The sequence below is a fragment of the Mesorhizobium sp. BHscii genome (genome assembly GCF_053848065.1).
The window spans coordinates 1-56533 of the sequence record NZ_JBSPKW010000019.1 but is presented as its reverse complement, the minus strand read 5'-3'; the positions used below and the strand labels follow the sequence as shown (position 1 = coordinate 56533).

The 56533-nt window shown below is 61.2% G+C and carries 54 protein-coding genes, 1 tRNA gene and 2 pseudogenes (1 of these 57 cut by a window edge); 25 read left to right on the top strand and 32 right to left on the bottom strand.

What is annotated here, in order from left to right:
- From ACWTU7_RS23360 to hflX, 5 genes are all read left to right on the top strand, one after another.
- A protein-coding gene (locus ACWTU7_RS23360; RefSeq protein ID WP_455840504.1) for an ATP-binding protein crosses the window boundary here: on the top strand, nt 1-1678 show its 3' portion. The gene continues 653 nt to the left of window position 1, outside the view; 1678 of the gene's 2331 nt are visible here — the last part of the coding sequence; its start codon lies beyond the left edge, outside the window; the stop codon is at nt 1676-1678.
- The gene (gene ntrX, locus ACWTU7_RS23355; protein ID WP_065008746.1) at nt 1668-3029 is read left to right on the top strand and encodes a nitrogen assimilation response regulator NtrX; all 1362 of its coding nucleotides are present in this window, start codon (nt 1668-1670) and stop codon (nt 3027-3029) included. Before ACWTU7_RS23360 ends, ntrX begins: the two co-directional genes overlap by 11 nt.
- 182 nt (nt 3030-3211) lie before the next feature.
- Nucleotides 3212-4075 (top strand): D-amino-acid transaminase, encoded by an 864-nt coding sequence (locus tag ACWTU7_RS23350; RefSeq protein ID WP_455840505.1) that lies wholly within the window; start codon nt 3212-3214, stop codon nt 4073-4075.
- 145 nt (nt 4076-4220) lie between these two features.
- A complete protein-coding gene (gene hfq, locus ACWTU7_RS23345; protein WP_006202172.1) occupies nt 4221-4466 on the top strand; it encodes an RNA chaperone Hfq in 246 nt (81 codons plus the stop codon).
- Nucleotides 4467-5858 (top strand): GTPase HflX, encoded by a 1392-nt coding sequence (gene hflX, locus ACWTU7_RS23340; protein WP_455840506.1) that lies wholly within the window; start codon nt 4467-4469, stop codon nt 5856-5858.
- 6 nt (nt 5859-5864) lie between these two features.
- On the opposite strand, the gene mazG is transcribed toward hflX, so the two are convergent.
- From mazG to ACWTU7_RS23325, 3 genes are all read right to left on the bottom strand, one after another.
- Nucleotides 5865-6689 (bottom strand): nucleoside triphosphate pyrophosphohydrolase, encoded by an 825-nt coding sequence (gene mazG, locus ACWTU7_RS23335; protein WP_455840507.1) that lies wholly within the window; start codon nt 6687-6689, stop codon nt 5865-5867.
- Between the two features lie 86 nt (nt 6690-6775).
- Nucleotides 6776-7960, bottom strand: coding sequence for an amino acid aminotransferase (locus tag ACWTU7_RS23330; protein ID WP_455840508.1), 1185 nt, complete (start codon nt 7958-7960; stop codon nt 6776-6778).
- Nucleotides 7961-8138: 178 nt separating this feature from the next.
- A complete protein-coding gene (locus ACWTU7_RS23325; protein WP_455840509.1) occupies nt 8139-9293 on the bottom strand; it encodes an OpgC family protein in 1155 nt (384 codons plus the stop codon).
- Between the two features lie 349 nt (nt 9294-9642).
- On the opposite strand from ACWTU7_RS23325, the gene ACWTU7_RS23320 reads away from it, so the two are divergent.
- From ACWTU7_RS23320 to ACWTU7_RS23305, 4 genes are all read left to right on the top strand, one after another.
- On the top strand, nt 9643-10161 hold the full coding sequence (locus tag ACWTU7_RS23320) for a sigma-70 family RNA polymerase sigma factor (RefSeq protein ID WP_455840510.1): 519 nt from the start codon (nt 9643-9645) through the stop codon (nt 10159-10161).
- A gap of 8 nt (nt 10162-10169) precedes the next feature.
- A complete protein-coding gene (locus ACWTU7_RS23315; RefSeq protein ID WP_029352367.1) occupies nt 10170-10943 on the top strand; it encodes an anti-sigma factor family protein in 774 nt (257 codons plus the stop codon).
- A gap of 20 nt (nt 10944-10963) precedes the next feature.
- Nucleotides 10964-11680 (top strand): Bax inhibitor-1/YccA family protein, encoded by a 717-nt coding sequence (locus ACWTU7_RS23310; RefSeq protein WP_455840511.1) that lies wholly within the window; start codon nt 10964-10966, stop codon nt 11678-11680.
- 126 nt (nt 11681-11806) lie between these two features.
- The gene (locus ACWTU7_RS23305) at nt 11807-12370 is read left to right on the top strand and encodes a DUF2076 domain-containing protein (RefSeq protein WP_455840512.1); all 564 of its coding nucleotides are present in this window, start codon (nt 11807-11809) and stop codon (nt 12368-12370) included.
- 144 nt (nt 12371-12514) lie between these two features.
- Here ACWTU7_RS23305 and ACWTU7_RS23300 read toward each other — a convergent pair whose 3' ends face one another.
- A complete protein-coding gene (locus tag ACWTU7_RS23300; protein ID WP_455840513.1) occupies nt 12515-13426 on the bottom strand; it encodes an agmatinase in 912 nt (303 codons plus the stop codon).
- Between the two features lie 697 nt (nt 13427-14123).
- Nucleotides 14124-15071 (bottom strand): homocysteine S-methyltransferase family protein, encoded by a 948-nt coding sequence (locus ACWTU7_RS23295; RefSeq protein ID WP_455840514.1) that lies wholly within the window; start codon nt 15069-15071, stop codon nt 14124-14126.
- A 242-nt stretch (nt 15072-15313) separates the two neighbouring features.
- Between ACWTU7_RS23295 and ACWTU7_RS23290 the strand changes: the two genes are divergently transcribed.
- Nucleotides 15314-15973, top strand: coding sequence for a TetR/AcrR family transcriptional regulator (locus ACWTU7_RS23290; protein WP_455840515.1), 660 nt, complete (start codon nt 15314-15316; stop codon nt 15971-15973).
- A 17-nt stretch (nt 15974-15990) separates the two neighbouring features.
- On the opposite strand, the gene ACWTU7_RS23285 is transcribed toward ACWTU7_RS23290, so the two are convergent.
- From ACWTU7_RS23285 to ACWTU7_RS23240, 10 genes are all read right to left on the bottom strand, one after another.
- Nucleotides 15991-16461, bottom strand: coding sequence for a YbaK/EbsC family protein (locus tag ACWTU7_RS23285; protein WP_455840516.1), 471 nt, complete (start codon nt 16459-16461; stop codon nt 15991-15993).
- Nucleotides 16462-16476: 15 nt separating this feature from the next.
- Nucleotides 16477-17295 (bottom strand): MBL fold metallo-hydrolase, encoded by an 819-nt coding sequence (locus ACWTU7_RS23280; protein WP_455840517.1) that lies wholly within the window; start codon nt 17293-17295, stop codon nt 16477-16479.
- A gap of 3 nt (nt 17296-17298) precedes the next feature.
- A complete protein-coding gene (locus ACWTU7_RS23275; protein WP_455840518.1) occupies nt 17299-18093 on the bottom strand; it encodes a TatD family hydrolase in 795 nt (264 codons plus the stop codon).
- A complete protein-coding gene (gene metG, locus ACWTU7_RS23270; RefSeq protein ID WP_455840519.1) occupies nt 18093-19646 on the bottom strand; it encodes a methionine--tRNA ligase in 1554 nt (517 codons plus the stop codon). Before metG ends, ACWTU7_RS23275 begins: the two co-directional genes overlap by 1 nt.
- 81 nt (nt 19647-19727) lie before the next feature.
- Entirely contained in the window at nt 19728-20783 is a 1056-nt protein-coding gene (locus ACWTU7_RS23265; RefSeq protein ID WP_455840520.1) for a DNA polymerase III subunit delta', read from the bottom strand.
- The gene (tmk, locus tag ACWTU7_RS23260) at nt 20780-21451 is read right to left on the bottom strand and encodes a dTMP kinase (protein WP_287340388.1); all 672 of its coding nucleotides are present in this window, start codon (nt 21449-21451) and stop codon (nt 20780-20782) included. The genes ACWTU7_RS23265 and tmk overlap by 4 nt, the downstream gene beginning before the upstream one ends.
- Nucleotides 21452-21610: 159 nt before the next feature.
- Entirely contained in the window at nt 21611-22777 is a 1167-nt protein-coding gene (locus tag ACWTU7_RS23255) for a D-alanyl-D-alanine carboxypeptidase family protein (protein ID WP_455840521.1), read from the bottom strand.
- A gap of 112 nt (nt 22778-22889) precedes the next feature.
- A complete protein-coding gene (locus ACWTU7_RS23250; RefSeq protein ID WP_455840522.1) occupies nt 22890-24122 on the bottom strand; it encodes a septal ring lytic transglycosylase RlpA family protein in 1233 nt (410 codons plus the stop codon).
- Nucleotides 24123-24820: 698 nt separating this feature from the next.
- Entirely contained in the window at nt 24821-25126 is a 306-nt protein-coding gene (locus ACWTU7_RS23245) for a hypothetical protein (RefSeq protein WP_455840523.1), read from the bottom strand.
- A gap of 261 nt (nt 25127-25387) precedes the next feature.
- Nucleotides 25388-25633 carry a hypothetical protein gene (locus ACWTU7_RS23240; RefSeq protein ID WP_455840524.1) on the bottom strand — a complete coding sequence of 82 codons (246 nt, stop codon included), beginning with the start codon at nt 25631-25633 and terminating at the stop codon, nt 25388-25390.
- A 554-nt stretch (nt 25634-26187) separates the two neighbouring features.
- On the opposite strand from ACWTU7_RS23240, the gene ACWTU7_RS23235 reads away from it, so the two are divergent.
- The 3 genes and pseudogenes from ACWTU7_RS23235 (at nt 26188) to ACWTU7_RS23225 (ending at nt 27157) form a co-directional block, all read left to right on the top strand.
- Nucleotides 26188-26364, top strand: coding sequence for a hypothetical protein (locus ACWTU7_RS23235; protein ID WP_455846546.1), 177 nt, complete (start codon nt 26188-26190; stop codon nt 26362-26364).
- A pseudogene (locus ACWTU7_RS23230) lies at nt 26361-26597 on the top strand (hypothetical protein); the annotation flags it as partial. The gene ACWTU7_RS23235 and the pseudogene ACWTU7_RS23230, both read left to right, overlap by 4 nt.
- 437 nt (nt 26598-27034) lie before the next feature.
- On the top strand, nt 27035-27157 hold the full coding sequence (locus tag ACWTU7_RS23225) for a hypothetical protein (RefSeq protein ID WP_455840525.1): 123 nt from the start codon (nt 27035-27037) through the stop codon (nt 27155-27157).
- A 131-nt stretch (nt 27158-27288) separates the two neighbouring features.
- On the opposite strand, the gene ACWTU7_RS23220 is transcribed toward ACWTU7_RS23225, so the two are convergent.
- Both ACWTU7_RS23220 and ACWTU7_RS23215 read right to left on the bottom strand, forming a co-directional pair.
- Nucleotides 27289-27654 (bottom strand): response regulator, encoded by a 366-nt coding sequence (locus ACWTU7_RS23220; protein WP_455840526.1) that lies wholly within the window; start codon nt 27652-27654, stop codon nt 27289-27291.
- Between the two features lie 106 nt (nt 27655-27760).
- Entirely contained in the window at nt 27761-30466 is a 2706-nt protein-coding gene (locus ACWTU7_RS23215; RefSeq protein ID WP_455840527.1) for a PAS domain S-box protein, read from the bottom strand.
- A gap of 283 nt (nt 30467-30749) precedes the next feature.
- Here ACWTU7_RS23215 and ACWTU7_RS23210 point away from each other — a divergent pair, with 283 nt between their 5' ends.
- Nucleotides 30750-31022 carry a DUF680 domain-containing protein gene (locus tag ACWTU7_RS23210; RefSeq protein ID WP_455846547.1) on the top strand — a complete coding sequence of 91 codons (273 nt, stop codon included), beginning with the start codon at nt 30750-30752 and terminating at the stop codon, nt 31020-31022.
- Between the two features lie 217 nt (nt 31023-31239).
- Here ACWTU7_RS23210 and ACWTU7_RS23205 read toward each other — a convergent pair whose 3' ends face one another.
- Together ACWTU7_RS23205 and ACWTU7_RS23200 are read right to left on the bottom strand one after the other, a co-directional pair.
- Nucleotides 31240-31461, bottom strand: coding sequence for a DUF768 domain-containing protein (locus ACWTU7_RS23205; protein ID WP_029353267.1), 222 nt, complete (start codon nt 31459-31461; stop codon nt 31240-31242).
- A 51-nt stretch (nt 31462-31512) separates the two neighbouring features.
- Nucleotides 31513-32121, bottom strand: a complete 609-nt coding sequence (locus ACWTU7_RS23200) for an ATP-dependent DNA ligase (protein WP_455840552.1) — start codon at nt 32119-32121, stop codon at nt 31513-31515.
- On the opposite strand from ACWTU7_RS23200, the gene ACWTU7_RS23195 reads away from it, so the two are divergent.
- On the top strand, nt 32041-32223 hold the full coding sequence (locus ACWTU7_RS23195) for a hypothetical protein (RefSeq protein ID WP_455840528.1): 183 nt from the start codon (nt 32041-32043) through the stop codon (nt 32221-32223). The two genes, ACWTU7_RS23200 and ACWTU7_RS23195, sit on opposite strands and share 81 nt — an antisense overlap.
- Before the next feature lie 307 nt (nt 32224-32530).
- On the opposite strand, the gene ACWTU7_RS23190 is transcribed toward ACWTU7_RS23195, so the two are convergent.
- The 3 genes from ACWTU7_RS23190 to ACWTU7_RS23180 form a co-directional block, all read right to left on the bottom strand.
- A complete protein-coding gene (locus tag ACWTU7_RS23190) occupies nt 32531-33628 on the bottom strand; it encodes a hypothetical protein (RefSeq protein ID WP_455840529.1) in 1098 nt (365 codons plus the stop codon).
- Nucleotides 33629-33721: 93 nt separating this feature from the next.
- On the bottom strand, nt 33722-35140 hold the full coding sequence (locus tag ACWTU7_RS23185) for a hypothetical protein (RefSeq protein ID WP_455840530.1): 1419 nt from the start codon (nt 35138-35140) through the stop codon (nt 33722-33724).
- The gene (locus ACWTU7_RS23180) at nt 35046-37058 is read right to left on the bottom strand and encodes an AAA family ATPase (RefSeq protein ID WP_455840531.1); all 2013 of its coding nucleotides are present in this window, start codon (nt 37056-37058) and stop codon (nt 35046-35048) included. Before ACWTU7_RS23180 ends, ACWTU7_RS23185 begins: the two co-directional genes overlap by 95 nt.
- A 112-nt stretch (nt 37059-37170) precedes the next feature.
- Here ACWTU7_RS23180 and ACWTU7_RS23175 point away from each other — a divergent pair.
- The 4 genes and pseudogenes from ACWTU7_RS23175 to ACWTU7_RS23160 all read left to right on the top strand — a co-directional run.
- A pseudogene (locus ACWTU7_RS23175) lies at nt 37171-37287 on the top strand (hypothetical protein); the annotation flags it as partial.
- A 173-nt stretch (nt 37288-37460) separates the two neighbouring features.
- Entirely contained in the window at nt 37461-37961 is a 501-nt protein-coding gene (locus ACWTU7_RS23170; RefSeq protein WP_455840532.1) for a hypothetical protein, read from the top strand.
- 68 nt (nt 37962-38029) lie between these two features.
- A complete protein-coding gene (locus ACWTU7_RS23165) occupies nt 38030-38332 on the top strand; it encodes a tyrosine-type recombinase/integrase (protein WP_455840533.1) in 303 nt (100 codons plus the stop codon).
- 73 nt (nt 38333-38405) lie between these two features.
- Nucleotides 38406-38495: transfer RNA gene (locus ACWTU7_RS23160), tRNA-Ser, on the top strand.
- Between the two features lie 813 nt (nt 38496-39308).
- Here ACWTU7_RS23160 and ACWTU7_RS23155 read toward each other — a convergent pair.
- Both ACWTU7_RS23155 and ACWTU7_RS23150 read right to left on the bottom strand, forming a co-directional pair.
- Nucleotides 39309-39452: a hypothetical protein gene (locus ACWTU7_RS23155; protein ID WP_455840534.1), complete on the bottom strand. Its 144-nt coding sequence runs from the start codon at nt 39450-39452 to the stop codon at nt 39309-39311.
- A gap of 121 nt (nt 39453-39573) precedes the next feature.
- Nucleotides 39574-39708: a hypothetical protein gene (locus tag ACWTU7_RS23150; RefSeq protein WP_455840535.1), complete on the bottom strand. Its 135-nt coding sequence runs from the start codon at nt 39706-39708 to the stop codon at nt 39574-39576.
- A gap of 612 nt (nt 39709-40320) precedes the next feature.
- Here ACWTU7_RS23150 and ACWTU7_RS23145 point away from each other — a divergent pair.
- Entirely contained in the window at nt 40321-40788 is a 468-nt protein-coding gene (locus ACWTU7_RS23145) for a recombinase family protein (RefSeq protein WP_455840553.1), read from the top strand.
- Here the strand turns inward: ACWTU7_RS23145 and ACWTU7_RS23140 are convergent.
- Nucleotides 40785-41858: an AraC family transcriptional regulator gene (locus ACWTU7_RS23140; protein ID WP_455846545.1), complete on the bottom strand. Its 1074-nt coding sequence runs from the start codon at nt 41856-41858 to the stop codon at nt 40785-40787. The genes ACWTU7_RS23145 and ACWTU7_RS23140 overlap by 4 nt on opposite strands.
- 12 nt (nt 41859-41870) lie before the next feature.
- Here ACWTU7_RS23140 and ACWTU7_RS23135 point away from each other — a divergent pair, with 12 nt between their 5' ends.
- Complete coding sequence (locus ACWTU7_RS23135) at nt 41871-42755, top strand: methyltransferase domain-containing protein (RefSeq protein ID WP_455840537.1); 885 nt, start codon at nt 41871-41873, stop codon at nt 42753-42755.
- A gap of 163 nt (nt 42756-42918) precedes the next feature.
- On the opposite strand, the gene ACWTU7_RS23130 is transcribed toward ACWTU7_RS23135, so the two are convergent.
- Nucleotides 42919-44373 carry an FAD-binding oxidoreductase gene (locus ACWTU7_RS23130; RefSeq protein WP_455840538.1) on the bottom strand — a complete coding sequence of 485 codons (1455 nt, stop codon included), beginning with the start codon at nt 44371-44373 and terminating at the stop codon, nt 42919-42921.
- An 89-nt stretch (nt 44374-44462) separates the two neighbouring features.
- On the opposite strand from ACWTU7_RS23130, the gene ACWTU7_RS23125 reads away from it, so the two are divergent.
- The gene (locus ACWTU7_RS23125; protein WP_455840539.1) at nt 44463-45179 is read left to right on the top strand and encodes a winged helix-turn-helix transcriptional regulator; all 717 of its coding nucleotides are present in this window, start codon (nt 44463-44465) and stop codon (nt 45177-45179) included.
- Nucleotides 45180-45951: 772 nt separating this feature from the next.
- Here ACWTU7_RS23125 and ACWTU7_RS23120 read toward each other — a convergent pair.
- Together ACWTU7_RS23120 and ACWTU7_RS23115 are read right to left on the bottom strand one after the other, a co-directional pair.
- A complete protein-coding gene (locus ACWTU7_RS23120) occupies nt 45952-47238 on the bottom strand; it encodes an adenylate/guanylate cyclase domain-containing protein (RefSeq protein ID WP_455840540.1) in 1287 nt (428 codons plus the stop codon).
- A gap of 80 nt (nt 47239-47318) precedes the next feature.
- Complete coding sequence (locus tag ACWTU7_RS23115; protein WP_455840541.1) at nt 47319-48290, bottom strand: LysR family transcriptional regulator; 972 nt, start codon at nt 48288-48290, stop codon at nt 47319-47321.
- Nucleotides 48291-48467: 177 nt separating this feature from the next.
- Here ACWTU7_RS23115 and ACWTU7_RS23110 point away from each other — a divergent pair, with 177 nt between their 5' ends.
- The 3 genes from ACWTU7_RS23110 (at nt 48468) to ACWTU7_RS23100 (ending at nt 51315) form a co-directional block, all read left to right on the top strand.
- Entirely contained in the window at nt 48468-49115 is a 648-nt protein-coding gene (locus ACWTU7_RS23110) for a hypothetical protein (RefSeq protein ID WP_455840542.1), read from the top strand.
- Between the two features lie 143 nt (nt 49116-49258).
- Nucleotides 49259-50119 (top strand): N-acetyltransferase family protein, encoded by an 861-nt coding sequence (locus ACWTU7_RS23105; protein WP_455840543.1) that lies wholly within the window; start codon nt 49259-49261, stop codon nt 50117-50119.
- Nucleotides 50120-51108: 989 nt separating this feature from the next.
- The gene (locus ACWTU7_RS23100; protein ID WP_455840544.1) at nt 51109-51315 is read left to right on the top strand and encodes a hypothetical protein; all 207 of its coding nucleotides are present in this window, start codon (nt 51109-51111) and stop codon (nt 51313-51315) included.
- A gap of 483 nt (nt 51316-51798) precedes the next feature.
- Here ACWTU7_RS23100 and ACWTU7_RS23095 read toward each other — a convergent pair whose 3' ends face one another.
- The 4 genes from ACWTU7_RS23095 to ACWTU7_RS23080 form a co-directional block, all read right to left on the bottom strand.
- Nucleotides 51799-52170: a hypothetical protein gene (locus ACWTU7_RS23095; protein ID WP_455840545.1), complete on the bottom strand. Its 372-nt coding sequence runs from the start codon at nt 52168-52170 to the stop codon at nt 51799-51801.
- Between the two features lie 23 nt (nt 52171-52193).
- Nucleotides 52194-53930, bottom strand: coding sequence for an adenylate/guanylate cyclase domain-containing protein (locus ACWTU7_RS23090; RefSeq protein ID WP_455840554.1), 1737 nt, complete (start codon nt 53928-53930; stop codon nt 52194-52196).
- A 141-nt stretch (nt 53931-54071) separates the two neighbouring features.
- Complete coding sequence (locus tag ACWTU7_RS23085) at nt 54072-54878, bottom strand: adenylate/guanylate cyclase domain-containing protein (RefSeq protein WP_455840546.1); 807 nt, start codon at nt 54876-54878, stop codon at nt 54072-54074.
- Nucleotides 54879-55113: 235 nt separating this feature from the next.
- Nucleotides 55114-56533, bottom strand: a 1420-nt coding sequence (locus tag ACWTU7_RS23080) for a CDC27 family protein (RefSeq protein WP_455846544.1), incomplete at its 5' end; no start/stop codon positions are given.

Sequence of the window (56533 nt, the reverse complement as noted above, 5' to 3'; positions counted from 1 at the left end):
CAGGCCCGACGGTTCGTTCGTCATGAGCGCCAAGACCGACGCCGATTTTGCCATGCCGGAGCCGCCGGAAGGCGCCATGAGCAGTGCCGCCGACGGCAGGCCGGTGCTGATCGAGCCGAAGACGCGCAACATCATGGGCGCCATCGTCAAACTGCGCGAGATCGAAGGGCTCTATCTCTACACCATCCGGCTCGTCGATCCCGAGGTGATCAAGGCGCGGCAGATTGTCAGATCCAACACCGACGAATATCGCGGTCTGGAAGACAATCGCCGCACTTCGCAGGTGGCGTTCGCACTTCCCTACCTGTCGCTGACGCTGATCATCATTCTGTCCGCCATCTGGACCGGGATCGCCGTGGCAGACCGCCTGGTGCGGCCGATCCGCCAGCTCATCGGCGCGGCCGACGAAGTCGCGACCGGCAATCTCGACGTTGCCGTGCCGGTTCGGCCCTCCGACGGCGACGTCGCCTCGCTCGGCGACACCTTCAACAAGATGCTGCTGGAACTGAAATCGCAGCGTAACGAGATACTGTCGGCCAAGGATTTGATCGACGAGCGGCGGCGTTTCTCGGAAGCCGTGCTTGCCGGTGTCACAGCCGGCGTCATCGGCGTCGATCCATATGGCATCGTCACCATCGTCAACCGGTCCGCCGAAACGATGCTGGCCATATCCGCTACCGCCGCACTCGGGCAAAACCTCTCCGCCGTGCTGCCGCATGTCGGCCGCATCTTCGAGATCGGCCGCAAGTCGGGCAGGCCTGTCCACCGCGAGCAGGTGACCTTCTATCGCGCCGGTACGGAGCGGACCTTCAACGTGCAGATCACGGTCGAGGCCGGCGACGACGGTTCGGAGGAGAAATCCTATGTCGTAACGGTCGATGACATCACCGATCTGGTCCAGGCGCAGCGTTCCTCGGCCTGGGCGGATGTGGCGCGGCGCATCGCCCACGAGATCAAGAACCCGCTGACACCGATCCAGCTTTCCGCCGAGCGCATCAAGCGCCGCTACGGCAAGGTCATCACCGAAGACCGCGAGGTTTTCGATCAGTGCACGGATACGATCATCAGGCAAGTAGAGGACATCGGCCGGATGGTCGACGAGTTCTCCGCTTTCGCACGCATGCCCAAGCCCGAAATGAAGGCCCTCGATTTGCGCGAATCGTTGCGCGAAGCCTCGTTCCTCGTCGAAGTGAGCCGATCCGATATCAACTTCGAGCGCGTGTTCGGCAACGAACCGCTCAAAGGCACTTTCGACAGCCGCCTGATGGCGCAGGCTTTTGGCAATGTTATCAAGAACGCGGCCGAGGCGATTGACGGACTTGATCAAAAGGACCGCTCGCACGGCATAATCCGGATTCAAGCCGGGCGCCAGAATGGTGCGATTCGCATCGATGTCATCGACAACGGCAAGGGGTTGCCGCGCGAGAATCGCCAGCGATTGCTCGAGCCTTACATGACGACACGCGAGAAGGGCACGGGGCTCGGCCTCGCTATCGTCAAGAAGATAGTGGAGGACCATGGCGGCCGGCTCGAACTGCATGACGCGCCGGCGGATTTCCACGACGGGCGAGGCGCGATGATCAGCATCATTCTGCCGCTCGCCGCCACCGTGCCGTCGCGCGGCGAAGGCAAGACGGAAAACGAAAGAGAAACTGAAAAGGTCGGTAATGGCGTCTGACATTCTCATCGTCGATGACGAGGAAGACATCCGTGAACTCGTCGCCGGTATCCTAAGCGACGAAGGTCACGAAACCCGCACGGCATTCGATGCCGACAGCGCCCTGGCGGCGGTAGCCGACCGGGCGCCGAGGCTGATTTTCCTTGATATCTGGCTGCAAGGCTCACGTCTGGACGGACTGGCGTTGCTGGACGAGATCAAGACGATGCATCCGAGCTTGCCTGTGGTGATGATCTCGGGCCACGGCAACATCGAGACGGCGGTCTCGGCCATCCGCCGCGGCGCCTATGACTTTATCGAGAAACCATTCAAGGCCGACAGGCTGATTCTCATCGCCGAACGTGCGATTGAAACCTCGAAACTCAGACGCGAGGTTTCTGATCTCAAGCTGCGCAGCGGCGAAACCTTCGACCTGATCGGCATGTCGTCGGCGATGAGCCAGTTGCGCCAGACCATCGAGCGCGTTGCGCCGACCAACAGCCGCGTCATGATCATCGGCCCGTCCGGGTCGGGCAAGGAACTCGCGGCTCGCGCCATCCACACGCTGTCGGCGCGCAAGAGCGCACCATTTGTCACGCTGAGCGCTGCCAACATCACGCCCGAACGCATGGAGGTCGAGCTGTTCGGTACCGAATCCAACGGTGTCGAACGCAAGGTCGGCGCGCTTGAGGAAGCCCATCGCGGCATTCTCTACATCGACGAAGTGGCCGACATGCCGCGCGAAACGCAAAACAAGATTCTGCGCGTGCTGGTCGAACAGCAGTTCGAGCGGGTAGGAGGCACCAAACGGGTCAAGGTCGATGTCCGAATCATTTCGTCGACCTCGCAGAACCTGGAGGCGATGATCGCCGACGGTCGTTTCCGGGAGGATCTCTATCACCGTCTGGCGGTGGTTCCGGTCATGGTGCCGGGATTGGCCGAGCGGCGGGAGGACATCCCCTATCTTGTCGACAATTTCATGAAACAGATCGCCCGCCAGGCCGGTATCCGGCCGCGGCGCATCGGCGACGACGCGCTGGCGGTGCTGCAGGCGCACAACTGGCCAGGCAACGTCCGCCAGTTGCGCAACAACGTCGAGCGACTGATGATCCTGGCGCGCGGCGACGACATCGATGCACCGATCACCGCCGATCTTTTGCCTGCCGAGATCGGCGATGTCATGCCGCGTACGCCAAACCAATCCGATCAGCACATCATGGCGCTGCCGTTGCGTGAAGCGCGCGAACAATTCGAGAAGGACTATCTGATCGCCCAGATCAATCGTTTTGGCGGCAACATCTCGAAAACGGCCGAGTTCATCGGCATGGAACGCTCGGCGCTTCACCGCAAGCTGAAGTCGCTGGGCGTCTGATTTCCATCATGGCCTACGCAATTATCGGTTACGGCGCCGGCGGAATCGCATAAGAAAGCGCTGCAGCGCCGCGGGTCTTTTGGGACGCTCAAAGGACGCTGTAGCATTTTGATTTTTGCGCATGACCCCGAAAATCGATTCCGATTTTCGGGGTCATGCGCTGACTTCTCCAGGGTGACCTCATGCCGCGCATTGCCTATGTGAACGGGCGCTATGTCGCTCACGCCGACGCCTTCGTGCATGTCGAGGACCGTGGTTATCAGTTCGCCGATGGCGTCTACGAGGTCTGCGAGGTAGCGCGAGGCTTCATCGTTGATATGCCTCGCCATCTCGGACGACTAAACCGCTCGCTGACCGAATTGTCGATCGACTGGCCGGTCACGCGGGGCGTGTTGCCGATTATTATGCGTGAGGTGGTTCGCCGCAACCATGTCACCGATGGCCTGGTCTATCTTCAGGTGACGCGTGGCGTCGCCAGCCGTGACTTTATTTTCCCGGCGGCGGGCACGAAGCCGTCGCTGGTGGTGACCGCCAGGAAAGCCGACCCCGCTTCTGCCGCGAAGAGAGCCGAAAGCGGAATCAAGGTTATCACGGTGCCGGAGAATCGTTGGGATCGGGTCGATATCAAGTCGGTCGGCCTGCTGCCAAATGTGCTCGCCAAGCAGAAGGCCAAGGAAGCCGGCGCCCAGGAAGCCTGGTTTGTCGATGCCGACGGCACCGTCAAGGAAGGTGGATCGTCGAACGCCTGGATCATCACCAGGGATGGTGTGCTGGTGACGCGTCCGGCCGAGCACGGCATCCTGCGCGGCATCACCCGCACCACGCTGTTCGAAGTGGCCGCCAAGCTCGGCCTGAAGATCGAGGAGCGCGGCTTTTCGGTCGCCGAGGCCAAGGCTGCGCGCGAGGTTTTCATCAGCTCCGCGACCACCATCGCCATGCCGATCGTGGCGATCGACGGCGCTCCCGTCGCCAATGGCCATCCGGGCTCGATAACACTTTCCTTGCGGCAAGCCTTTTTTGACGTTGCGGAAAAAAGTCCAGCCTGATAACCGCACAGGTGGAATGAACATCAATATATCTCGTTCTGCTTGTCGTTATTGACGGCAAGATGGTGTTTGCGCGCTTGACACGTGCCGGGTAATTTGGCGCATTGAGGTGCAAACCGAAGGGGATCGGCGAAAGACAAGAACAATGGCGGAACGATCGCAAAATCTTCAGGACCTGTTCCTGAATTCAGTTCGCAAAAGCAAAAACCCACTCACCATCTTTCTCATCAACGGCGTGAAGCTGACCGGTGTGGTTACTTCGTTCGACAATTTCTGTGTTCTGCTGCGTCGAGACGGCCATTCCCAGCTCGTCTACAAGCACGCCATTTCCACGATCATGCCGAGCCAGCCGGTTCAGATGTTCGATGGCGAGGAAAGCCAGGGCGCCTGATTGGCACGTAAGAAAGACGCGGACCGCAGCGTTCGCGAAAAACCAGCATATCAGCCGGGGACGGAAGCCGAAGGCCCGACCCGGGCCGTGGTCATCGTGCCGGTGCTTACCCGCCAGCCGCGCGGCGACGAAGACACCAATCGTCCGCGCCTGATGCGTTCCGCCGAGGCCCGCCACGACGAAGCGGTTGGTCTTGCCCAAGCCATTGACCTCGACCCGATCCATACCGCGGTGGTGACCGTCAATGATCCGCGGCCTGCAACCTTGCTCGGCAGCGGCAAGGTCGCGGAGTTCGCCGAGATCGTCAAAGAGGGCCGTGCCGAACTGGTTATTGTCGACCATCCGCTGACGCCGGTGCAGCAACGCAATCTGGAAAAAGAATTGAACGCCAAGGTGCTGGATCGCACCGGGCTGATCCTGGAGATTTTCGGCGAGCGCGCGCGCACCAAGGAAGGTACGCTGCAGGTCGATCTTGCGCACCTCAACTATCAGAAGGGCCGGCTCGTGCGAAGCTGGACCCACCTCGAGCGCCAGCGCGGCGGCGCCGGTTTCCTTGGCGGTCCTGGCGAAACGCAGATCGAGTCGGACCGCCGTGTCCTGCAGGACAAGATCAACAAGCTGAAGCACGAGCTGGAAACAGTGCGGCGGACCCGCGATCTGCACCGCGCCAAGCGCAAGAAGGTGCCGTTCCCGGTTGTGGCGATCGTCGGCTATACCAACGCCGGCAAGTCGACGCTGTTCAACAGGCTGACCGGAGCAGAGGTGCTGGCCGAGGACATGCTGTTTGCCACGCTCGACCCGACACTGCGTCGGGTGCGACTGCCGCACGGCACGCCGGTCATCCTTTCGGACACCGTCGGTTTCATTTCGGACCTGCCGACGCACCTGATCGCGGCCTTCCGGGCAACGCTGGAAGAGGTGGTCGAGGCCGATCTCGTCATCCATCTGCGCGATATTTCGGACCCCGACACGGCCGCCCAGGCCGAGGATGTCGAGCGCATCCTCGCCGATCTCGGCGTCGATGCCGGCGACAGCAAGCGCGTCATCGAAGTGTGGAACAAGATCGACCGGCTCGATGAAGGCAACCGGGCGCGGTTGCTCGCCGACGGCATCGACGGCAGCAAGGCGCCGCCGATTGCCATATCGGCCGCCACCGGCGAGGGCATCGATGTGCTGAAGGCGATTATGGAGACAAGAGTTTCAGGCGAACTGGAAACGCTGACCGTCACGCTCAAGCCTGACCAGCTTGGGTTCGTCGACTGGCTCTACCGCAATGGCGACGTCGTCTCGCGCACCGACAATGACGATGGCGGTATAACCGTGTCGCTCAAAGCGACGCGAAGCGCACACGAAGAGATAGAAACCAGATTGCATCGTAAAAACAACGGATAATTTCTGTTACTTCGCGCTTTTGGCTTGCTGCCAAAGCGCCTCCATCTCGTCGAGCGTCGCCCTTTCCAGCGTGTTTCCGGACGCTTCCAGCGCTTGCTCGACATAGCGGAACCGCGACCGGAATTTCTCGTTGGTGCCGCTGAGCGCCGCTTCGGAATCAATCTTGAGATGACGCCCGAGATTGACGACGGCAAACAGCATGTCGCCGAACTCGTCCTTGATCGAAGCTGTATCGCCCTTGGCGAAGGCCTGGCGCAACTCGCCGATCTCTTCCTCGATCTTGTCGAGGATCGGCGTGGCCTCGCTCCAGTCGAAGCCGACGCGGGCCGCTTTCTCCTGCAGCTTGAGCGCCCGGGTCAACGCGGGCAGGGCGACCGGTACGCTGTCCAGAAAACCATTGCCATGATCCTCAGGATCGTGCCCGCGGGCGAGGCGGGCGTTTCGCTTTTCCGCTTTTTCCTCGGTCTTGATCTTCTCCCACATGCCCTTGGCCATGCCCGCGCTGCGCGCCTTCTCGTCGCCGAAGACATGCGGATGGCGGCGGATCATTTTTGTGGTAATGGTCTGGACCACGTCGTCAAAGGCGAATTCACCGGCCTCCTCGGCCATCTGCGCATGGTAGACGACCTGCAGCAGGAGGTCACCGAGCTCGTCGCGCAGATCGTCCAGGTCGCCGCGCGCGATCGCGTCCGCCACCTCGTAGGCTTCCTCGATCGTGTAGGGCGCGATGGTCGAGAAATCCTGCTCGATATCCCACGGGCAGCCGGTTTCCGGCGCACGCAGCGCCGCCATAATCTCGATCAGCCGGGAAATGTCTTTCGAAGGTTTCATCTGTCGACGCTATCGTGCAGCGATCACTCAGCCAATGCTGTCACCCGGCAAGGGCGCATTGTCCACAGTTGCCAGCGACGGTCGGCTCAATCGAGCACTGAGACGATCGCCTTGGCGAGCGCGTCCATGCCGTCCTCCGGCAGGCCGGCGACGTTGATGCGGCTGTCGCCGACCATATAGACACCGTGCTCGGCACGCAGCCGCTCGACCTGCGCTTCGGACAGGCCAAGCCGGGAAAACATGCCGCGATGGCTGGCGACGAAATCGAAGCGATCGGAATTGGATTGCCGCCGCAGCGCTTCGGCGAACTGCACCCGAAGCCGCAGCATGCGCAGGCGCATCTCCTCTAGCTCCGCTTCCCAGTCGGCGCGCAGTGTGGCGTCTTCAAGCACGATGCGCACCGCGGCCGCGCCGTGGTCCGGCGGCATCGAGTACATAGCGCGCGCCGCCGACAGCATCTGGCTCATTGCGACATCCGCCTGCGCGCTGTCTTTAGCCAGGATCATGGCCGCGCCGACACGGTCACGATACACGGCGAAATTCTTGGAGCAGCTCGAGGCAACCACCATTTCAGGAACTTTTTCAGCCAGCAGGCGCAAGCCGGTGGCGTCCGCGTCCAGGCCCTCGCCAAAGCCCTGATAGGCAATGTCGACAAAAGGCAGCAGGCCGCGCTCGATGACCAGGTCGGCTATTTCGGCCCACTGCGCGGTGTCCAGATTGGCGCCTGTCGGGTTGTGGCAGCAACCATGCAGCAGCACCACGTCCCCGCTCTTGGCGGTCGCCAGCGCGCTCATCATGTCGGCGAAGCGAACAGCACCTGATGCAGCGTCGAAGTAGGGATATTCGCGTATCTGCAAGCCGGCGGCGCGCATCACCGGCAGGTGGTTCGGCCATGTCGGGTCCGACAGCCAGATCGTCGCGTCGGATCGCGTCCTCTTGAGCAGTTCGGCCACCAGCCGCAGCGCGCCGGAGCCGCCGGGTGCCTGCGCCGCGCGGATGCGCGAAAAGTCGGCCGCAGGGCCAAAGACCAGCCCCGCCATCGCTGTGTTGAAGCCGGTATCGCCCGCAAGGCCGAGATAGGTCTTGGTGTCCCGGCTCTGCAGCAGTCGCTTTTCGGCTTCGCGCACGGCGCGCATCACCGGCGTCTTGCCTTCGCGATCCTTGTAGACGCCGACGCCGAGGTCGACCTTGCCGGGGCGGGGATCGGCGCGATAGAGGCCGATCAAGGCGAGGATCTTGTCGGCTGGGGCAGGCTGGAGGTCTTCGAACATCGGCGCGGTTCCGTTGGCGGCGGAGTGATACGCAAATCGGCTGTGCTGCGCCAGCGGTTTCATTTGCACCAGGCTGAAAAGCGCCAAACCAGGAGACAGGACGCAGAAATCCATAGCATGCCTTGAGGAAAGGCTCGCACGCGGCGAAAGCTTGACGGCACGGCTCGTCGACGCCGTTCTATGACGCCAGCTTGAGGGCAGCAGACGGCAAGGCGGCGACAAGTTGCTGCTTCTTGCCGCCCCAACCGATCCGCGGCAGCCATTCGAGGTAATAGGCGAAGCCGAACTGCAGCGCGATGCCTGTCGAGATCAGGATCGCGTCGTAGAGGAGTCCGCCCGGGCTGACGACCTTCATGACCTGCGCGATCATGGCGAGGATTGTTCCGGCGACGAAGACCGGCAGCGAATGCTTGCCAAGAACCGCGAGCGGGTGGCCGGGGCCCGTCTTCGCCAGGTTGGAAAGCGCCGGGATCGCCACGATCAGGTAGGTGATCGCCAGAATGTGCATGAGCCGCGACAGCGAGAGGAATGTCTTGTCGAAGCCGGTCAGCACGGTAGGCAGGCCGGAGGCCGTCTCGATGCCCCACAACGACAGCCGCACCCAAATCAGCGCGCCAACCAGATACCCGACGGCCGCGCTCGCCATCATCCAGTTGAAGCGGATTTCGCCGCCGCGCTTGACGTGCAGCATGCCGGCGATCCCGATAACGAACAGAAACTGCCAGGAGAGCGGGTTCAGGAACCAGAAGCCGTCGCCGGGAAAATTCGAAGGCGCGATCTGGAAAATGCCGACGATGAGCCAGAGAAGAGCGGACGCAGCAAGCATCAGGCTCAGGCTGAAAGTGCCGATCCACAGGAAAAGCGGCATCATCAGAAGTACGACGGCATACATGGAAAGAATGTTGTTATAGCCGATCTGATGACCGAGCGCGGCGATGCCGAGCAGCGCTTCCGGCGTGTCCTCGATGATCATCTGAATGTTGATCAGCTTCAAAAGATCGGGCCGCGTGAAATGCAGTGCAGCCGCCGAGAAGATCGCCAGCGTCGCGACAGTGGTCATGACGTGGGTGACATAGAGGACACCGGCGCGCCGCCAGGCCTTCAGGGTAACGAGCAACCGGTTTTCCGACCGGAACTTCAGTCCGTAGGCGAGCCCAACGGCAATCCCCGAAATCAGCACGAAGGCTTCGGCCGAATCGGAAAAGCCGAAATTCTTGTGCGTGACATACTCGAAGATCGTCCCCGGCACATGGTTGATGAAGATCGTCAGTAGCGCTAGCGCGCGGAAGACATCGATGCGGGTATCCCGCTGGGTTGGCACATTGCTTGTCATGTTGGGTCAGTAATTCGTTGAACAGGCAGGCCCAACGGCCGTTGGCGAAGGGAAGATTCGGCGGTGAATGTTTCCTGCCTTTAACTGGCAAGTGCCCGAGAAAGATGACAACTTCCCGGTTTTCCGCGTCACAAATTAATTCAGGTATAAACATCGAAATCCCCGGTGGGGCTAAAACCGCGCGGCGAATTGTGGCGGCTGAGGGGAGGGCTGCTCGTTCGCGGATAAAGAAGCCGTACGCGCGATGGTGGCGTTGTACCGTTGATGCCAGACCTTTCCGGATCGCAAAAAACTCAAAGAGCGGGATTAAAAACCTGCCATGCTCCGTAAACGGGACATGAGAGGGTCGATGCCACGCTTCGATATCATAGGACAGCTTGGTTCCCTGAGGCGCTACGCGCGTTCGCTGACGCGCGACAGCGCAGAAGCGGAGGATCTGGTGCATGACGCGCTGGTGCGTGCCTATGAGCGGCGCGGCACCTTCCGCTCCGGCGGGAACCTGCGCGCATGGCTGCTGTCGATCGTTCACAATGCTTTCATTGACGGTTTGCGGTCCCGCAAGTCCGAAGCGGCGCGCGTCGAGCAGGCCGGATATCTTATCGACGCCAGCGTGCAGGCTCCCCAGGAGCATTCCGTCCGGCTGGCACAGGTGCGCGAAGCTTTTTTCAAATTGCCGGATGAGCAGCGTTCGGCGCTGCATCTCGTCGCCATCGAGGGACTTACCTACAGCCAGGCGGCCGAGGCCAGCGGCGTACCGCTGGGAACGCTGATGTCGCGCATCGGCAGGGCGCGCGCGGCGCTCCGCGAGATGGAGGACAAATTGCCGGCACGTGCGAAAAGCCAACTCAAGATCGTGGGAGGCCCATGATGTCCATGATGAGCGAACTGCGCGACCCGGTGACCGATGCCGACCTCGACGCCTATGTCGACGACCAGTTGGACGTTGCCCGCCGCATCGAGGTCGAGGCGTTTCTTTCCGCCCGTCCGGAGGCGGCCGCTCGCGTGATGTCCGACCTCAGGACGCGCGACGAACTGCGCGTGGCGCTTGCCGGGTCCAAGGGCATGGCGCGGCCGGCAACGGCCGACGCAGCACGGCGGCTGGAGCGGGGACTGGCCCGGGGTCGGGCCTTACGCACGTTGCAGCGGGCTTCGGCGGTCGCAGTGTTGGTGGCCGCGGGCTGGTTTGCGAACGGGATCGTCGGGCCGATATCGGTGACGAAAGTCGTCGCCTCGACCCAGCCGCCTGTCTATCTGGAGGAGGCGATCCGGGCACACAGGACGACGATCATGCGCGAGGCCATGTCATCCCAGCCCGAAGCGCCGGATTACGATGCGGACGAAATCCGCGCCGCTACGGCGATCGTCATGCCGTCGCTGCCGAAGGACTGGAAAGTCCGTGACGTGCAGATCTATCCATCGCAGTTCGGCCCGAGCGTCGAGATGGCTGTCGAAACAAGGGACCTGGGACTGGTCTCGCTGTTCGCGATCAGGCCCGGAACGTTCGACGTGGTCCAGCCGACCGTCGCCCCCTCGGGCGAAATTTCCTCGGCCTATTTCCAGATCGGCGAAGTTGCTTACGCAGTCGTCGCCCGACGCGGTGTCCGCGATCTCGATCGCACCGCAGAGACGCTCGCCAACACGCTTTACTGACCTCACAAAGGAGAACCCGCATGAATACTCCCAATCTAGGATACCGCACCGGCGTCGGAGCCCAAACCGGCGCCGTCTATGACGAAGGCCTGCGCCAGCACATGCTGCGCGTCTACAACTACATGGGAGTTGGCCTCGTCGTTACCGGCGTGATCGCCTTCGTGGTGGCTTCCACGCCAGCCCTCTACGTGCCGATCTTTTCCAGCCCGTTGAAGTGGGTGGTGATGCTGGCACCGCTCGCCTTCGTGCTGCTGTTCTCGTTCCGGATCCAGACGATGTCCGCGGCCGGCGCTCAGGCGATGTTCTGGGCATTCTGTGCGGTCATGGGCCTGTCGCTGGCGTCCGTGTTCCTGGTGTTCACCGGGACCAGCATCGCGCGCACCTTCTTCATCGCCGCCACCATGTTCGGCGCGACCAGCCTTTATGGCTACACAACCAAACGCGACCTCACTCAGTTCTCGTCCTTCCTGATCATGGGCCTGATCGGCGTGGTGATTGCCAGCATTGTCAACATCTTCCTCGGCTCGACCGCACTCCAGTTCGCGATCTCGGTGATCGGCATCGCTGTCTTCATCGGGCTCACTGCCTGGGATACGCAGACGATCAAGGAGCAGTATGCGGAAAATTTCGGTGCGGAATCTCAACAGAAGCTCGCCGTCTTCGGTGCATTCTCGCTCTATCTGAACTTCATCAACATCTTCCAGCTGCTGCTGAACTTCACCGGCGAGCGCGAATAGGCCGGTCAAATCAACTGCATGTCGCGGTAGCGGTTTTGGAGCCGCGACATGCATAAAACAGGGACTTAAAGCGCGCCGCGAGAATCTCTGGACGCGGCGCGCCCGGATAACCGGAGTTGCTTCCCCATGGACAGGAACGACCAGCAGGCGATCGGCAATCTTTTCGAGAAACTTGCAAATGTCGAGCGACAGACGCCGCCGCGCGATGCCGAAGCGGAACGCTTCATCAACGATCAGATTGCCCGGCAGCCCGGCGCGCCATACTACATGGCGCAGACCATCGTCGTGCAAGAGCAGGCCCTGAACGCGGCACAGTCCCGCATCGAGGAACTGGAACAACAGGCACAGCAGTCTGCCGGCGGCGGATTGCTTGGCGGGCTCTTCGGCGGCGGCGCCAGGCGCTCGGGTTCGGTACCGCGGGTCGGGCGCACCGCTGCCGCTGTGCCGCAGGAGCCGCTTTCGGGCAATGATGGGCAGAGGGCACGCGGCGGGTTCCTCGCAGGAGCCGCGCAGACTGCGATGGGCGTGGCTGGGGGTGTGCTTCTCGGCAACGCCATCGCAGGCATGTTTGGCGGAAGCGAAGCGCAGGCAACCGAGCCGGCGGCGTCACAGCCAGACGAAGCCGCTGCCGACCCGGCAGGCGACGCCGGCTCCGATGACGGCGGCGACTTTGGCGATATCGAATTTTGACACGAATGGAAAGCGCGGAGGGCGGTCTGACCAGGAAATCGGCCTTCGCAGGCAAGGGACAGTCACATCCCCTGCGACCAGAAATGTCGCATCAGGCGATGACGAGCCTTCCTGTCACTGACCGGTTCGCCCGAGAAGCCGGGTTCAAATCTGCCGGACGATGGTGCCGATCACATTGACGAGAAGGCGCGCGGCGGTCAGGGCCGACAGGCCGTCAATGTCGGCCGGAGGATAGAGCTCGACAAGGTCGAATCCTGCGATCCTGGCCCGCCTGCCGAGGCCCGCGATCAGGTCGATCACCTGCGTGTAGGTGAGGCCGCCGGGCGTACGCGCCGCCACGCCCGGCATGATGCCGGGATCGAGGCCGTCGCAGTCGAGGGTGACGACGATCCGCGCTCCTTCCGGAATATGCCGGAGAGCGGCTTCGACGCCCTGGGCGTGAACCTCGCGGGCGGTCACGAAGCGGCTGCCATAGCGCCGCGCCGCTTCGATTTCGGTGAGGCGCGCGCTGCCGACGCCACGCAGGCCGACCTGCACGATGCCAGCGACATGCGGCATCTCGCTCGCCCGGCGCATCGGGTTCGAATAGCCATAGCGTTCGCCATTCAACTCGTCGCGCCAGTCGATATGGGCGTCGATCTGCAGGATCCAGACCGGCCCGTGATCCGCAAAGCCGGCGATGAAGGGAATGGGCACGGAATCGTCGCCGCCGAGCAGGATCGGCACGGCCGGCAATGCCAGGACCTCGCGCGTCTTCGCCTCGATCCGGGCCCGGTTGCCGGCATTGTCATGCATGGTGGTCGGGATATCGCCGGCGTCGATGCAACAGATCGGCTTACCGTCAAACAGCGGGCCGCCGAGATCGAAATCCCAGTGCTCGACGAGCGCGGCATCGTCCTGGCTTGCAGCGCGGATGGCTTGGGCGGCCAGGGCATAGCCGCTGCTGTCCTTGCCCGGATAGGTGCTGCCGTGACCGGCTCCGAAGATCACTGCACGAGGCATCCGGCCATCGGCGAGGCGATCGGGAAAGCCGAGAAAGGGAGGCGAGGCGGTCATTTTTGATGGCCTGGATGATGGTTTAGCTGAAATTTCGGTGTTGAGGGCGCGCAGGATGGGATCGTTTGCAGTAGGGGCGAAATCCTATGCTAAGCCGTAAGCTGATTCAGTGTGGGCAGTGTGCTTCGGCGCCGCTTACGGCGGGAAGTGATACTTGTCCGAACCGTTTTCATGGATGTCTTGGAGCAACGTAACCGTAACGCCGACGGGATAGAGGGGAAGGGTTGGTCCGGGAATCAAAATCGTCCGAGAGCCGTTCAATTGAACGAAATATCGTGCGCCACCTTCACCCGAAACGACAGAGATTACGGTTCCCGAAACTTCTGTTGTCCGGACAATTGCGCTTGAATTGCGCCCCATCCAAAAGGCGAGAAGGCGCAGGCAACGGCCAGGACGCCAAGAATGGCTCTGTTCAGCAAGCTCATTTGAATCCCGCCGGATCGATCCTAACATCGGCATAGGTGATGCTCTGATTCATTCCGCCACCATGTGCGACATCATCACTCCGCAGCGGCTAACTTTGCAAGTGTGTCAGCTCCAGGACACGCGTGGCCGATACCATGGCTCAGTCGCATAAGATAGATTATGGAACTGAGTTGCGATTTTGATTGCGTGCTTTCGGCCCAACCGCAGTTCCTTGTTCCCTAAGCGGAACTGCGGTTGTTAGCGTTGCGTCTCCTGGGACGCACACAGGTTCCTACGCCGCTTGCGGCACGCAGGCCTCGCAGATCGCCGCGATGTGCCGGTGGTCGGTGCCGCAGCAGCCGCCCAGGATGCGCATCGTCGGAAACGAAGCTGTCAGCCTGCTGTAGCGCCGCCCGAGATCGTCCGGATCGCCCGGGTCGAGCGTTTCCGATTCGTCCAGTTCGGCATGGCTTTTGGCCGAAGCATTCGCCTTCACTCCATAGACGCGATCGACCCAGCGCTCGCCCATTTTCAGCGCCTGCATGAAATGCGTCGGATGGGCGCAGTTGATCATATAGTAGGCCGGCGAACCATCCGTCGCGTCGTCGACCCTGTCGATCGCCTCGCCGAGCGCCATGCCGGTCACCAGCTTCCCGTCCGTCTCCACGGTGAACGAGATCATGCAGGGCATGGCATGCGCTTTGGCCGCCCGCGCCACGCCGATTGCCTCTTCGAAATTGGTGAGCGTGTAGGCCGCCACCATATCGGCTTCGGTCCGCGCGAAACTCTCAATTTGCACCGCGTGATAGGCTTCCGCCTCGTCGGCATCCATCTTGCCGGCTTTGTAGCCGTCGCCGCGCGGTCCGATCGCACCGCTGATGACGCAGGGCGTTTCGGCGGTCTCGAACTCCTTGCGCAGGTCGAGAAGAAGCTCGATCGAGGCCTCGTTGACGGCGCGTAGCGCTTCCGGCCCGTAGCCGAGCAAGGTTCCCCAATCGGGATTGGCTCGCCACGTCGGCGTGTCGAGGATGAAGCCGGTCCCACTTCTGCGCGCAATGGTCAGATAACGGACGTAATATTCCTTGAGCTTCTGCCGGCCTTCAGGCGTTGCCATCAGCGTGAAGGAAGCAAAGTGCGGAAGGTCGAGGCCTTCGTGAAAGATGAGAGTCGTTTCCATGCCGCCATCGCTCAGGAATGTTCTGTTGGCGAGTTGCGGCAGGTTCTGGCGGTACTTGGCCATGTGTGTCTCCAGTGGTAAGATCACACCGTGCCGCCTGGTGGCGGCCGGTTCGGAATAGCCAAGTTTTAGCAGCACGTGCCGCCGGTGCGGTAGAAGGCTTGTGGTCCGGTACTCCACCGAAGCGGAAACCGCAGCAATTACAGCCGGATAGCTGCGCTGGGTCGGTCGTATTGCTATCGGTGCCGATGTTGGCGGGTGTGAAAACCATACCGCCGGTACAGTTGATTTGAGGACATTCGGTCATGCGCAAGGGTGCGGAAACGCGCGAACGCATTCTGGAGATCGCCGAGGCCTCGGTGCTCGCCAAGGGGTTCGGCGCGACTTCCATCGAGGAGGTGATCGCCGAAGCCGGCATTACCAAGAGCGGCTTCTTCTATCATTTCAAGGACAAGAACGAACTCGCCCGCGCCTTGATGCTGCGCTACGTCGAGGAGAATGACCGCATCTTCGATGAGGTGTTTCACCGCGGCCGGCAATTGTCCGATGATCCGTTGCAGTCGTTCCTGATCACGCTCAAGCTGCTTGCCGAGCTGATGGGCGACCTGCCGAACGGCCACCCCGGCTGCCTGATCGCGACGTTCACCTATCAGGAGCGCCTCTTCGACCGCAACGTTCGCGACATCGCCGCCGAAGCCGTACGTTCCTGGAACGGGCGTTTTCGCGATGCGCTGAGCGAGATCGCGACCGTTTATCCTGCCCGCAAAGGCATGGATCTCGACGACGTGGCCATCATGTTCTCTTGTGTGATCGATGGCGGCATCATCATGTCGCGGGGGCTCGGCGATCCCCGTGTCCTCGGACGCCAGATCCTCGCCTTCCGAAGCGTCGTAAAGATGCTGTTCGCGCCGGCTGCGCCCGACATCATGCTGCCAACCGCCCCCACCGCCATCGCCGCCGAATAGGGTCCGGCACGTTCGAGTCAGGCTGCCAGCGTCGCTACGACAGCTTGCGCTGCTTTGATCATTGCATGTGGCTCGGCGGCGAACACCGCGTCGTGCGCGCCGGCCGCTGCCCATACGCGGTCGAAACCGAGCAGCGTTTTGTCGGCGAACGCCGGGATCGCGATCAGATGGCCGATCGGCGCTACGCCGCCAATGGCAAAGCCGGTTTCGTCGCGGATCTGCCGCGGGTCGGCGCGCTTCAGCGGCTCGCCGATCAGTGCGGCAGCCTTGGCTAGATCCAGCTGATTGGAGCCGGAAACCAGGAAGAGAAACAGCTTTCCGCTAGCTTGTCCTTGGAAAACCAACGATTTGACGATCTGTGCAACGGTGCAGCCGCATTGCGCGGCGGCTTCCTCGGCGGTGCGTGTCGAGGCGCCCATGCGTCTGATTTCGATGTCGAGGCCGGCATCGGCTGCTGCCTTGGTCACACGATCGATGCTGCCAGCCATGAAGAACCGAACCTATCATGCTGATTCAAAATTGATTTCGATCATCATACCATCATAGGCTGGCTCGACATCGGCCGGCGTCTCCGCCATCACCGTGGCGTAGTCGAGCGGCACATGCATATGCGTCAGCACGGCCTTTTTCGGCGCAAGTTTTTCGATCCAGTCGAGTGCTTGGCCGAGCGAAAGATGGCTCGGATGCGTCCTGTATTGCAGTGCGTCGATGACCAGCATGTCCAGACCGCGCAGCCGTTCGGCCGTAGCGTCGGGGAAATCGCTTATATCGGGGCAATAGGCGAGCCCGCCGATACGAAATCCAAGCGATATGATGTCGCCATGGATTTGCGGCAGCGGCTCGAGGGTGAGGGCACCCCCCTCGCCTTCGATCACCACCGGCCTGGCGTGGTCGATGATATGGGGCTCGACGATGGGCAGGTAGGAACTGCCTAGCGGTGTTTCGAAACAATAGCCGAACGCTTCCCGTAACCGCAGCATGGTGGGCTCGTCGGCGTGGATATCGATCAGATGACGCTGCTCGAGCACGAAGCCGCGCAAATCGTCGATACCGTGGATATGGTCGGCATGCGGATGCGTATAGACGACTGCATCGATGCGCCTGACCGCTGCCAGCAGCATCTGCTCGCGGAAATCCGGCCCGGTGTCGATGACGACGGTGGTCTTGTCGCCGTTTGCCGCGATCCGCTCGACGAGCGCTGCGGTGCGCATGCGCCGGTTCCTCGAATTGGCCGGATCGCAATTGCCCCAATCGCCAGTAATGCGGGGCGTGCCCGGCGATGAGCCGCAGCCGAGAATGGTGAGGCGCAGCCGGTGGCTCATGCGTCAGGTGCTCAGCGCGCTTGGGCGCGGCATCTTCCTGAACAGCCGGAAGAAATTGTCCGTGGTGACGTCAGCGATCTCAGCCTCGCTGACGCCGATCGTTTCGGCCAGCACCTTGGCTGTATGCGCGACATAGGCAGGCTCGTTGCGCTTGCCGCGAAACGGTATCGGCGCGAGGTATGGCGCGTCGGTTTCGACCAGCAGGCGGTCACGTGGCACATCGGCGGCGATGGCGCGCAGCTCGGCCGAATTCTTGAAGGTCAGGATGCCGGAAAAGGAAACATAGCCGCCGAGCGCCACGCCGACTTCGGCCAGCCTGCGCCCGGACGAAAAACAGTGCAGGATGAAGGGGAAGGCGCCCTTCCCTGTTTCATCCTCGAGGATTTCAGCCATGTCGCTGTCGGCGTCGCGCGAATGGATGACCAGCGGCATGCCCGTCTCGCGCGCGGCGGCGATATGGGTTCGAAAACCCTGCGCCTGGGCAACGCGCGGCGCATGATCGTAGAAATAATCAAGCCCGGCCTCGCCGATCGCCACCACTTTGCGATGAGCGGACAGCCGGACAAGATCCTCGACAGTCACATCAAGCTCTTCGGCGGCGTTGTGCGGATGGGTGCCGACCGAGCAATAGACTTCGTCGAAAGATTCAGCGATCTCAAGTACTTGTTGGAACCGCTTCACACGCGTCGAGATCGTCACCATACGACCGATACCGGCGGCTAAAGCGCGGGCGACGATGGCCGCCCGCTCCTCTGCGAAATCCGGAAAGTCGAGATGGCAGTGACTGTCGACCAACATCAGACGCTTGCATCCGTCTGCTCGACATAGCGTGGAAACACCGGTTCCGGTGCCGGCAGAGCCGTACCTGAAGCCAGCGCGTGACCCTCGGCGACATGCGCGAAATCGCGGCTGTCCGCCGGCACCGCCAGCAGGTCGAGCAGCTTTGCCGCCGAGGTCGGGACGACGGGCTGGCAAAGGATCGCGATACGCCGGATCACCTCGGCTGTCGTCCACAGCACCGTTTCCATGCGCGCGGGATCGGTCTTCCTCAGCGCCCACGGCTCCTGCCCCGCGAAATAGCGGTTGGCTTCGGCCACCACGCCAAAGATCGCCGCCAGCGCCAGATGGATGCCCTGTTCGGCCATCGTCCTGCGCGCGGTGACAAGGGCAGCACTTGCCTGGTGTAGGATCGCCTTGTCGGCATCGTTCGGTTCACCGCGCTTCGGCACCATGCCGCCGCAGTTCTTGGCGATCATTGACAGCGAGCGCTGCGCCAGATTGCCGAGATCGTTGGCGAGGTCGGCATTGGTGCGGTTGACGATCGCCTCGTGGCTGTAGCTGCCGTCCTGGCCGAACGGCACTTCGCGCATGAAGAAATAGCGCACCTGATCGAGGCCGTAATGCTCGATCATCGCGAACGGATCGACGACATTGCCGACCGACTTCGACATTTTCTCGCCGCGGTTGAACAAAAAGCCATGCGCGAACACGCGCTTCGGCAGTTCGATTCCTGCCGACAGCAGGAAGGCCGGCCAGTAGACGGCGTGGAAGCGGACGATGTCCTTGCCGATGACGTGCACGTTCGCCGGCCAGAAGGACCATCTGTCATTGGCCGTATCCGGATAACCGGCAGCCGTGATGTAGTTGGTCAGTGCGTCGACCCAGACATACATCACATGCTTGTCGTCGCCCGGCACCGGCACGCCCCATTTGAACGTGGTGCGCGAGATCGACAGATCCTTCAGCCCGGATTTGACGAAGCTGACGATTTCGTTGCGCCGCTCCGCCGGACCGATGAATTCGGGGCTGCTCTCATAGAGCGCGAGCAGCCTGTCCTGATAGGCGGAAAGGCGGAAGAAATAGCTCTCTTCCTCGGTCCATTCGACGGGCGAGCCGAGCGGTTCGCGGCGTATGCCGTCGTCGCCGACCTTGGTTTCGGCCTCGTCGAAATAGGCTTCCTGCCGCACCGAATACCAGCCGCTATAGCGGTCGAGGTAGATGTCGCCATTCTCCGCCATGCGCGTCCAGATCGCCTGGCAGGCCTTGTAGTGGCGCTCCTCGGTGGTGCGGATGAAAACGTCGTTAGAACAGCCGGTCGCTTCGAGCATCGAGCGGAAGATCGCCGAATTGCGATCGGCAAGCGCTTTCGGCGTCAGGCTTTCAGCGTCCGCCGTTTGCTGCATCTTCAAGCCGTGCTCGTCGGTCCCCGAGACGAAGAAGACGTCCTTGCCGTCGAGCCGCTGGAAGCGGGCAAGCGTGTCGCTGGCGATGACATTGTAGGCATGACCGATATGCGGCTTGCCGTTCGGATAAAAAATCGGCGTCGTGAGGTAGTATTTATCGCGTGCCATGGATGAGCCGTCATGAATGTCTGAATGAAAGATGCCGGTGAGATATCGCATCGAAACGGCGATTGCCATCCCGATGGGCCGTCACATTCGCATTGCAGAATTCAAGCGGTCGATCATGGTCAAGGCGTGCTGCTTTTTGTCGAGATTGTAGGTGTCGGTCTCAGATATAGCGTTCAAAGCCTCGTGCCAAGTATCCGACAGCGATTTCGCCCGCGCCAGATCGCCCGCCAGCGCGGCCTGGCTTGCGCCGGTCGAGAGCAGGTCGAGCGCACGGCGATTGAAGATATCGAACTGGATCGCCTGGTCGCGACCGGCGACCGCTTCCGCGAGGCGATAGGCACCGGCAACATCGCTCTTTCTTGCTGTCGCCAGGGCGTCGAGCGTCTCGGCGATTTCCAGCCCGCCATACTGCGTCAACAGGATTGCGGTGCGCGCGCTGCCCCCTGCCCGCTTGGCCAGTGCCGCGCGCGCCGCGGGATCGTCCGGCGGCGGTGGTTCGACGCTCTCCAGAACCGTCATCAGGCTCTCGGCGTCGAGCGGCGTCAGCCGCACCATCTGACAGCGCGAGCGGATCGTCGGCAGCAGGCTGCCCGGCGCATGGACGATGAGGATGAACAGTGTGCGTGCCGGTGGTTCTTCAAGATTCTTCAACAAAGCGTTGGCCGCATTGGTGTTCATGTCGTCGGCCGGATCGACGATCACCACCCGGTAGCTACCGTCATGCGAGGTCAGCGACAGGAAGCGGCTGACCTTGCGGATCTCATCGACGGTGACGACCGTCTTGAAGCTCTTCGTCTTATCGTTCGGCGGGCGGGTCAGATGCAGCACCGAAGGATGTGCGCCGGTGGCGATCTGGCGAAACAGCGATGACGCCGGATCAGGAACGGCAAGGACTTCCGGCGCCTGTTCGAACGCCGGATGCTTCAACAGATGATGCGCAAGGTGAAAGGCGAGCGTCGCCTTGCCGATGCCGACCGGTCCGACAAAGATCAGCGCATGCGGCAGCTTCCCGGAGCGATAGGCTGACGCCAGCATGGTCGCTGCCTGGCCATGTCCAACCAGGCGCGGGGTCTCGGACGGCTCCGGAACGCCGTCCAATGTGTCGTGCTGTTCTGGTGCGATCCGTTCGAAAATCATCCCGGTGCCTGCTTCCTGTGCGCCGGTGTCATCGTCTCCAGGGCCGCGAACACGGCGGCGGTGACGACATTTTCCACTGTGTCGGGGTCGGCGGACGCGTCGACGACGATGCAGCGCTCGGGCTCTGCCGCGGCGATCGCCAGAAAGGCTTCGCGGCGGCGCTGATGGATATCAAGCGTTTCCTTTTCGAAACGATCGGCGTCGGTATCGGTGCCCCGCCGTGCCGTGGCGCGCCGCAGCCCTTCGGCCGGGTCGATATCGAAGATCAGCGTCATGTCGGGCACCATGCCGTTGATGGCGACCTTTTCCAGCGCGCCCATGAACGCCGGATCGAGGCCGCCGGTGACGCCCTGGTAGACGCGCGAGGAGTCCATGAAGCGATCACAAAGCACGATCGAGCCGCGTTCGACGGCCGGCCGGATGACCTGCTCGACATGGTCGGAACGCGCGGCGGCGAAAAGCAGCGCCTCCATCCTGGGGCCGAATGGCTCGGCAGCGCCGGAAAGCAGGACATGCCTGACCGCCTCCGCGCCCGGCGAGCCGCCCGGTTCACGCGTGACAAGGACATCGTATTTCTTGGCGCGCATCTTACTGGCCAGCCGCTCGATCTGCGTCGACTTGCCTGCCCCTTCTCCACCTTCGAAGGTGATGAAAAATCCGTGCACCAAAGCCTATATCCATGCTGCGGGACCGTAATAGTCCTGACTTGAGAAAAGGTCCACGCCACCGTGCCAAACCGCGTCGCGTCTGAAGAGATGCGACGCGCTTTAGGCCCTTTTCATGCGTGTCGTCGCCTCAAACCGCTGAGCACTTTTGGGCGACACGCATTAACGCAGCCAGCCCACGGCCAGTTCCTTGGCAGCATCGAGCGCGCGTTGCGGCAGCGAGCCGACGCCGATCGATTCGGCCGCGAAAAGCGGCGTCTCCTGGCTCAGCGTATCACCGATCCAGACCCGCAGCGCACCCACTGGTTGCCCCTCCTCCACCGGGGCTGGAACCGGCCCGTCATAGACGATCTTGGCGGTCAGCTTGTCGCGGTTGGCGATGGGCAGGAAGATGACCACGGGCGCTTTTGCCTTCAGCGCCACGCCGGATTTCGCACCGCCGAAAACCTGGGCCTCGCCGACCACCTCGTCTTTGGCGAAAATCTCGGTCTTCTGGAAGGAACGAAGTCCCCAGTCGAGCAGCTTTCGCGCTTCCTCGGCGCGCTCGCGGTCGCTTGCCAGGCCGCTCATCGCCGCAATGACCCGCCTGCCACTTTGGCTGACCGAGCCGACGACGCCGAAGCCTGATGCCTCGCTCCTGCCGATCGCCAGGCCGTCGGCGCCGATATCCATCGCCAGCAGCGGGTTGCGGTTCCTTTGGGTGATCTTGTTCCAGGTGAAATCCTTCTGGCCGTAATAGCGATAGAGGTCCGGGTACGAGCGCCAGATATGCAGGGCCAGAAGCGCAAGCTCTCGAACCGTCGTTTGCTGACCGTCGGCCGGCAGACCGGTTGAATTGACGAATGTCGATTTCTCGAGGCCAATCTGCCTTGCGCGCTCGGTCATCTCAGTCGCGAAATTCGCCTCCGATCCCGCAAAACCTTCGGCGATGATGATGCAGCCGTCATTGGCGGCCTGAACCGTCACGCCCTGGATCAGGTCTTCAAGCCGGATCGTTGACTTCAGTTTGGCAAACATTGTCGACGTCCCGGATGGCGCCCCGCCCGTGCGCCATGCGTTTTCACTCACCACGAATGTGTCGTCGAGCGTCACGCGCCCCGATTTGATGGCGTTGAACACCACCTCCATCGTCATCAGCTTGGCCAGCGAGGCCGGCTGAATCGGCCTGTCGGCATCCTTGGAAAACAGCACCGTTCCGGTTTCGGCATCGATCATGAAGGCCTGCGCGGCCTTGGTCTCGAAAAGCTGCGCCGCGGCCGGAGTCGGCGAAAGCAGCAGGAGGCCAAAACCCAGAAGCCCGGCGAGAGGCGCGGCGAAGCGAGATTTCATGAGAAGTTCGACCTGTCAGCCGGTATTTCTGGGCAAGCTCTAGGCTATCAGGCTTTGTCCCGGCCGATCAACCGCGCGATGGACAACAGGGCAAAACTTCAGGTTTTACCGGTCAGTTCCGAACCACGAGCGCGTCCGGTGCGCCATGCGACCATGCCGCCTGCAGCATCTCGTCCAGGCTGCCATGGCCGTACGGATAGAGGTTGACCGAGGACCAGTCCTTGCCCTCGAATTCGGAGCGCTGGATTTCGGTCTTGCCGAAGCTGGAAAGCCGGGCTGCCACACGCTGCGCCTCGGCGGCATCCTCGTACGAGCCCGCCGCGATATAGTCCGTGGGCGAAGCGGCCGGAGGAGCTTGCCGCTTCCACGATCGAAGGATTTCGGCAGGCGACATGCCGGCGCCATCCAGCGCGGCAAAGACATTGGAGGCGCGCTGCACGCGTTCGTCCGCGTAGGACAGCGACGCTACGCTGAACGGCGATTGCGCCGGCAGATTGATCTGCGGGCGTTCGGGCACGATCGGCCCGAAATCGGGCAGCATCACATTGCCGAAGGCTGGCGCCTGCGCCGCAATGACAGGCTGTGACGATGCGGAACTCGTCAACTGACCGGGAAATGGAGCGGCGGCCGCGCCCACCGCCCTGCTCGGCGATGGCCCATTCATGGCGATCATGACACCGGTCGGCAGGCCGTCCGACGGATCGGGCACCCTGTTGCCTGGATTGTAGGAGGCCATCAGGTACTGATCGTCATTACCGTCAAGCGGCGCCCGACCGATGTATTCGACCTTCACCTTGGCCGTGCCAATATTGGCATAGTCGAGCATTTCGGCGGCGCGCTTCGAAACATCGATGATGCGCCCGTCATGGTAAGGACCGCGATCGTTGACGCGCACGATGACCGAGCTGCCGGTCTTCAGATTGGTGACGCGCGCATAGCTCGGCAGCGGCATTGTTGGATGTGCGCCGGTCAGGTGTGTCATGTCGTAGACTTCGCCATTGGCGGTCAGCCTGCCGTGGAAGGCTTCGCCATACCAGGAGGCGAGACCCATCTTGGCATAGCGCTTGTCTTCTTTCGGGTAATACCACTTGCCGCGCACCTGATAGGGCTTGCCGAGCTGGTCGCGTCCGCCGCCACGCTGCAGGCCCGACATCTTGAAGGTGACGCGCGGGCTGGCCTTCACGCCGTATTCGGATTCGGAAAAATATTCCTTCGAGCGGGGTTTCTTGTTGACCATCGCCTTCGGCTGTGGCGGCGCGGCGCAAGCCGCCAGCAAGGCAGCCGACAGGGCAAACAAGGCGAACGCGGAAGCGCGACGAAGACGCGGGCGCGCCGTGCTTTGCATTTTTTGGTTGTCCCCTCTCAACAAAGGCACCGCAACTTGATCGTCGGCGGGCCCAAACCCACTCGACAAACGCTAGCGCCACCTTGATTCGCAATCCCTTGTGCACAGGAATTGTTTATCACCGTATTAACCGATTGTGGTCGGAACCGGGCGAGATTGTGGCACAAACCGTCCCGGTGATCGCTGTGAAAAATTACCGCTTTCGACCTTCGGCGCTGCGCTGTTCGGCTTGCTTTCAGCCCCGCCGTCAAGCGCCATGCCCTGCCCTTGGCAGGAACGGGCAACGGCCGGTTGACAGGACTTCGCTAGGCGCACTAGAGCAATGAAGCGCGAACGATCTCCAGGTGGCGCAGCAGTGCCAACAGGTATGAGTTGAGATCAGCACGAGCATCCAAGTGGTTGAAAAATCACGATGGAGGGATGGCCGAGCGGTTTAAGGCACCGGTCTTGAAATTCGGTTGCAGGCGTCCCTGGCTATCCCGATGCATGCCGGCAAGTCAATGCCTGTCAAGGGTTTGCGGGCAATCGAGCGACGTGGGTGTTAGGCTGTCCTGTTCCGTACCGTAGCGTTGCGTTGCAAAAAACGTAGCAGCTTGTTCACCTGCCGTTCTCACCATGGAAAAAGGCCCCAAAGCCGCCGGGCCAAATTCGTAACGTTTACGATTTTCAGTTCGCCCTTCTGCGGACCTCCTTAAGCGTTATGACGCGACCTCGCCCGCCAGCCGCCGGACATCCGCAGCGATGGAGAACAGCGCCTCGTCTGGATCGTCAAAATCCTCAAGGCCCATCCTGTCGCGCGCGCGGAGCTTCACCGCCATGCCTTGGAGCGTATGAGCGGGAATGGCAAAGATGCGCATTCCGATCTCCCGAATGTTATCACAGCCAGCGGAGTGTTCGGCCTCTTTGGCGTCATGACCGACCAGACGGCGCTGCTCGTCGAGCCTTTCCCTGAAATCTTCCCAGGCGGCGACGCTGGCCTTTTCTCGGCGAAGGCGCGATTCCATGCCTTCACCGGCTCCGGCACCGAGCGGCCACCCGGCTCCTCGCACGTGCGCTCAAGGCTCGCCGTAACTGACTTCGGAGGCGAGGTCTGGAAGCGGCCTTTGGAAATGCCGCTGACTCAGCAGGAACTTGCTGACACCATGGGAATGTCATTGGTCCATATTGAAAAGCTCCCTCCTTGTTCTGGAAGGTGCTCAGGATCGCGCTGCCGTCCACGACCTGCCAGCCGCGCTGATACGCGAACCGGACCTTTAGGCGTTCGCTCACCCTCGGAACCGCTCGACGAACCACTCGATCTTGCCGCCGACCTTCATCGGCTTGTGGATCATGAGGGGTTTCGGCAGGTGTTCCGGATGAACTTCCAACAGCGCGATCTTGATCGACGGCTTGCACCGGTCGCAGCTGAAATTGAGAGTTTGTGGATCTCTGCCGCCGCCGAACACCATCATCAGGTCGGCAGAGCGATGGTAGCGGACGTTGCCGCAACTGCATTCGGCCTTGACCAGCATGTTATGCCGGGTCGCCTTTCCCAGGGTGTCGATCGGTTCGTGCGCCATGAGAACGAATAAGGAACATTTTTCTTGAACGTCAAGACGGCTTGTGGAATGTTTCCACTCAGTCTGAAGCCACGGAGCGGTAGTGGGTTAGTTTGAAATCTGCGAAACGCGAAAATAGGCGTTCCCACAATTTCGGCGCTGTTGATCAGGGAGAACCACGACGGTGGAAATGCATGGCCCTTTGAAGCTTTCCTGCTTGCGAGATATCGGCTTTTCCGAGTGGGACCCGATAGGCTTGCTCGCGAAAGGCGAGGTTTGGGACCATAAGCCCTTCGCAGATGAATATGACCCGTATCTACTTGAGGCGGCAGGGCGGCTTCGCCGAGACTGGATCGTAGACGACGCTGTCGAATTTCTCATGAAGATCGAATGCGATCATATGGGACTAGGTCTGAGAGCAACTTCTCGCCCGCGCGCAGAGGCCACTGCCAAAGCGATCCGTGCTTAATTTAGATAGTGTTGACGGGACGATTTCAAACTGACCCACTACCCCCGGACCGCATGCCTTGAGTGATGAAATTCGCCTGCCGAGGCCAGATCAGATGACCGCGCTAGGCGTCCAGCATCATTTCTGCGAACATCTTGGGTGCGGCAAGCATGCCGGCTGGGGCTTCGCCAAGCCTAAGCAGCCGCCGCATTGGTTCTGCTTCGAACACCGCAGTGAAGGGGAGCGCTATCTATGATTGTCCAAAAGCCAAGGCGTCATCACGATTACGCGGACCGGGAAATCGACTGCCAAGAGGCGATGGAGCCGGGGTTTCAGGCCATTGTCGATTGCATGCTGGAGGCAGGTTGGACCCGCGGAGAAATCATGCGCTCGCTGCGCCGGCTGATCGCCGCCGACAACATGACGCAAAAGGAAAACGCCAAGGTCGAGGCACAGCTAGCGATCGCTCGCGCCATGATGCGTGCCGGCGGCCTCTCTAGTCCTCATCCCCGAAACCCAGCAGCGTCGCATGGCGTATGTGGCTATGGTCGCCGCGAAGATTGACTCGCAAAACCGCGATTCAATTACCATGCTCTTAATCAGTTTCGGAAAATTTTAACCAATCGTTGACCGCGCTGTCCCAGAATAGGACGGCGCGGTCTTACCCCAAGGGGCTGCGCAGGCGGCTCCGGCAATTCGCCAACCCGCGCTACTGTCGGAGCCGCTACCACACTCTCTAAAATACCAGCAATGGTTGAATCAACTGTTACCGCACGTGGTTTACAGTGCGCTTTCCCAGTCGTTAGACTTTGACGGAACAGGGCCTCGCCTTCACGGTTGACGCTGAGACAGTCCATCTCAGCGAGGAACCATGGAAGCCCAAGAGAAACATCCGCAACGCCTGGGCCGCCCTCAAAGTGGTTCGCATGGCGAAAGAAGCTGTCCTGCTGCTCTATGGTCCCGAGCCGGTCCACGAGGCCGAAGCGCTCGTCAAAGCCATCATTGAACCTTTCGAGCGGCTAACCACGCCGGCCAAGCCGGCGTCGTGATGGACGATCGCGTCGAGGATGGCCTCTGCGATGGCGCGGCGTCAAGTTCTGCAAAAGAGGGAGGCCGGTGCTTGTGCGGCTTGGCGCAGAGCGAGCTTCTTGCTCGCGCACGACCGAAGTCGTGCGGCGGATCAGCCTTCTTCGCCGAGCTCCTGAAAGCCCTTTTGAATGGCTTCGATCAGCATCGCAGTCGAGTAGGGTTTCTGAACCCACCCGAGTGGTCTTGCCGCTTCGGCCCGAAGCTTCACGTCGCGGTCAGCGTGCGCGGTCGCAAAGACGCATCGTATACGGTAATCCCGGTATAGTTCCAACGCCGCATCTATTCCGTCCCGCTTGCCAAGCAAGCGGATATCCATCAGGGCAATCGCAGGCCGAGCGGAACGCGCAATTGTGATGGCCTCCTCGGCTGTGCTGGCTATCCCAGCCAGCACGAACCCGGCGTCGCTGAGGCCTGCCTCGACGTCAAGCGCAATCAGGTAGTCGTCTTCGACGATCATTATAGATGGCTTGCCGGAAAATCTCGCTTCTGAACCGATCTCATCTTCTCTGGAGAAGACCAACCGAGGTCTGAAAGTCCCGCTGGAATCTCCCGTTCGGCTCGTCTCAAATATTGCCGTTCTTGACTTCAATGCCGTTCTCTCCCGGAGCCTGAGAAAAAATCACCACGCAACGAGACGGATCTCGTGCCACTTCCAACGTTCCACGAATCTGTCCGGCCAAACCCTCAACGAGCCGCAAGCCCGACGAGGAATGACGCACGGCACCCAGATCGAAACCTGGACCTTCATCCTCGACCGTCAACACCTGCTTTCGACCATTCTGCCTAATGCCAACCCGAATGGTCGCGCTTGCCTTGGCCGTTGATCCATGTTTGACCGCGTTGATCAAAAGCTCATTGATTATAAGGGCAAGCGGCATCGCGATATCGTTCGGCAATTGGATGGGATCGGCGCTGCAAACTAATTGAATGTTCGCTGGAAACATGGGCTTCGCGGTTTCGCAGATCGCCTCGAGGAACAGCGGTGCGCTGAAATTGGAGGCGTCTGGCGTGTCATAGAGCACGCGTTGGGCCGCAGCCATGGTTGCGACCCGTTTGCTTGCCTCCTCCAGCGTCTTGCGGGCTTCGGAATTTTGGCTCTCCCTCGCCGCCACCGAAAGCAAGGACTTCAACATCATCATGTTGTTTTTAACGCGATGGTTGAGTTCGTTGAGCAGGACTCGCTGTTGCGTTTCGGCTTGCTTGCGCTCGCTTACGTCAACCAGCATGTTAATGCCGCCAATGATTTTCCCAGCGGCATCACGCATCGGCGTCGGATAAGGAATGAACGGAATCCGGGTGCCGTCCGGCCGCTCGGCGATCGCCTCAACTCCCCGAACTGGTCGCCCTTCGCGAAGAGAAACAGCCATTGGGCACTCGTCGTGAGGAAGCGGCGTTCCATCGGGCCAATAGAGCTTCCAAGTGACGCACCATTGATCACTGCCGATCTCCGGTGTGCGGCCCGCGAGGTGGACCGCGGCTTCATTGAAATATGTGATCTTGCCGTGCTGATCGGTTGTATAGATTGCAGCGGGGATGGCGGCGAGCAAATCCTGAAGGTGGCGTTGACTGTCGCGCACCTCTGCTTCGGCGATTTTTTGCTCAGTTATATTTCGAGCAATTTTGGACGCGCCCACGATACGGCCCGTTGCGTCTCGCACCGGCGATATTGTGAGAGAAATATCCACCAGGGACCCGTCCTTGCGGCGCCGGATCGTTTCGAAATGATCGACAAGCTCACCGTTGCGTATGCGGCCCAGAATTAGCGGTTCCTCCGGTAGTCGGTCCTGGGGGATGATTATGGTGATGGGCTTGCCTACTACCTCGGAGGCTGAATAGCCGAACAGGCGCTCAGCACCTCGGTTCCATGTTAAAATGATCCCATTCAAATCCTTGCTGACGATCGCGTCATGGGAAGACTCCACGATCGCCGCCAGCCTTTGAGCGGCATTTTCGCCCTTTATGCGCTCAATGCCGAAACCGAGCTGACGAGCAATGTTCCGGGCCACTTCAATCTGCTCTTCCGAATAATTCTGCGGCTGATCGAAGTAGGCCATGAACTTGCCGAGGAGTCGTCCACCTTCCATAATTGGAACGAAGCAAACCGCGCGTATACCTTCAGCCCGGATTGCCTGTTTTAACTGTTCCGGAAAATCCGCTTTCTCTGTATCGCCGACACAGATGGGCTGCGGATTTTGGCTCTCCGTTGACCAAGGCGAGTGTCCTTCTACCGCAAGGCGATAAGTATCCGATAAACCGCGCCAAGCCTCAAACTTCATGTGCCCGTTGTTATCTAACAGCAGTATCGAAGCACGCTGGCATTGGAGCGCGCGTTGGATTGCATCGAGCGCCGGCTCATACATGTCCTCTCGCGTGCGTGCATGCTGCAGCATTTCGGTGAATTGATGTATCGCGGCCTGTTGCTCGGCCCGTTCGGCAAGCGCCGCCTCAATCCGCTTGCGCTTGCTGATATCGTGCTGCACCCGTACGGCATAGCGAAACTGCCCGTTGCCGTCGTGAACGCTTGAGGAATTCACAACAGCCCAAACAATTGACCCATTCTTGCAGACAAACCGCTTTTCCATCGTGTAGCTGTCAATCTCGCCAGCCACTTGCCGTCGATACTTTTCGCGATCTGCTTCAGCGTCGGCGGGAAAGGTGCAATCGAAAATGGATCGTCCAATCAGCTCTTCCGGTGTGTAGCCCAATAGTTTGCATAGATGGGAATTTACCCGCAACAACTGGCCTTCGGCGTCTGCTTCCACGATTCCTGTGCCAGCGTTCTCATAGGTGATGGCAAGCCGCTGCTCCTGTTCGAGTACCAACTCTTGCGCCTTAACCTTTTCGGTCACATCGATGGTGATACAGCGCGTATTGAGGAAGCGGTCGCCTGCTGCGCGAACGTTGGATGTTATTTCTACCCAGCGGATCGAACCATTTTTGGCGCGCAACCGTGCGCGGTAGTGTTGAACTTGCTCCCGCCGGGCCAAGCGGTTCAATATGTCTTCAATCGCTTCCGAATCCGCATGAAATTCGCGAATGTTGCGGCCAACATATTCCTCGGCCCTATATCCCAACATTTCCAGCTCTGCACGATTGGCGCGCAGGATGGTCCCGTCTTTCCCCACCAAGTGAAGTGCGAGTGCGGCATTCTCGAAGAAATCTTCAAACTCATTGGTGAGGACGGGATCCGAAACCTGGAACTCGCAGCCCCTCTCGTCCAAGAGCGATCCTGCTTCACCAAGATCATCAGGAAAAAAACTTTGTTTCATGTATTGCCCCCCTTCCCAAACGATCAGGAATGTTTGGAGCTAAGAAAAGTTCCCAGAAAACTCGGTCTTCGATTAGCCCCAGGCTGTTTTCAATATCACGTTGCGAAATGTTTAGGCGGTCATTCCCGCACCGCGTCCCTCCCCGCGTAATCGCGCCACTTCGAACGTCACGATGGCGCAGCATTGCGGTCCTTTGGGCGATTGACTCCGTCGCGAGCCGCCAGAGGGACCATATGAGGCTCAAGTTTTACGAGGCCCGGGGGCGTGTTTACGTCTAGGGAGTATCTCCAATGAAAAAGCTGACTACGACCACATAGTTGTTGCAGCTGTTGCGCTTGCCACGGGCAGCGCTTTTGCCGGCAGCGACCACTATGGTTCAGACCGCGTCAATCAGCCGGCCGCGCCTGTTGGCCCGACCACTTCCGCCCCCGACGACAACATACTTACGGGGTCGATCCGCACGCTGTTCACGGCTGGGCAGGGCAACGGCACCACGACGGAGCAGACGCAGTCCGGCTCCCCCGAATCCGGCCAAGCGGTTCGGGGGCGGCGCTAAAATGTGTGAAGATGGCTTTGACACCGTTATGACAAGGCCGTGACAAGGGACGGGATATCCATCCCCGTCCGCTTCGAGACGCTTATTTGCAGTGGCGCCGGCAACTCCATCCTCCGCAATGGCCTGCGTGGCCGGCCCCTCTAGTCCGTCGCTCACGCGAGCTTTTATGCAAGGCGATCACCGAGACCATCGAGCGGCTAGAGGGCGGCGACAGGGATCAGCCAACTACGCCCGCGTCATGATGAACGATCGCGTCCAGGATCGCCTCATGAACGCCGCCGGTGTCTTCCTCTATCTCGGTTCTGCTAATTCCGAGAGACTTGGCGTCGGCGAATAGTTTATGTGCCAGTTCACTGACCGAGATCACATCGGCCCGCACGATAGCGGGCAGGTTGTTGCTAAGCCACTTATAAAAGAAGTTCGTGCCGCGTGTGCTCATGGGCCTGATAAGTCGCGCCCGATCAAACGGTTCCATTAGCGCAAAGCAATATTAGCTTTCGTTACCTAAACCCAGCAGGGAGGCATGGCGCAGCTTGTGCTCGCCCCTGAGGTGCTTGATGCGCAGCTTCAGCCCCGGCTGGACCCACTGCGTCGCCGGCCGTTTCTTCATGCCCCTGGGCGGCGGCCCGGCATGTTCAGTGACCCGCTTCCACAACCGTTCGCGGATGTCGATGGGGAAGGTGATGAAGGCCGACCCGACATATCTGCGGGTGTCCGGCTCGGCCAGCAGCGCAAACGCCGCCTTGCCGCTCTCGCGCTGCACGCCGAGCAGCTCGAGCTCGCTGACGACAAAGCTCTTGGTCTTCAGCCATTGCCTGGTTTCGCCGCTGCGGTACTTGCTGCCGCGGCGCTTCGAGACCATGCCTTCCATCCCCGCTTTGTCGATCAGGTAGAACAGCGCATCCGATTCCCCCGGCATCGCCTCGCTGAACTGGATGCGCTCGCCCGGCCTGATCAGCCCGTGCAGGATATCGCGACGCTCCTCGAGCGCCATGTCGCGCAGGTCGTGCCCGTTTAGGTGCAAGAGATCGAACGCGACGAGATAGAGATCGTGCTGGCGCCGGGTGATCGCCTTCTGCAGCGCGGCGAAGTCGGGCAGGCCGGCCTCGTTGGTAACGATCGTCTCGCCGTCGATGATGGCGTTGTCGAGGCCGAGCGCCCTGGCGCAATACCAGTTCTGAGCCCGATCCGGAATTTATGAGTTTACGTCCTAGAGCAGAGCATTTGAAACGTGAAGGGCCGCCTCCGGCGTCGGCCCTTGATCGTTTCAACGACTGTTTCGCGGCGCCTTGCCGTCCGACCGGACGGGGGCCGTGAACGGACTAGCGGCTTTTCGGGAACGAGGCCAAGAAAGCAGACATGTGTTTGCGTTCGAAACAGACAGTAGGATCAAATCTCGTCCAGCGCGCCATTTCTCCATGGTCCATTATGGGAACCAATGTCGCGGCGGAGCGTGTTTACCGATAGGCATTCGGAAAGGAGCGCTAAAAGGCTGGGCCAGTGGCCTTTCAAAAATATTCGATCCAGTATTTGTATTTCATCGTGAACGTCAGGCTGTCCCCGAGATCGGCGTAAATCTCGTCGCTGGCTTCGATGACGGTTTCGTCGGTCGTGTTTTGAGGAATATTCAGTTCATTCGCGCCCGAGGCGGCTTCAAAGGCACCAATGTCGAAGTAGGACCGGTCGTCGTCCTCGCCCGAGGCATGCACGCGGGCTGCGACATCGGCGCGGGCGACAGGCTCGGGACCAATCTCGATCTCGGCGGGCACCTCGGGCAGCGCGGCGTTATCGCCAAAATCGCCGTTCGTAACTGAAGTTTCCCCGCGGTTTCGCCACTGGGACTGGTCGTCACCTTTGCCGGTCTGCAGTATGCATCTGAATACGCCTTCGCCCGTCGATCCGGGATCGCTGTCGTCGTGAACGAGGATTTCAGTGGGCTTTACGCGAATGCGACGCTTGAGCGTGGTGAATTCACTCATCAGAAATTGCCAGTTGCCGAACCTGTCGGTCAGCCGAACCATTTCGAAATAGTGCGTGCCCGGAAGCAGCTCGAATAGCTGTAGGTTAAAGCTCTCGTTCTCCAGTTCATAGGTCAAGGCGTCCATTTGGTTGAACGAGTAGATTCCGTTGGTGTCCGCCTGAGGCGCGCTAGTGCTGACGGCCATCACGGCCCGCACCGGCACGCTCGTGAAAACATCGTGCTCGCGATACGTGCCGCCGGTACGCATGTTCTCATCCCGCAGGAACGACCTTTGCTCGGGCCGCTTTCTCAATGCGAAAACCGCGATCGCGGCATGCGCTTGCGGCGGGCGGTCGACGTTGGTCGGGAGACGATTCGGGTCGACGCCCTTGTCCCACAGCGCCGCTTCGTAAATATCGCCGGGCTCGAGATCGGGCGAATCGAATTCGCCATGAAAATTGGCCGGGTCGGAAGCGTCAGAGACCGGGATCTTTTTTCTGGTCCAATCGCCCGGCTTCCAGCGATGCCAGATGACGTATGACGATTCTTTTGTGTATTTGACCTTGGTACTGCCGGTCATTTGCCCGTTCTCGGTGTCTATTACGACAGGGTCCGGTAACGCTTCGAGAGACGCCGTTGTGGACATGCCCTCCTCCCTCTCCAACCGCGAGAGAGTAAAATTTACCACTGGATAGTACATTAAGAAAGTCCATCCCTAGTGACATCGAGCTGACTTGAGTCACCTCGGGGTGTCGAGAAACGCCTTGGCCTCTCTCAGGTCGGGGGTCTCGAAGCCCTCGGAGAACCACTCATTCACGGGCACGAGCAGGGTGTGGGCAGGCTTACCTTGGTCGCGCCAGAGCCGGGCAAGACCGGTGGCCGCACGCAACTCCCAGGACTTCGCGGATTGACGCCGGGCGATTTCGATCGCGTGCTCAAATGCGGCGCTCACCTCATCTGGTCTTCCGTCCGGCAGGGCTGCCAGAAGCTGCCCGCGCAAGCGATACAGTTCGGCCTCCGGCCAACGCTCCCCTGTCCCCTCGACCACTGCCAGAGCCTCATCCAGTGCACCGAGCCCCCGTTGCATGTCCCCCGAGAGGGCACAAGCCTCGGCCAGCAGGCCCAGGAAGAACGGACGCATCCACGCCGCGCCGCTCTTCTCCCAATCCGCAAGCCCGCGCTGGATCGCTTCTATCCCGGCGGCCTCCTGACCGTGGCGAGCCATGGCCCAGCCCTGGACCACCGTCGCGCTGGCGGCCCATAGATCCAACTTGTGTTCCCGGGCCAGCTCCAGCAACGCCGCCGCATGCGCTGCGGCCGCGCTGTCGTCGCGGCCATAAGCCCCCACCAGCGCGCTGTACATCAGGGCAAACCCGAGGGTGTTCTTATGGCCGACCCGGTGGGCTAAGGCCAATCCCTCGGCTTGTCGGCGGGATGCCTGATCCGGGTAGCCCAGCAGCCACAGCACCCAGGTCAGGTGGGCGAGCGCGGACACGCCAAGGTCCTGGCCAAAAACAAAGGCCGTCGAACCATGCCGTTCCGGGTCGTACAGCGCAACGGCACACTCGAGGTGCTCGCGGGCGGCGAGCAGCTCGCCCCCCACCTCATCTGTCGCGCCGCACATCCGGTGCGCCAAGCACAGCCGCTCCGGGTCTGGGTGCAGCTCGGCCAAGGCGAGAATTTGCCTGGCCAGCTTCTGCTGCTCGGGAAGCGCCATGCGTACGAATTGGACAGCCCAGAACCCATACAGCACAGGAAACTGTTGTGATGCGTCGCCTACGGCCTCTACCAACTCCTGCGCCCGGGCGAAAGCGGAGGCGGTCTCAGGTGCTGCGTGGCCGTACCGGGCAATGCACGCCTGACCAACCATAGTCTGAAGATGAAGTTCGCGCTCTGCCCGGGCGCGGCTCTTGGGCAAGGTCCGCACGAGGTCAATGCTCCGGGTGAGATGGCCGATGGCTTCCGCAACGGCCGAGCGCCGGAAGGTGCGTTCTCCGGCCCGCTGCCAGTAGTCCGCAGCCCGCTCGGTCAGTTCCGCCTGGGTAAAGTGATGGGCCAGCAGCTCAGGCTGGGTTTCGACCACCTCCGGCCAGCGCTCTTCCAGTACCTGGGCGATCCGGGCGTGCAACTTCTGGCGTGTGCCACGCAGGAGGCTCACGTAGGCGGTGTCCTGCACGAGCGCGTGCTTGAACGTGTAGGTCGCCTCGGGCGGCGTGCCCCGCCGGAACGCGACCAGAATTGACGAGCTCCTCCAGTCCCTGCGCCAACGCTGCCTCGGGTAGTCCCGCCACGGCGGCCAGCAGCTCATGGTTGAACTCCCGGCCGAGTGCCGCGCCGATCTGCGCCACCTGCTTGGCGGCCGGCAGCCGATCCAGCCGAGCGGTCAGTGAAGCCTGCAAAGTGCTCGGGATCGGAAGCGCCGAGACAGCAGCATCGGGCTGGCTGGCACTCTCCAGCACGGCTTTGGTCAACTCCTCGATGAACAGGGGCACACCGTCGGTCTGCGCCACGATCCGATCCAGCATTCCGGCCGGTAATGCGCGGCCCACGACCACCTGAGAGGCGAGCGTCGCGGCTTGACGCGGACTGAGACGGCTCAGCGCCATCAAGGTCACGCCCGCCAGACCGACCCAGGGCGCCTCAAACTCCGGCCGGAAGGAGATGACCACCAGCACTGGCAGCGAGGCCAAGCGCATGATCAACCTGTCCAACAGCTCCAGCGAGCTTGGATCGGCCCAATGCACGTCCTCAAACAGCATCAGCACGGGGGATCGGCGGGCCCGTTCATCGAGAATGTGAAGCAGTGCCCCGAAGGTCTGCTCCTTCTTGCGCTCCGGGCTGAGAGCCAGTGGCGGGTACCGCTCGCCACCCGGCACGCCGAGCATCTCGGCAATGAGCGCCAGCTCATGCGAGGCGGCGAGTGGGTGTAGCAGGGTTTCCAGCTTGACGAGCCGAGCCTCCGCAGGCTCGCCGTCCACGAAGCCTACCTCGGTCTTCCAGCGTGCGGTGATCGGTTGGAGGGCGCTCTCACGGTGATGGGGCGAGCAGAAGTACTTGAGTTTGAGATGCATCTCTCCAGCTACGTGCTCCTCGAGCGCAGCGATCAAGCGGGACTTGCCGATGCCGGGCTCGCCGGCGATGAGCACGACCTGCCCTTCGCCGCCCTTCGCCTGCCGCCAGCGGCGCAGCAACAGATCGAGCTCGTCATCGCGCCCGACCAGCGGCGTGAGGGCGGCCGGATGCATCGCGTCGAAGCGGCTCTGAACCATGGCCTCGCCAAGCACCTGCCAGGTGCGGACAGGGCCGGTTAGCCCTTTAAGGTGAACCGCACCAAGCTCGCGGCACTCGAACAGGCCGCCGATGCGCCGCCGTGTTTCCGCGGCGATCACTGCGCATCCAGGATCAGCAAGGGATTGTAGCCGCGCGGCAACGTTCGGGGTATCACCGATTACAGCCTGCTCCTGTGCGGCCCCGGCCCCCAGCAGGTCGCCCACGACGGCGAGGCCACTGGCGATGCCGACGCGTGCGGACAACCGCTCATCGGCGGGCGCAATCTGGCCAACCGCTTCCAGCGTGGCCAAGGCGGCGCGTACTGCGCGCTCGGCATCGGCCTCGTCGGCCTGGGGCCAGCCGAAATAGACCAGGATTCCATCGCCCATGTACTTCGCGACGAAGCCGCCGAAGCGACCAACTGTCTCGGCAATGCGGCGGTGGTAGGTCCCGATCACCTCGCGCATGTCCTCGGGGTCCAGGTGCGCGGCGAGCGCCGTGGAGCCGACGAGGTCGACGAACATCACACTGAGTTGGCGCCGCTCCGCCTCAGGGGACGGCAGGGCCACTGTCCCGGAGATCGTGCTCTGTGGCTGGATGGATGGGGACATGGCTGGAGGCGAGTCCGCGCGCACGGCGGCGATGGCGGCGAGCAACTTGCGGCGGTGGCCGATCGAGACGACGCCAAGTCCGCTCAGATCATCGGCGGTGAGGTCGGCTAGGACGTCGCCATCGATGTCGTTCTCGCGGAACGCCTGTTCGTACTGTCCCAGCCCCAGATCGCGCAGCCACGCGCCAATGTCCATGGCCCTCTCCCCGGTTCGTGGCGACCGGAACGCTAAGGTCTTCAATCTACCCCAAAATCGCGGAGAGGGCATGATGAAACGTCACGAGCTACCTTCGGATTAAGGGCAGCTCGTGGCAGCACCAAGCAGACCTCGGCGTATTGCCGCCGAAGCCGCTAAACGTGCAGTCGCGCTCGATCCGGCCGATGCCGAAGCGCATGCCGTTCTCGCCAAGAGCTTGGTCGCAAAGGGCGAACGCGCGCGCGCCAAGGCGGAATTCGACGCGGCTCTTCGAATGGCTCCAAATCAGTTCGAGATCGTGACCTTTTATGTGCCTTGGGCTTCGACTTTTGGCGAGGCCGAGCGGGGCGCCGAAATGGCTGATCATGCGATCCACCTCAATTGGAGCACCAGGATGAGAGCTTGGTCGCAAAGGGCGAACGCGCGCGCGCCAATGCGGAATTCGACAGCGTTGACCATCGCAAGAAGAAGGACGGCGAGGCGTCGAAGCCCCTTCCGCCGCTCTCCCCTCGTACTGTCCATCACTACCGCCGTGTGCTGATCAAGGCATTGAGCCAGGCGGTGACATGGGAGCGGCTGACCCGAAACCCTGCGGTGTCGACAACGCCGCCGAAGGTGGAACGGAAGAAGATGCTGGCGTACGATGTCGGCCAGACGGCCATCCTACTCGAAACGCTTCGGCCCACACGCATGTACATTCCGGTATTGCTTGCGGTGACGTGTGGTCTGCGGCGCGGCGAGATCCTTGCCTTGCGCTGGCGTCGTCTCGAACTTGGCGACAATCGCCGGCAGCTCGCGGTCACCGAGAGCGCCGAGCAGACAAAGGACGGGGTCCGCTACAAGGAGCCGAAGTCAGGCCGGGCCAGGACCGTAGCCCTGTCGGCTAGCACTGTGCCGAACTGAAAGCGCATCGAGCGCGGCAGGCCGAGGAACAGCTACGCCTTGGGCTTCGTCCCGATAGCGACAGCTTCGTGGTTGCCCAGGTCGACGGCGCGCCCTTGCAGCCGAGGTCGCTTACCCACGAATGGGTGCGCGTTGTTGGCAAGACCACCCTGCCCCGCATCCGGTTCCATGACCTGCGGCATACCCACGCCTCGCAGATGCTGTCGGCCGGTGTTCATCCCAAGGTGGCCAGCGAACGCCTCGGCCATTCGAGCATCGGCATAACGCTCGACCTTTATTCCCATGTCATGCCGGGAATGCAGGCCGATGCAGCGGAGCAAGTTGACGCCGCGCTGCAGCTGGCTATAAGCAGCGAGCGAAAAGCCAAATAGTTGCAAAGCGCGTAGCAGAAGGCCTTTTGCGGCTTTTGTCACAAGACAGATAGCGCAACAAAAACAACTAGTTGGAGGGATGGCCGAGCGGTTTAAGGCACCGGTCTTGAAAACCGGCGTGGGTGCAAGCCCACCGTGGGTTCGAATCCCACTCCCTCCGCCAAGCGCCATTGATTTTCTTGGACAATCGTCATCTGCATCATCTCTACGTACAAATTTAGGCGCAACATGAAGCTGGTGAAATTCAGGCCGAGATGGACATATGCTGCTTCGTTCACACGTACGAAGCTGCCCCAGTTTGCGAGCCTAGTACCAGTTCTAGGGTATGCTGTGCTTTGGGGCGACTCGTTTCAGGCATTGATGATGAGGTTTTCCTCACTCGGCCCCCTCTTTGTGGTTTTCAGTTTCGACGCGCATATACCTCCTTTATTTTTGGAGGCGTGTACGTCTTAATCGGTCTGCTTATATTCTGGTCCGCGTGTCCGCGCCCATTGAGGCTGTGCCGCAGCCGCCGCGAATACGTGGAAGCTATTACAGGCGATCGGGATTCTGAGGAGTGTGTTCGGGCCGGAAAGGCACTACGTCCATTCCGTGAATCGATCCCGATGATCGATCGACGCGAAAGGGTGATCTTCGGGATACTTGTGGCCGACGAAGAGCTCGGTGTTATTGAGCGGGAACCTAGTGCAGTGACCGCGCGGGCCTCGATAGCGCCGCTGACCCTATTATGAGTTGCTGGACCGCACACATCCCTTCATGTCTGGTTTCTGCTTGTTCATGCTTGTTTCCGGAGCTTTCCTGTTTTTGCTCCCGAGCCTGGAAGTGTTCCTGATGGCATACGACCATGTAACTGCCCTCGGCTGGCCATGGTCCTTGCGGCCGGTGCTAAGCCTGTGAGGCAGCGGGCAAAAATGACTTCACTGGGATAGGAGACCCGGCCACTCTCGCAGCCGGGCATCGTTTCGCTTGCGAAATCTCAGTGCCGCTCCCTCGGCGCCTCCAGAAACTCCACGAAGGTAGCTTTCACCCGACCTATTGGCGTGGACACCTGATTGCAGCCAAGGACGATTCCGGCGGCGATCCTGAGCATGTCGGCGCGGCTGCCGACGATCTTGGCCACCACCGCGTTTTCGATGCTGCCGTCGCAGGTCGAGCGCTGCCTCACAAACAGCGTCAGGCGGAGATTGTCGCCATGAACTGGAGCGGGCCGGCGCCGGTGAAGAAAATGTCATGACAGACGCTCAACGATCGGATCCGCGCTCATGACTGCACCAGCAGGAAAGAAGGGCTTGCGCCTCTTGCTGTTCCAGATCATTGCCGCTGTAGCCCAGCTTGTCGTCGAGAAGCAGAGCGGCCTTCATCTGGACGGCCTTCATGGTGTAGCAAGGCGCCTTTAGACGTTCCTTGTAGTCCTCTGGCCAGAATGATCCCTGAGTGGAGAACCAGTGTCTCCAAAACAGAACTTCGTCTCTGAGCTGTTGGGATCGGCTGTCTCCCTCCAGCCAGCGCAGGATCTTTCGTCCGAGCCGCCGAGCCCTTGTCAAGACCGATGTCGATCTTCTCAGAGACCCTTCTCTAGCCATGACGGGAATCCTCGCGGTGAAGAGGGTTTACGGTCCGCTCTGGCCACGACGACGACCAGGGCACTGACGACAAGTCTGATCATGCGACACCCTCGCCTATGCGATTGCACCTTCGGCCAATATAGGAAGCGAATTGGCCGTTTTCAGATGCCCACGCCGGCTGCTCCGGCGCGCGTTGTCTTTCGCATGGTATTCCCCTTTCGAGACCTGGCCAAGGCGGCGGGGGTTCATCGAAACACAATCTCGAACTTTGAGACCGGGAAGTTTGGCGGCTCCCTGGAGGCTCTAGACTTTGTGCGGCTCGCCCTTGAAGCGGCCGGCGTCGAGTTCATCCCCGAGAATGGGGGCGGCGCCGGTGTGAGGCTGCGGAAAGCCTGAGTGTCAAGCACGCCCTGCAGGGGACGAATGCCTTGCTGTTGCCAATCTATTGCCGAGTTCGAGCGCGATCTCATCAGCGAGCGCGTGAAATCCGGCCTTGCCGCTGCCAAGGCGCGTGGAAGAAAGCTCGGACGGCAACCCGGTCAGCGGCCAAGTCGGACAAGCTCGCACCGAAGGCACTGGCGCTCATCGCGGAAGGCCGAAGCTATCGCTGGATCGCCCGAGATCTGGCGATCAGCAAGAATACGATTGCTGATATCGTCAAACGCGATCGCGCGAGTGGCGAATGAGGTGGTCATGCAGATTTCTGCCATCCGGTGGTCGGTTTCGAAGGGCTGTAGCGGGTGGAAGACTCATGTTCGTCTCGCTCAACGGAACGAGCAGAATGCGCACGTTCCCGACATCGGCGGAACCGTTGAGCCGCTGAATCGACCAGAGCGGTTCAAGCCCTTGAGTTTGCGATGCAGGCCGATCGACATTCTCAGGATCCGCTAGTTCCAACGGCGTTGTTTGCGCCATGCCGAGGGCGACACACCTACGGTTTTCTTGAACGCGCGGCTAAACGCGGCCTCGGATTCGTAGCCGATCTCACGGCCTACCACGGCTACTTTCATGGAACTATCTGCAAGAAGACGCGCAGCAATCTGCATGCGCCAGAGCGTCAGGTAGTGCATCGGCGCATGACCCACGACATGAGTGAAGCGTGCCGCAAGTGCTGCCCGCGACATGCAGGCACGGCTCGCCATCTCGTTCAGGGTCCACGGATATGCGGGCTGTTCATGAAGCATGGCCAGGACTTTGCCGATTGTAGGATCGCGCAGGCCTGAAAGCCAGCCAGTCTCGTGGGCCGGCAGGGTCTCCAGATATTGGCGCATCACCTCGACAAAAACCAGTTCGCTCAGTCTCACCCGGATCGACTCGCCGCCAACCCGCGGCTGACGCGCCTCGGCGAGCGTGAGGTCGATAAGACGGCTCAGGAGGCCCTCGCGCCCGTTGCGGGACCGCTTAATCCGCAACAGGCGCGGCAGGGTGGAGAGCACGGGATTGAAGGGCTGCATGTCGCAGCCGAGAAAGCCGCAGACGAATTCGCTGCGCGGCTCGCCGCCGCCGCCTTCCCTGGTCACGAAGGGCAGCCTGCCGGCTGCCATATCTCGGAAATAGTCCATTGTCGCTTCGACGTCGAATTCCGGTGGCTGGCCGGGTTCGCTGAGCATCGAATAGGGGTCGCCATGCGGCAGCACCAGCACGTCGCCGGCCTCGAACCACGTGGAGGTGACGCCGCGAATGCTTGCCCATCCCGAGCCCTTCAGGATGATGTGGTAGGACACGATGTGCGGGGCGCGTGGCAGGATGATATGGGAGAACGCGCCCGCATGCGGCACGTTCACGCCCCAAGGAAAGGACGCGTCCACCAGGAAGAACAGAGCGCCCGTCAGTTTGACCGTGCGCAGGACGTCCGAAAGCGGATCGGGACCATGCGTCCTGTACTGGGCAGGCGGCTCCGCCGCCGATGCACCGTCCAATCGCTCCGCATCGAGCACCATGGACGATGCGGCAAGCGACAAAGACGTATGGTCATGGGCCTGGACCATACTGAAAGCATACCCTGTGTGCACCGGCATATCCACCGGATGTGCCGAGGACTGAAGATCAGGTGGAGAAAGGCTATGACTACGCTTGAGGAAGTGTGCGGCCCGGGGGAGATTTATGACGTCCAATTCGTGCCAGCGCTATTTGCCCAGTGGGGGCCGGTCGTCGCTGGGGAAGCCGGGGTGCAGAACGGCGACCGCGTGCTCGACGTGGCCTGCGGGACGGGCGCTCTGACGCTTGCCGCGGCCGAGATCGCTGGCCCTTCGGGTTCGGTGGTTGGGCTGGATGCCAATCCGGAAATGCTGGCGGTTGCGCGCCGCAAACCCGTACAGATCGAATGGCTGGAGGGAACGGCCGAGGCGCTGCCTTTGCCGAACAACAGCTTCGACGCGGTCGTCAGCCAGTTCGGTCTCATGTTCTTCGAGGACAAGCCGAAGGCGCTCGCAGAGATGATGCGGGTGCTGAGGCCGGGCGGGCGGCTCGCGGTCGCGGTGTGCGATGCGGTTGAGAACTCGCCGGGTTACGGCGCCTTCGCGCTGTTGCTCGATCGGCTGTTCGGGAAAGGGGTGGGAGGCGCCTTCCGCGCGCCCTTCTACCTCGGCGATGCTGGGCGCCTGCATGAAATCTGCAACGAAGCCGGCATTGCGGATGCCGAGGTCGTCCAGCGCAACGGAAAGGTCCGCTTCAAATCGATCGATGCGTTGGTATCGACCGAACGCGCCTGCGTGTGGACGCTCGGCGGGGTACTGACCAACGAACAGTTTGAGCAGCTCCTCAAGGAATCGGAGACCGCGCTCAAGCCCTTCGTAATCGACGGCGGAACAATCGAATTCGACATGCCGTCACTCATCATAAAGGCACGGAAATCCTAATCGAAGCAACCGACAAACGGCGCAAGGGAGCGGACCCCTCGTTGTAGCGCCCCGGGCGCGGCTCGAGCACCAGCCCGGGCCGGCCGCGCCCTGGGCGCCCGGTTATGCACTCGCCCAGGCGCCTCCGGCAGCGTCGCACCCATCCAACACCACCCCAAATTTATCAAGTATCGCCCGCGCCGGCGGAACCGCTCACACCGACATTCAGCCTTGGGCGGATATTCTGGTTGTGGTGGAAGACGTTGTCGGGGTCGTACGTGGTCTTCACGTCCACCAGCCGGTCGTAGACAGAGTCGCCGTACGCCTCACGGACCCGGTCCGGGTCTTCGTCGCCGGCGAGGAAGTTGACGTATACGCCTTCTCGAAAGCGGCCGAGGGCGGCGAAGAACCCCCTTGTCCACGCGGTGTCCCGGTCGCCGAAGTCCTCGCTCGGCTGCCACACAGCGTCGAGGGTGATTGCGTGCGAGGCCTGGCGGTTCCCGAACGCTGTCTCGCCCTCGGCCACTCGGCTCACCGCCCCCTTCAGATGGAACATCGCCGCGTACGATCGTGGCGACGAGCTGGAGAATGCGTGCCCGGCAACCACGTCGATGAGGTCGTCGCGGAGTTCGGGGAGGTGGGTGGATTTCCAATAGTAGTTCCAGCCGTGGACGACGGTCGAGTCGAGCGCGCTCTGGAAACCCACGTAAGGCTTGGGCCCGACCAGGTCGAGGAGGGGAGTCAGGAATGAGCGGAGCGGGCGGAGCGCCTGCTCACCCTCTTCGATCGGCCCAGCGTAGCAGGTACCCACCATCACCACCGGGCGCCAGTGCAGGTCCTCGGGGATGACGGGTAGCGGCGGGGCGGTGCCAAACCGCACGACCGTGCCGAGCTCGTCAGGAGCATCGCGGATGAAGTCGCGGTAGAAGCGGAGGACCTCCCCGGCGTCGCTCGCGTCCCACAGGATGGGCCCGGCCAGAACGGTGGGCCCGACGGAGTGGAGACGGAACTCAAACGAGGTGACCACGCCGAAGTTGCCGCCGCCGCCTCGCAATGCCCAGAACAGGTCGGGGTGCTCGTCCGCGGACGCCCGCAGCAACTCGCCATCGGCCGTTACGACGTCGACGGTGAGTAGGTTGTCGATCGTGAGGCCGTGCTTGCGCATCAGCCAGCCGACGCCGCCGCCGAGGGTGAGCCCGGCGACTCCGGTATGGCTCACGATTCCGCCGGTGGTGGCCAGGCCGTGCGCCTGCGTCTCGTGATCGACGTCGCCCCACAGGGCACCACCCTGCACCCAGGCCGTGCGGTCGGCGGGATCGACTCGCACGCCCCGCATCGCCGAGAGGTCGATGACGATCCCGTCGTCGCAAACGGCGGTGCCAGCCACGTTGTGGCCGCCGCCCCGGATGGCTATCTCCAGATCACGGTCGCGGGCGAACCGCACGGCCGCGACGACGTCGGCGGCCCCTATGCATCGCGCGATCAGGTGCGGGCGCCGGTCAATGGCACCGTTCCAGACTGCACGGGCGGTGTCGTAATCGTCGTGGTTGGCACTGATGAGCGTGCCTCGGAACCCGTCGATCTCCGCGACGGTTAGTTCCTTGCTCGTCCGGCCGAATTCCGCGGTCGTCGAAGTCATCACCGTGTCCTCCTCTTTCTTCGGCCACATCGGACCACCGCGGACCACGGTCGTAAAGTCAAGAATCTGGACTTCAAAGTCGAAGGCGGATGTGGAACACTGACGTCGTGAGAACGTATGGCCAATACTGCCCCATCGCCCGCGGCGCCGAGATCTTCGCCGAGCGCTGGACACCGCTAATCATCCGCAACCTGCACCTTGGCTGCGGAAGCTTCAGTGAGATTCTGGAGGGCGCGCCCGGACTCTCCCGTACCCTGCTCTCACAGCGGCTCAGGCAACTCGAACAGATTGGTGTCGTCGAGTCGGCACCCAAACCCGACGGGCGGGGACACCACTACGAGCTCACGTCCGCGGGCCACGAGCTCTTCGCGGTGTGCCAGTCGCTGGGCGAGTGGGGTGCGCATTGGCTCGAGATCGCCCCCGAGCACCTCGACCCATTTGTGGCCCTGTGGTCGATGTGCAACGCGCTCCGCCGAGACCGGCTCCCGAATCGACGTATCGTCATCCGCTTCGACTTCACCGGCCGGCCGCGCCGTGAGCGCTATTGGCTGCTCATCGAGTTCGGAGACACCGAGATCTGTAAGACGTCTCCCGGCTTCGACGAGGACCTCTACATCACGGCGGAAGCCGAAGCCTTCGTCAAATGGCATGCCGGCCAGCTCACCTGGAGCCAGGCCACTCGCGAAAGCCGCATCCAACTCGACGGTCCGCCGTCGCTGGTCAGAGCCTTCCCAACCTGGAACGCCCGCAGCGTGTTCGCCCACATCAGGGCGGTCTCCCGTACCGCCACGAGTCCCGCAGCCTGACATCCTGGATGCGGCCGCCCGCGGGTCGCGCTTTGCCGTCTACAGGGAGACTATCCAACGAAACCGGCCGAAATCCCTATCGCGTGAAAGTCGTCATGGTGGCTTAGGTAACCCGCCCGATCGCTTAAGGTAGTATTTCGCCCCCTCCCGCAAACGACCCCCTTTAGCCTCTGTGTGTGGTGCGAAGAAGCAGCGGATCGTCATATGCGGGGCGGACGTGCAGATGTGATACTGGCTGTCTTCGCTCTCCAAAACCCGGTTCTTGGGGATGAAGTGTCTTGTCTTGGACCCGGTGCGAATGTTGAAGTTGCCGCCCGGCAGCGGCTCGACATAGCGCGGGCTGATGACCCGGCAGTCCTTGTTGTCGCAGCATTCATAGCCGGTGACCGGATCATGGTGGCCGGAATACCAGTTATGGGCGACAGCGAGAGCGATGAGACGAGCTTCATGTCTGCTTGACCTTCCTGGTGCCGAGGGCCCAACGCTCAACTTCGAAAAAACCGCATGGTATGACATAGGGGACGTTTGCGAGTGCTCCAAGCGTTACCGATTTAACGGCGGACCGCGGCGCCGGCCAAGGGCCTTCTAATACAGCCGCTCGATCCTGTGACCGGTCGACCAAGGCAGTTCGCGACCGATGCCTTCGGAAGCGCCGGACCTCGCCTTTCGGTTTAAGTCACAAGTCTAGGTCAATCCAAAATACGAAACTATCCCCTAAGCGGATCGTCACATTGGATCGTCTTCCCTATCATCCGCGCCGACGAAGGTGGAGTCAGAACAACGGAAGTGCTTTTGCAGCGGGTGTCTTCCGTCCGACCAAGAACCAGGTCCGCACTCCGCCCTTACCCTTGATGGCGATCTCGCCACGGGACATCAAAACAAATCTGTCCTTGAGGTGCTGATAGATCTCTTGCGACACCTGAATCTGGCCAGAAACTCCCGTCGATTCCATCCGTGAAGCTAAATTCACCGCGTCACCCCACACATCGTAGAAAAATTTGCGCGCTCCAACCACGCCAGCCACAACCGGGCCGCTCGACATCCCGATGCGGATCGCAAGACTACGTCCGAAGGGATCGCGCAAGTCCTTTGCGGCATCGCGCATGTCAAGCGCCAGTTGCGCCAGCGCCTCGGCATGATCGGACCTCGGTGTCGGCACGCCGCTTACAACCATATAGGCGTCGCCTGTCGTCTTAATCTTTTCGAGGCCGTGCCGCTCCACCAGCCGATCGAAATCGGTGAACACGCGATTGAGGAACAGCACCAGTTCTTCGGGGGTCGTTTGGCTCGCTCCCGCGGTGAAGTCGGCTATGTCGACGAACAGGATCGAAACCTCATCGTATTTGTCGGCAATCACCATCTCTTTGCCGCGCTTGAGGCGCTCAGCGATTGCAGCGGGTAGAATGTTTGTAAGCAGGGCCTCCGACCGATTGTGTTCGCGCTCGGCTTCCCGGACGGCGTAACGTACGACAGAAAACAGGATCGCCGAGGCAGCTACGGTGGTGATGATGAACTCTACAAATGTAATCTGCGCCGACTGCAATCCAGTGTTGCGAGGCACCAGCGTTTCCAAGGCGATGATGAGCGCCGCAGCGGCACTGGCGAGCACGGCCGAAAGAAAGAGGTATTCGGTCCCCAGGAACAGGACCGTGACCGCCGCGAGCGCCAGGTAGTAGAATTGCATGCCGCTGCCGATGCCGAGCAGATAGCAGTCGGCAAAGACCGTCACATAGGCAGTGAGGGTGAAGGCAATCGGTGCCACCAGCGGACCGAAGCGATGGAGGAGCGGAAGCGCCGCCAAGATCAGTGCTGTCAAGGCATTTACCGTGGCGACTTGCCACAGGCCGGGTGTCCGGTCGAAGAACTGGGCGACCGCATAGCCAGCAGCCAGGGGACTTGCAATCCAGGTCGTAAGGTTGAGCGCACGCAGTCGCCGCGCAATCCTCTCAGGATAGACCTCAGTGCCGAAACCGATGCCCGGAAACCGGCGCAAGTGCCGCCCTCGCCTCATATCCCATTGCATCTCACGATGCGTCGTTCGACGGGTATGGTCAAGCAAGATGGGCTCTTATCGCCTACCGCTGACGCTGAGAATCACTGTCGCCAGCGTCCTCCGGCCGAATTGACGTAGCGTTGTCGCTAATGAGGCTCCGCAGGTCGGGTAGTCTTAGCCGTCTCAGGCCGTTTCCCATCGCTGCGGAGTGGCCGCGTCTGGCCGAGCAGAAGAGGTCGGTACTTGACGATCTCCTCCGACATGAAGTCGAAAAATGCCCTGATCTTCGGCCGCTTGTGGAGGTCCGGATGCGTAAGGATCCAGAAGCCGCTCGTAAGTCCCGGCTGCGGATCAATGACGCGGACAAGGTCTGGTTCTGCATCCCCAATCTGGCAGGGCAGCAGGGCGAGCCCAAAGCCGGATTGGACAGCCAGGAGCAATCCGAGAACGCTATTGCTACGGCAGGCGATTTCACAGTCAGGAGCCACGGAACGCAACCAGCGTGCCGGCGTGATGTTTTCGATCGCGCCCTCGAACCCGATCAGCCGATGGCTGCTGAGGTCGTCCGGCATCGTCGGGCTGCCGACACGTTCCAGGTAGCCGCGGCTACCGTAGACCGCCCAGGATTGGTCAGACAATTTGCGTCCAATTAGCGATTCGTTGCTAGGAGGCCCAGCGCGCAGCGCTATCTCGGCCCGCCCGTCGCTGAGATCATTGTAGCGGTCTTCGATGAGCAGATTCACCTTTATTCCCGGATACCGCCGGTGGAATTCGTTGAGCAATTGCGGCACGAGACCCAATGCCATTCCCTCCGCGGTCGTCACCCTCAGCGATCCGGTGAAGGCGCTGTCCAGGGCGGTGGCGCGTCGGGTTAGAGCCTGCACCGATTGCTCCACAAGGATGGCTTCCTCCAGCAGCGCTTGGCCCTCTGGTGTGAGCCGGTAACCATCCCGCTTCTTATCAAACAGCCGCAGACCAAACGCCTCCTCAAGAACCGCTATCCGCCGGGCCACTGTCGATTGGTTCACGGCAAGGCTCCGTGCTGCGGCTGCCGTGCTGCCACCGCGCGCCACTGCGAGAAAAAAGCGAAGGTCATTCCAGTCCATCATGTAGAACATTATGCATTTTTGCGGACCAAAGCACCAGAAACGCTGATGGAATGCATCAGTAGTGTACCGTAACTTGTCTTCATCGATTGCAACTGTGGGGGCTCAGGCGGGCACGGGCTCTTCCTCCCCTGATGGTGGGAGTGGGTTACTCCTATGCGATCGGCAACCACACCAGAGGAGGATCCAATGTACGAACATCAAATTCGTGGCATGCGCTGTGTTGCGCGCATCGCAATGGTCATCACGGCGTCGGCCATTTCGGCTAGCGCGGCAGCGGGCGGGGGATTGCCACCGAGTACTTCCGGCGAACCGAGCCTCGCTGCAATCCGGGCTGCAACCGAGCGCTTCCAGGACGTAAGGGTGGCGCTCGCCGAGGGCTACACCCGTGATCCGTTGAACTTGTGCGACACGGCCGAGATGATGGGCAAACCGGCCGAATTGGGCGCGATGGGCATTCATTTCGCCCGCTTTGACCTGCTCGGTGTATCCGGTCCCCCGAATCCCCGCGTAGATGGAACTGGGGTCCACACAGACTTTCTCAATCCGTCCATCCTGATCTACGAGCCACAGGCTGACGGTTCGCTCGAACTCGTCGCGGTGGAAAACCTGGTTTTCGCCCGCGCGTGGAAGCAGGCTGGGCATGATGCTCCTCCCTCTTTCCACGGCATCCCCTACGACACCATGGCGGACGATCCTTCGACTCCAGCAGATGAGGCCCACCTGTTCGAGCCGCACTATGATCGGCACGTCTGGATTTACCGGACGAATCCAAACAGCGTCTTCGCTCCATTCAATCCCGCCGTCACGTGCGAGCACCACAGCAACGGGCGGTGATCATCAACACCACGCGTCCGGCAAGTGAGATGCAGCAGCCGGTATCGTAATCTGAGCCCGCTCATTTCCGCGGGCGCGACAAACGCGACGGCCTTGTTGCAGCGACAAGTTTGAATCGGGACATGGCCACTGAGGAGAACATCATGACTGTACATATTCGCGCTGCAGCCCCGTCGGATGCGGGGGATTGTGGTCGCATCATCTATGACGCCTTCGAACATGTTGCGGGTCGCCATGGCTTCTCTCCAGATTTCCCCTCGACTGAAGTCGCAACCGACCTGGTCTGGACCCTCATCTCCAATCCGTCGGTCTTCGGCGTTGTCGCGGAAGTGGACGGGACGGTTGTGGGCTCGAATTTCATGACGGAGGGTGACGATATTCGTGGGGTCGGTCCGATTACAGTGGATCCGCAAAGGCAAGGTCACGGCATCGGGCGGAAGCTGATGCAGGCCCTGCTCAAACGTGCGAACGGCTCGATCGGAATCCGCCTTCTCCAGGACACCTTCAACATGCGTTCGATCGCCCTTTATGCCTCGCTCGGGTTTGAAGTTCGCGAGCCCGTGCTTGTCATGAGTGGAAGTCCTACTGGAAACCCACCGGCAGGCACCACAGTGCGCCCCATGAGCGAGCAGGATATCGATGCCTGCGATGCGCTCTGCGCCCGGGTGCATGGCATCTCTCGTCGCAGCGAACTTGCGGCCGCTGTCCACTTTCTCACCCCCATGGTTGCCGAACGAGCCGGCCGCATAACAGCATACATGACGGCTCCGAACGCTTGGATTACCAACCACGGGATTGCAGAAACCGAGCGCGACCTGCGGGCGCTGATCGTGGGAATCACGTCCGCCACGTCAACCGTGTCGTTTCTGCTGCCGATACGGCAGACAGCTCTCTTCAAGTGGTGCCTGGATCAGGGAATGAAAGCGATTAAGCCGATGACGCTCATGACCATAGGCAAATATCGGGAACCGGACAGACCATATTTGCCTTCCGTTTTTTACTGAGCCCGGGCTGAACAAGCAGCTGCCCATTCTGCAAGGGGTCGAGCTCGAAAAGCGGTCATTCAATGTCCGAGCTATGAAAGTGCTATTCGGGTCAGATTGAGACCATGCTGGTGTGAAGCTGAACGTCCGCTGTGACCATGCTCCCGCCGAAAGCTACCTGTCCGCTCTCGGCCCTCTCAAGACGTTCAGCGCGCTGCCGCCACGCGTCCGCTTCGGCGCAAAGCAGACTTATCCCCGAACCATGCGCTGCCCGTGCCATTTCTGCAGACATTGGTATTAGGTCAGTGGTGGTCATGGGAGCCGACTGACGCCCATCTCGCACCATCTCGACGAGAGCGGGCGAGAGCAGCGTGAGCTGAAGCATTCGGCTTATGGAGGAGGCGCTGATTTTCTCGGGCTTGGCGATATCTTCGGCGGGTGGCGTAGTCGCCGGATTGCAACAACTGCTGCCAGCGATTGGCACGGGCAATGGCTTTGATGAGTGTGGTCTCCTTGCGAGGAGTTGATAGCACCCATTGCTCCTCGCCAGCCGGCGACACAACTAGCTTGCGCCCTCCCCGTTTCCGAACCGTCAGAGGAAGCACAATTGGTGATCGTACACCCATCCTCGGTGAGGTCGGGTCGGCCATCAAGCGGCACACCTCTCGTCCTGGCGACGAGCGAGTTCCGCAGCCAGCCCAACCACCCCGTCAGTTCGCAGCGGATGGAAACCCTGTCGGCGCCAACATCCACCCGCTCGACCAGAAGCTGGATGATGCGCGCCTGCTCGCCTGGGAAAAGTTCGCGCCAGAGGGGGCCGAATTCAATGAGGGCCGCTCTCACCTCGCCCTCGGTGATTGCCGCGTCGCTTTGGCGAGCAGCCTTCCATGTAGCGACAATGATCTCGGGCTGGCAGATCAGACTGCGGGCGATCCGACAAAAGCTGGCGACGTGGTCGTCCTGCGCGCCAAGTTTCCGGCCGACTATCAGGTTCCGCCGAGACCATCACCGTGATCAGCGGTAGCGTCGGCTTTGGTGTTGGCGAAAAGGTCGAAAAGAAAGGTGACCTGCTCAAACCGGGCGCCTTCTACGCGCAGCCAGCAAATCATGCGCATTACGTCTGGACGGCAGGCGAAGAGGATATCATCGAAGTTCATTTTTTCGGGCCGGGAGGTATCAACTACATCAACCCTGCTGACGACCCGCGCAAGAAGTGAAATGCGGCTCAGCCGGCTAGTCACCTCGCGCATCCTTGTTGCTCGGAATGGAAGCGCGAGCTTTACCTCACGCGGACAAATGTAAACCGCATCAACGGTAGGGGAGCCCGGCAGCTCAGGCTCTGTCTTCTTACGCGTTGAGGAACGGGAAGGTCGCGCCATGTCCGGACGCTCACGAACACGACCGAACGTCCGACTCGACCGGAAGCGAAAGTTCAGGCGAACGTTTTGGAGCACTGTTGTCGTCGATGTCGCTTGATTCAATCTCCAGCACCCTCTGGCCTGAAGAGAGCGATTGGTAGCAGCGGCGACTCCCTTCGAGCCCTAGCTCAGAGCGTCTTGCTCATCATCAGGATCGGCACCGGAGCGCCCGCCACGGTCGTCGAAGAATCTCTCAGCGGGTGATAGCCGCGATACAGTGGCTCACCTGCCATGGTGGCTGCCAGCTCGACACGAGCGAAGCCCTCGGTCTTGGCTGCATTTTCACAAAGCGATCAGACGACCGGCACCGCGTCGGACAAAGGCCGGATGGGTATACATGGCTCTGACACGCGCCGCGTCCTTGCCGGGGTCAAGCAACGCCGCGTTACGCCCGGGCGACTGATCCCCACCGTGCATGGTCGTGCGCTGGCTCCAGCCCCCGCAACCTGCCAGGACGCCGTCGTGATCCACGACGAAATAGGTGCCGTCATCGACAAGCTTCGTGTCCAGCCCCATGATTGAACGGCTGGATCGGATTTGGGCGTCGTCAAGAAAGGGCTTCTGGAGTTCGGCGATCGCCGCATCCATAAGCACGGTGGTGGCCGCGAGATCCTCGCGTCGCGCGATCCGGTGCCGCAAGTCTCCGTTGGCCATGTCAAGGCGGCCCCGCCAACCGTTCATTCTGGCAGCCCAGCCATGCGATAGCCCTCCACAAAATGCCGCCGCACGCTTTCATCGCGGAAAGGTTGCGAGCCGGACCAATGCCGGATGGTGAAATTCGGATTGCTCATCATGAACATCTGTGCCTCTCGGCGCGCCTCCTCCAGACGCCCGAGTTGTGCCAGGCTCGCCGCAAGGATGCGGCGGGATGTTGTGCGATAGGTTTCGGGCCTGCGAAGCGTCTGGACCGCGGACTCGTAGTCGCGAAGTGCATATTGGGCCTGCCCCAACATCCAGTAATACCAACCGGGTGGGTGCGGGTTGAGCCGGAGCGCCTTGCGTACGTGTTCGACGCCATCGGCCGGTCGGCCGTTCAGCGTGATCAGATCCGAGCGCATCGCCCATGCGTCGGCATAGTTCGGATCCAGTTTCACGGTGGCATCGAACTCAGCATCCGATTCCGCCCAGCGGCGCTCGTGTCCCAGGATGATGCCTAATACCCAGTGGTTCCCGGCGTCGTTAGGATCGAGCGCGACGGCCTGTTGTGCTTCCGCCAACGCTCTTGCCCGGTTGGGATCCATCGGCTCGTCCCAGAACTCCCAACCCAACCAAAGGTTCAGCGCCAACCAGCGGTGCGCCTCGGCATATTCCGGATCAAGTGCGATCGCCCCTTCCAGCAGGAAAATGGCCTCTTTCGCGGCGAGTGCCGTTTGCAACCCCAGAGCCCGCGCACGTACACAGAGGTCATAAGCCTCCAGGTTAGCAGGTCTGTTGCGCGCTGGTTGGGTAGTCAAACGACCTGCTAAGGCGTCGACAATCTTGCCCGTCACCTCGTCCTGGACGGCGAATATATCTTCCAAGCTGCGGTCGAACCGTTCCGCCCACAGGTGGTCCCCTCCGATTGCGTCGATCAATTGGGCGTTGATGCGAACCCGTCCCGCAGCCCGCCGGGCGCTACCCTCCAGGAGATAGCGCACACCAAGCTCGCGAGCGATGCGGCGCACGTCCACATGCCTACCTTTGTAAGCAAAGACAGAGTTGCTCGCGATGACAAACAATCCGCTGGTTCTCGATAGGTCCGTGATCAGGTCTTCGGTCAGGCCATCGACAAACGCCTCTTGTTCCGGGTCGTTGCTCATGTTTGTGAACGGAAGGACGGCGATGGAAGGCTTGGCGGGCAATGGCAGTGGCGCCTTCTCCGCCGGCCCCTGATACTCCGAGATGGTCGATGACACGATGCGATAAACGGCCACCGACTCGGCGATGTTCTTGATCGCGTGCGTGCCAAGTTCGTCGAAACTGAAATCAAGCTTGCGCTTAACCTGGTCGTAGACGCTGCCAGAGATGCAGATGTCTCCCGGCCCGGCTATTGCCTGAAGCCGCACGGCGAGAATCACGCCATCACCGAAAAGGTCGCGGCCTTCGACAACGACATCACCCAGATTGATGCCGATGCGTAGGACAATTTGACGGTCTTCAGCGCGACCTTGGTTCGCTGCGATCATCCCCTTCTGGAATTCGACTGCGCAAGTGACGGCGTTCACCGCACTGGCGAACTCGACCAGAACGCCATCACCCATCACCTTGACGATCCGGCCCTGGTGTTGGCGGACAAGAGGCTCCAGAATTTCCTTGCGCCGTTCCTTAAGCGCGGCGAGCGTACCCCGCTCGTCTAGTTCGATGAGCCGACTATAGCCGACCACATCAGCAGCCATTATGGCTGCAAGACGGCGTTGGGCGCGTTCTTCGGCCATTTTTCGCACGAGCGCTTTCACAGAACGCAGTGTGCCGAATTCTATGCCGCCCATTTCAAAAGTCTATCAGGTCGGATCCCAATCCTAGGCGGCTAGCCCTCGGTTGCCCTTTGATCCGCCCTCACCGAATGCGCTGACGTCTCAGGATCTGGGCGGGATCCCGTCAATGCGGACGACCCGAACCTCGATGGGAGAGGCCCTCCCCTTGAGTTCCAGCATATGGGCGCTGTTCGGCAAGTGACGTGGCCCGGCTCTGGTCCACGCCGCCTCGGCGACCACAAGCTCGCCGGGGCCTGCCTGAGATGCCAAGCGAGCCGCTACATTCACCGCATCTCCCATGGCGGTGAAATCGGCGACCAGTCCGTCCCCGACGGAACCGACGTACGCCGTACCGGAGTGGACGCCGATGCCGATGGGCAACCAAGGTCCACCGGGCTCGCCATGCCCGGTAGCCGAAAGCAGACGCCGGCCCGCCTCTAAAGCGGCGGCGGGATGGTCGGCAACGATAGCGGGAAGGAACAGACCGATAACCTCGTCGCCAACGAACTTGTCTACCAGCGCATCGCCGCCGATCAAAACGTCACTGCTGGCCTTGAAGAAGCGATTCATGAGCGAAGCGAACTCGGCAGGCGTCATCCTTTCGGCCATGCTCGTGGAGTCTCGAACGTCGGCGAAAAGAAGCGATAGATCGATCTCGGCGCCGCCAGGATGGGTGCGGACAAACTCTTCGCACAGGTTGCAGAAGTTTGGGTTTTTTCGAGAGGGTTTCCTGCCCCATCGGGAAGACAGCGCCCTCACGAGCGGCCCACCCAGGGGGAACAGACACGTCTTGCACCGGGGAGATCCTGGCAGCAGCTTGAACTGCATCCTATCGGCATGGAGCGGTGACTGCGGGTCGGTCAGAAGGCCACGCCACATCTCCTCATGAGGGTTCTTGTCGCTTGCCATCGGGTCCACCTAAGCGGAGTTATGATAACACAGTAGAAGGAGTTGGGCTTCTGAAATGACTGCTTTGGCCTCATCGCTTGCCTAGAGTTTGGAAGGGCGAGAGGAAGACAAGGGTGGGTTCCTGCCGAACGTCTCGTTGACCGGAACGAGCAACCAGCGCCAACACCAGTCATTGCTCCTCCTTTGAGCGAGTGGCTGCAGACGGTTGAAAACCGGGCATTCCCCTGGTCCGTAGTTACACCAGGCCGGCATTGCGAAGCCCGTCCACCACTAATTCGAAATCGTCTGGGTTCTTGTAAGGCAACACTTTGCGGCGGTGTTCCAGAGAATAATCAGGGTTGACGCGGAACGCTTCCTGCCACTCATGGCGGGCTTCTTCGAAGCGGCCCAGATGGCCGTAGCTCGCCGCCAGGAGCACGCGTGAGACGTCGGTGTCAGGGTTACGGACAAGTCGCCGCTTCAGGATGCCGATTGCCTCTTCGTACCTGCGCAACTGGAACATCGCTTGTGCCTGGAAGTGGAGGTATACGTCCGGATAATACGGGTTCAAGGCCATTGCCCTGTCGACGCACCCGAGTGCCTCCCCAGACCTGCCGGAATAATGCAGTGCAATTCCGAGATTTTCGTGTCCTTCGGGAAGATTTGGAGCGAGGGCGATCAAGCGTTTGGCCTCGCCGATGGCGACGTCGTGCCGTCGCGAATACAATTCGATGATGCCCAGCGCCCAATGCGCGTAAGGATATCGATTGTCGAGCGCCACTGCCCGTGTCGCGAACACTTCTGCTTGTTGCATTGATGTCGATGACGACGGGCTCCACTGGTTTCCGTAGTCCAGCATGTTTGCGAAGGCGAGGAACGCGTAGGCGGGAGCGAATTTCGGGTCCAGTTCGATGGCGCGTTGCAACAGTTCCCGACCCTGGATGTTTTGCTCTCTCGTGAACCGCCACAGCTGCTCTCGGCCACGCAGGAAATAGTCGTACGCTTCCAGGTTGTCGGTGTGCTCGGTCGCGAGCCGCTGCTGGTCGCCCTCCGTCAGGTTGAGCGCGAGCGCGCCGACAATTTGCTGCGTCACGTCGTCCTGCACGGCAAAGATGTCGGTCAGGTCGCGATCGAAACGCTCCGCCCACAGGTGTCCGCCCGTGGTCGCGTCGACAAGCTGCGCGGTGATCCGTACCCTGTTGCCGGATTTGCGGACGCTGCCCTCGAGCACGTAGCGCACGCCGAGGTTCCGGCCGACCTCCAGAACGTTCACGTTCCTGCCCTTGAAAGTGAAGGTCGAATTGCGAGCGATCACGAACAACTGCGACAGTTTTGATAGAGCCGTGATGATGTCTTCGGAGATTCCGTCGGCGAAATATTCCTGTTCGGTATCACCGCTCATGTTGGCGAAGGGCAGCACGGCGACTGACAGTTTCGGCGGCGGTGCCGTCGCTGGCCGGCTTGTCACGGAGTCGGAGGTCGCGGTTGCCTTTGCCTCGGCGGTGCCGACACGCAGCGAATACACCCGGACCGGCTCGGCGATGTTCTTGAGCTGCGTGGGGCCGAGATCGCTGACCGAAAGGTCGAGCCTCGTCTTAACCTGGCGATAGGCGTCCTCGGACAGGCAGATGGCGCCGGGCGCCGCGACGCCCTCCAGACGCGAGGCGATGTTGACG

Bases quoted from the DNA above. Each gene is read 5' to 3' on its own strand.
- ntrX (WP_065008746.1), top strand. From the start codon at position 1,668: ATGGCGTCTGACATTCTCATCGTCGATGACGAGGAAGACATCCGTGAA.
- ACWTU7_RS23350 (WP_455840505.1), top strand. From the start codon at position 3,212: ATGCCGCGCATTGCCTATGTGAACGGGCGCTATGTCGCTCACGCCGAC.
- hfq (WP_006202172.1), top strand. From the start codon at position 4,221: ATGGCGGAACGATCGCAAAATCTTCAGGACCTGTTCCTGAATTCAGTT.
- mazG (WP_455840507.1), bottom strand. From the start codon at position 6,689: ATGAAACCTTCGAAAGACATTTCCCGGCTGATCGAGATTATGGCGGCG.
- ACWTU7_RS23330 (WP_455840508.1), bottom strand. From the start codon at position 7,960: ATGTTCGAAGACCTCCAGCCTGCCCCAGCCGACAAGATCCTCGCCTTG.
- ACWTU7_RS23325 (WP_455840509.1), bottom strand. From the start codon at position 9,293: ATGACAAGCAATGTGCCAACCCAGCGGGATACCCGCATCGATGTCTTC.
- ACWTU7_RS23320 (WP_455840510.1), top strand. From the start codon at position 9,643: ATGCCACGCTTCGATATCATAGGACAGCTTGGTTCCCTGAGGCGCTAC.
- ACWTU7_RS23315 (WP_029352367.1), top strand. From the start codon at position 10,170: ATGAGCGAACTGCGCGACCCGGTGACCGATGCCGACCTCGACGCCTAT.
- ACWTU7_RS23310 (WP_455840511.1), top strand. From the start codon at position 10,964: ATGAATACTCCCAATCTAGGATACCGCACCGGCGTCGGAGCCCAAACC.
- ACWTU7_RS23305 (WP_455840512.1), top strand. From the start codon at position 11,807: ATGGACAGGAACGACCAGCAGGCGATCGGCAATCTTTTCGAGAAACTT.
- ACWTU7_RS23300 (WP_455840513.1), bottom strand. From the start codon at position 13,426: ATGACCGCCTCGCCTCCCTTTCTCGGCTTTCCCGATCGCCTCGCCGAT.
- ACWTU7_RS23295 (WP_455840514.1), bottom strand. From the start codon at position 15,071: ATGGCCAAGTACCGCCAGAACCTGCCGCAACTCGCCAACAGAACATTC.
- ACWTU7_RS23290 (WP_455840515.1), top strand. From the start codon at position 15,314: ATGCGCAAGGGTGCGGAAACGCGCGAACGCATTCTGGAGATCGCCGAG.
- ACWTU7_RS23285 (WP_455840516.1), bottom strand. From the start codon at position 16,461: ATGGCTGGCAGCATCGATCGTGTGACCAAGGCAGCAGCCGATGCCGGC.
- ACWTU7_RS23280 (WP_455840517.1), bottom strand. From the start codon at position 17,295: ATGAGCCACCGGCTGCGCCTCACCATTCTCGGCTGCGGCTCATCGCCG.
- ACWTU7_RS23275 (WP_455840518.1), bottom strand. From the start codon at position 18,093: ATGTTGGTCGACAGTCACTGCCATCTCGACTTTCCGGATTTCGCAGAG.
- metG (WP_455840519.1), bottom strand. From the start codon at position 19,646: ATGGCACGCGATAAATACTACCTCACGACGCCGATTTTTTATCCGAAC.
- ACWTU7_RS23265 (WP_455840520.1), bottom strand. From the start codon at position 20,783: ATGATTTTCGAACGGATCGCACCAGAACAGCACGACACATTGGACGGC.
- ACWTU7_RS23255 (WP_455840521.1), bottom strand. From the start codon at position 22,777: ATGAAATCTCGCTTCGCCGCGCCTCTCGCCGGGCTTCTGGGTTTTGGC.
- ACWTU7_RS23250 (WP_455840522.1), bottom strand. From the start codon at position 24,122: ATGCAAAGCACGGCGCGCCCGCGTCTTCGTCGCGCTTCCGCGTTCGCC.
- ACWTU7_RS23245 (WP_455840523.1), bottom strand. From the start codon at position 25,126: ATGGAATCGCGCCTTCGCCGAGAAAAGGCCAGCGTCGCCGCCTGGGAA.
- ACWTU7_RS23240 (WP_455840524.1), bottom strand. From the start codon at position 25,633: ATGCTGGTCAAGGCCGAATGCAGTTGCGGCAACGTCCGCTACCATCGC.
- ACWTU7_RS23225 (WP_455840525.1), top strand. From the start codon at position 27,035: ATGGCGAAAGAAGCTGTCCTGCTGCTCTATGGTCCCGAGCCGGTCCAC.
- ACWTU7_RS23220 (WP_455840526.1), bottom strand. From the start codon at position 27,654: ATGATCGTCGAAGACGACTACCTGATTGCGCTTGACGTCGAGGCAGGC.
- ACWTU7_RS23215 (WP_455840527.1), bottom strand. From the start codon at position 30,466: ATGAAACAAAGTTTTTTTCCTGATGATCTTGGTGAAGCAGGATCGCTC.
- ACWTU7_RS23205 (WP_029353267.1), bottom strand. From the start codon at position 31,461: ATGAGCACACGCGGCACGAACTTCTTTTATAAGTGGCTTAGCAACAAC.
- ACWTU7_RS23190 (WP_455840529.1), bottom strand. From the start codon at position 33,628: ATGTCCACAACGGCGTCTCTCGAAGCGTTACCGGACCCTGTCGTAATA.
- ACWTU7_RS23180 (WP_455840531.1), bottom strand. From the start codon at position 37,058: ATGGACATTGGCGCGTGGCTGCGCGATCTGGGGCTGGGACAGTACGAA.
- ACWTU7_RS23150 (WP_455840535.1), bottom strand. From the start codon at position 39,708: ATGAAGGCCGTCCAGATGAAGGCCGCTCTGCTTCTCGACGACAAGCTG.
- ACWTU7_RS23145 (WP_455840553.1), top strand. From the start codon at position 40,321: ATGCCTTGCTGTTGCCAATCTATTGCCGAGTTCGAGCGCGATCTCATC.
- ACWTU7_RS23135 (WP_455840537.1), top strand. From the start codon at position 41,871: ATGGGCCTGGACCATACTGAAAGCATACCCTGTGTGCACCGGCATATC.
- ACWTU7_RS23130 (WP_455840538.1), bottom strand. From the start codon at position 44,373: ATGACTTCGACGACCGCGGAATTCGGCCGGACGAGCAAGGAACTAACC.
- ACWTU7_RS23125 (WP_455840539.1), top strand. From the start codon at position 44,463: ATGTGGAACACTGACGTCGTGAGAACGTATGGCCAATACTGCCCCATC.
- ACWTU7_RS23115 (WP_455840541.1), bottom strand. From the start codon at position 48,290: ATGTTCTACATGATGGACTGGAATGACCTTCGCTTTTTTCTCGCAGTG.
- ACWTU7_RS23110 (WP_455840542.1), top strand. From the start codon at position 48,468: ATGTACGAACATCAAATTCGTGGCATGCGCTGTGTTGCGCGCATCGCA.
- ACWTU7_RS23105 (WP_455840543.1), top strand. From the start codon at position 49,259: ATGACTGTACATATTCGCGCTGCAGCCCCGTCGGATGCGGGGGATTGT.
- ACWTU7_RS23095 (WP_455840545.1), bottom strand. From the start codon at position 52,170: ATGGCCAACGGAGACTTGCGGCACCGGATCGCGCGACGCGAGGATCTC.
- ACWTU7_RS23090 (WP_455840554.1), bottom strand. From the start codon at position 53,930: ATGGCCGAAGAACGCGCCCAACGCCGTCTTGCAGCCATAATGGCTGCT.
- ACWTU7_RS23085 (WP_455840546.1), bottom strand. From the start codon at position 54,878: ATGGCAAGCGACAAGAACCCTCATGAGGAGATGTGGCGTGGCCTTCTG.